58 protein-coding genes, 1 pseudogene and 1 riboswitch (2 of these 60 running past the window's edge) are annotated in these 57,482 nt (G+C 42.1%); of the genes and pseudogenes, 25 read left to right on the top strand and 34 right to left on the bottom strand.

The genetic code is table 11. The annotated features are described in order from the left end of the window. A protein-coding gene (locus HUS26_RS18160; RefSeq protein ID WP_173918445.1) for an NAD(P)/FAD-dependent oxidoreductase crosses the window boundary here: on the bottom strand, positions 1–102 show its start. The gene continues 1,119 nt to the left of window position 1, outside the view; 102 of the gene's 1,221 nt are visible here — the first part of the coding sequence; the start codon lies at positions 100–102; the stop codon falls past the left edge of the window. 244 nt (positions 103–346) lie between these two features. After that, on the bottom strand, positions 347–544 hold the full coding sequence (locus tag HUS26_RS18155; protein ID WP_173918444.1) for a DUF2188 domain-containing protein: 198 nt from the start codon (positions 542–544) through the stop codon (positions 347–349). 157 nt (positions 545–701) lie between these two features. Continuing rightward, positions 702–813: riboswitch (SAM riboswitch) on the top strand. An 89-nt stretch (positions 814–902) separates the two neighbouring features. Here HUS26_RS18155 and HUS26_RS18150 point away from each other — a divergent pair. Continuing rightward, positions 903–1,958 carry a homoserine O-acetyltransferase gene (locus HUS26_RS18150; RefSeq protein WP_173918443.1) on the top strand — a complete coding sequence of 352 codons (1,056 nt, stop codon included), beginning with the start codon at positions 903–905 and terminating at the stop codon, positions 1,956–1,958. Between the two features lie 7 nt (positions 1,959–1,965). Next, positions 1,966–2,946: a homoserine dehydrogenase gene (locus HUS26_RS18145; RefSeq protein ID WP_173918442.1), complete on the top strand. Its 981-nt coding sequence runs from the start codon at positions 1,966–1,968 to the stop codon at positions 2,944–2,946. A 292-nt stretch (positions 2,947–3,238) separates the two neighbouring features. Here the strand turns inward: HUS26_RS18145 and HUS26_RS18140 are convergent, their stop codons facing one another. The 10 genes from HUS26_RS18140 to HUS26_RS18095 form a co-directional block, all read right to left on the bottom strand. Further along, entirely contained in the window at positions 3,239–3,985 is a 747-nt protein-coding gene (locus tag HUS26_RS18140) for a hypothetical protein (protein WP_173918441.1), read from the bottom strand. Positions 3,986–4,081: 96 nt separating this feature from the next. Then, entirely contained in the window at positions 4,082–4,918 is an 837-nt protein-coding gene (kynA, locus tag HUS26_RS18135) for a tryptophan 2,3-dioxygenase (protein WP_173918440.1), read from the bottom strand. A 16-nt stretch (positions 4,919–4,934) separates the two neighbouring features. Beyond that, positions 4,935–5,579: a DUF4166 domain-containing protein gene (locus HUS26_RS18130; protein WP_173918439.1), complete on the bottom strand. Its 645-nt coding sequence runs from the start codon at positions 5,577–5,579 to the stop codon at positions 4,935–4,937. Between the two features lie 55 nt (positions 5,580–5,634). Continuing rightward, positions 5,635–7,161, bottom strand: a complete 1,527-nt coding sequence (locus HUS26_RS18125) for an RQC-minor-2 family DNA-binding protein (protein ID WP_173918438.1) — start codon at positions 7,159–7,161, stop codon at positions 5,635–5,637. Positions 7,162–7,512: 351 nt separating this feature from the next. Next, positions 7,513–8,145 carry a response regulator transcription factor gene (locus HUS26_RS18120; RefSeq protein ID WP_173918437.1) on the bottom strand — a complete coding sequence of 211 codons (633 nt, stop codon included), beginning with the start codon at positions 8,143–8,145 and terminating at the stop codon, positions 7,513–7,515. Then, positions 8,138–9,184 (bottom strand): sensor histidine kinase, encoded by a 1,047-nt coding sequence (locus tag HUS26_RS18115; RefSeq protein WP_173918436.1) that lies wholly within the window; start codon positions 9,182–9,184, stop codon positions 8,138–8,140. Before HUS26_RS18115 ends, HUS26_RS18120 begins: the two co-directional genes overlap by 8 nt. Beyond that, a complete protein-coding gene (gene liaF / locus HUS26_RS18110) occupies positions 9,181–9,900 on the bottom strand; it encodes a cell wall-active antibiotics response protein LiaF (RefSeq protein ID WP_173918435.1) in 720 nt (239 codons plus the stop codon). Before liaF ends, HUS26_RS18115 begins: the two co-directional genes overlap by 4 nt. Positions 9,901–9,976: 76 nt before the next feature. After that, entirely contained in the window at positions 9,977–10,618 is a 642-nt protein-coding gene (locus HUS26_RS18105) for a PspA/IM30 family protein (RefSeq protein ID WP_173918434.1), read from the bottom strand. Between the two features lie 15 nt (positions 10,619–10,633). Then, on the bottom strand, positions 10,634–10,981 hold the full coding sequence (locus tag HUS26_RS18100) for a flagellar basal body rod protein (RefSeq protein WP_173918433.1): 348 nt from the start codon (positions 10,979–10,981) through the stop codon (positions 10,634–10,636). A gap of 321 nt (positions 10,982–11,302) precedes the next feature. Then, complete coding sequence (locus HUS26_RS18095) at positions 11,303–12,400, bottom strand: Xaa-Pro peptidase family protein (RefSeq protein WP_173918432.1); 1,098 nt, start codon at positions 12,398–12,400, stop codon at positions 11,303–11,305. Between the two features lie 166 nt (positions 12,401–12,566). Between HUS26_RS18095 and HUS26_RS18090 the strand changes: the two genes are divergently transcribed. Then, positions 12,567–12,965, top strand: a complete 399-nt coding sequence (locus tag HUS26_RS18090; RefSeq protein WP_173918431.1) for a hypothetical protein — start codon at positions 12,567–12,569, stop codon at positions 12,963–12,965. Between the two features lie 328 nt (positions 12,966–13,293). Here HUS26_RS18090 and HUS26_RS18085 read toward each other — a convergent pair whose 3' ends face one another. The 4 genes from HUS26_RS18085 to HUS26_RS18070 all read right to left on the bottom strand — a co-directional run bounded on the left by HUS26_RS18085 (position 13,294) and on the right by HUS26_RS18070 (position 18,822). After that, positions 13,294–14,346, bottom strand: coding sequence for a sorbosone dehydrogenase family protein (locus HUS26_RS18085; protein ID WP_173918430.1), 1,053 nt, complete (start codon positions 14,344–14,346; stop codon positions 13,294–13,296). A 109-nt stretch (positions 14,347–14,455) separates the two neighbouring features. Beyond that, the gene (locus HUS26_RS18080) at positions 14,456–15,046 is read right to left on the bottom strand and encodes a biotin transporter BioY (protein ID WP_173918429.1); all 591 of its coding nucleotides are present in this window, start codon (positions 15,044–15,046) and stop codon (positions 14,456–14,458) included. A 79-nt stretch (positions 15,047–15,125) separates the two neighbouring features. Beyond that, the gene (locus HUS26_RS18075; protein WP_305792012.1) at positions 15,126–16,382 is read right to left on the bottom strand and encodes an OFA family MFS transporter; all 1,257 of its coding nucleotides are present in this window, start codon (positions 16,380–16,382) and stop codon (positions 15,126–15,128) included. Between the two features lie 166 nt (positions 16,383–16,548). Beyond that, the gene (locus tag HUS26_RS18070; protein ID WP_173918428.1) at positions 16,549–18,822 is read right to left on the bottom strand and encodes a helicase C-terminal domain-containing protein; all 2,274 of its coding nucleotides are present in this window, start codon (positions 18,820–18,822) and stop codon (positions 16,549–16,551) included. A 184-nt stretch (positions 18,823–19,006) separates the two neighbouring features. Here HUS26_RS18070 and HUS26_RS18065 point away from each other — a divergent pair, with 184 nt between their 5' ends. From HUS26_RS18065 to cysK, 3 genes are all read left to right on the top strand, one after another. Beyond that, the gene (locus tag HUS26_RS18065) at positions 19,007–19,948 is read left to right on the top strand and encodes an SGNH/GDSL hydrolase family protein (protein WP_173918427.1); all 942 of its coding nucleotides are present in this window, start codon (positions 19,007–19,009) and stop codon (positions 19,946–19,948) included. A gap of 17 nt (positions 19,949–19,965) precedes the next feature. Next, positions 19,966–20,622: a YpmS family protein gene (locus HUS26_RS18060; protein ID WP_173918426.1), complete on the top strand. Its 657-nt coding sequence runs from the start codon at positions 19,966–19,968 to the stop codon at positions 20,620–20,622. Between the two features lie 102 nt (positions 20,623–20,724). Further along, on the top strand, positions 20,725–21,654 hold the full coding sequence (gene cysK, locus HUS26_RS18055) for a cysteine synthase A (RefSeq protein WP_173918425.1): 930 nt from the start codon (positions 20,725–20,727) through the stop codon (positions 21,652–21,654). A 35-nt stretch (positions 21,655–21,689) separates the two neighbouring features. Here cysK and HUS26_RS18050 read toward each other — a convergent pair whose 3' ends face one another. After that, positions 21,690–22,301 (bottom strand): trimeric intracellular cation channel family protein, encoded by a 612-nt coding sequence (locus HUS26_RS18050; protein ID WP_173918424.1) that lies wholly within the window; start codon positions 22,299–22,301, stop codon positions 21,690–21,692. A 271-nt stretch (positions 22,302–22,572) separates the two neighbouring features. Here HUS26_RS18050 and HUS26_RS18045 point away from each other — a divergent pair, with 271 nt between their 5' ends. From HUS26_RS18045 to HUS26_RS18035, 3 genes are all read left to right on the top strand, one after another. Then, complete coding sequence (locus HUS26_RS18045; RefSeq protein ID WP_173918423.1) at positions 22,573–23,100, top strand: helix-turn-helix domain-containing protein; 528 nt, start codon at positions 22,573–22,575, stop codon at positions 23,098–23,100. An 18-nt stretch (positions 23,101–23,118) separates the two neighbouring features. Then, positions 23,119–23,277: a sporulation histidine kinase inhibitor Sda gene (sda, locus tag HUS26_RS18040; RefSeq protein WP_173918422.1), complete on the top strand. Its 159-nt coding sequence runs from the start codon at positions 23,119–23,121 to the stop codon at positions 23,275–23,277. A 106-nt stretch (positions 23,278–23,383) separates the two neighbouring features. Then, entirely contained in the window at positions 23,384–24,343 is a 960-nt protein-coding gene (locus HUS26_RS18035) for a ring-cleaving dioxygenase (protein ID WP_173918421.1), read from the top strand. 37 nt (positions 24,344–24,380) lie between these two features. Here the strand turns inward: HUS26_RS18035 and HUS26_RS18030 are convergent, their stop codons facing one another. After that, a complete protein-coding gene (locus tag HUS26_RS18030; RefSeq protein ID WP_173918420.1) occupies positions 24,381–26,330 on the bottom strand; it encodes an aconitate hydratase in 1,950 nt (649 codons plus the stop codon). A gap of 311 nt (positions 26,331–26,641) precedes the next feature. On the opposite strand from HUS26_RS18030, the gene HUS26_RS18025 reads away from it, so the two are divergent. After that, entirely contained in the window at positions 26,642–27,925 is a 1,284-nt protein-coding gene (locus HUS26_RS18025) for a helix-turn-helix domain-containing protein (RefSeq protein WP_173918419.1), read from the top strand. A gap of 307 nt (positions 27,926–28,232) precedes the next feature. Here HUS26_RS18025 and HUS26_RS18020 read toward each other — a convergent pair whose 3' ends face one another. From HUS26_RS18020 to treP, 5 genes are all read right to left on the bottom strand, one after another. Beyond that, a complete protein-coding gene (locus tag HUS26_RS18020; RefSeq protein WP_173918418.1) occupies positions 28,233–29,636 on the bottom strand; it encodes a rhodanese-like domain-containing protein in 1,404 nt (467 codons plus the stop codon). A gap of 197 nt (positions 29,637–29,833) precedes the next feature. Further along, on the bottom strand, positions 29,834–30,337 hold the full coding sequence (locus tag HUS26_RS18015) for a hypothetical protein (protein WP_173918417.1): 504 nt from the start codon (positions 30,335–30,337) through the stop codon (positions 29,834–29,836). 118 nt (positions 30,338–30,455) lie between these two features. Further along, positions 30,456–31,169: a trehalose operon repressor gene (treR, locus tag HUS26_RS18010; protein WP_173918416.1), complete on the bottom strand. Its 714-nt coding sequence runs from the start codon at positions 31,167–31,169 to the stop codon at positions 30,456–30,458. Positions 31,170–31,193: 24 nt separating this feature from the next. Further along, positions 31,194–32,879 (bottom strand): alpha,alpha-phosphotrehalase, encoded by a 1,686-nt coding sequence (gene treC / locus HUS26_RS18005; protein WP_173918415.1) that lies wholly within the window; start codon positions 32,877–32,879, stop codon positions 31,194–31,196. Positions 32,880–32,910: 31 nt separating this feature from the next. Next, on the bottom strand, positions 32,911–34,320 hold the full coding sequence (treP, locus tag HUS26_RS18000; protein WP_173918414.1) for a PTS system trehalose-specific EIIBC component: 1,410 nt from the start codon (positions 34,318–34,320) through the stop codon (positions 32,911–32,913). Between the two features lie 328 nt (positions 34,321–34,648). Here treP and HUS26_RS17995 point away from each other — a divergent pair, with 328 nt between their 5' ends. The 3 genes from HUS26_RS17995 to HUS26_RS17985 all read left to right on the top strand — a co-directional run bounded on the left by HUS26_RS17995 (position 34,649) and on the right by HUS26_RS17985 (position 37,837). Then, positions 34,649–35,887 (top strand): MFS transporter, encoded by a 1,239-nt coding sequence (locus HUS26_RS17995; RefSeq protein WP_254434237.1) that lies wholly within the window; start codon positions 34,649–34,651, stop codon positions 35,885–35,887. Positions 35,888–35,949: 62 nt separating this feature from the next. Further along, positions 35,950–36,498 (top strand): cysteine hydrolase family protein, encoded by a 549-nt coding sequence (locus HUS26_RS17990; RefSeq protein ID WP_173918412.1) that lies wholly within the window; start codon positions 35,950–35,952, stop codon positions 36,496–36,498. 391 nt (positions 36,499–36,889) lie between these two features. Continuing rightward, positions 36,890–37,837 (top strand): rhodanese-related sulfurtransferase, encoded by a 948-nt coding sequence (locus HUS26_RS17985; RefSeq protein ID WP_173918411.1) that lies wholly within the window; start codon positions 36,890–36,892, stop codon positions 37,835–37,837. A 16-nt stretch (positions 37,838–37,853) separates the two neighbouring features. Here HUS26_RS17985 and HUS26_RS17980 read toward each other — a convergent pair. From HUS26_RS17980 to thiD, 4 genes and pseudogenes are all read right to left on the bottom strand, one after another. After that, positions 37,854–38,156: pseudogene (locus HUS26_RS17980) on the bottom strand (YrvL family regulatory protein); the annotation flags it as partial. Positions 38,157–38,321: 165 nt separating this feature from the next. Beyond that, the gene (locus tag HUS26_RS17975) at positions 38,322–38,621 is read right to left on the bottom strand and encodes a Type 1 glutamine amidotransferase-like domain-containing protein (RefSeq protein WP_254434236.1); all 300 of its coding nucleotides are present in this window, start codon (positions 38,619–38,621) and stop codon (positions 38,322–38,324) included. Positions 38,622–38,653: 32 nt separating this feature from the next. Continuing rightward, positions 38,654–38,971 (bottom strand): hypothetical protein, encoded by a 318-nt coding sequence (locus HUS26_RS17970; RefSeq protein ID WP_173918409.1) that lies wholly within the window; start codon positions 38,969–38,971, stop codon positions 38,654–38,656. 4 nt (positions 38,972–38,975) lie between these two features. Beyond that, positions 38,976–39,779, bottom strand: coding sequence for a bifunctional hydroxymethylpyrimidine kinase/phosphomethylpyrimidine kinase (gene thiD, locus HUS26_RS17965; RefSeq protein WP_173918408.1), 804 nt, complete (start codon positions 39,777–39,779; stop codon positions 38,976–38,978). A gap of 93 nt (positions 39,780–39,872) precedes the next feature. Here thiD and HUS26_RS17960 point away from each other — a divergent pair, with 93 nt between their 5' ends. The 4 genes from HUS26_RS17960 (at position 39,873) to HUS26_RS17945 (ending at position 43,341) form a co-directional block, all read left to right on the top strand. Continuing rightward, positions 39,873–40,175 (top strand): MGMT family protein, encoded by a 303-nt coding sequence (locus HUS26_RS17960; protein WP_173918407.1) that lies wholly within the window; start codon positions 39,873–39,875, stop codon positions 40,173–40,175. Positions 40,176–40,191: 16 nt separating this feature from the next. Further along, complete coding sequence (locus HUS26_RS17955) at positions 40,192–41,142, top strand: PD-(D/E)XK nuclease family protein (protein WP_173918406.1); 951 nt, start codon at positions 40,192–40,194, stop codon at positions 41,140–41,142. A 63-nt stretch (positions 41,143–41,205) separates the two neighbouring features. Beyond that, positions 41,206–41,838: an SDR family oxidoreductase gene (locus HUS26_RS17950; RefSeq protein ID WP_173918405.1), complete on the top strand. Its 633-nt coding sequence runs from the start codon at positions 41,206–41,208 to the stop codon at positions 41,836–41,838. Positions 41,839–42,075: 237 nt separating this feature from the next. Beyond that, positions 42,076–43,341: a helix-turn-helix transcriptional regulator gene (locus HUS26_RS17945; RefSeq protein WP_173918404.1), complete on the top strand. Its 1,266-nt coding sequence runs from the start codon at positions 42,076–42,078 to the stop codon at positions 43,339–43,341. Between the two features lie 39 nt (positions 43,342–43,380). Here the strand turns inward: HUS26_RS17945 and HUS26_RS17940 are convergent, their stop codons facing one another. Continuing rightward, positions 43,381–44,256 (bottom strand): 5'-3' exonuclease H3TH domain-containing protein, encoded by an 876-nt coding sequence (locus HUS26_RS17940; protein ID WP_173918403.1) that lies wholly within the window; start codon positions 44,254–44,256, stop codon positions 43,381–43,383. Between the two features lie 292 nt (positions 44,257–44,548). On the opposite strand from HUS26_RS17940, the gene HUS26_RS17935 reads away from it, so the two are divergent. After that, positions 44,549–46,069: an aldehyde dehydrogenase family protein gene (locus tag HUS26_RS17935; RefSeq protein ID WP_173918402.1), complete on the top strand. Its 1,521-nt coding sequence runs from the start codon at positions 44,549–44,551 to the stop codon at positions 46,067–46,069. A 294-nt stretch (positions 46,070–46,363) separates the two neighbouring features. Next, the gene (locus HUS26_RS17930) at positions 46,364–46,729 is read left to right on the top strand and encodes a DUF779 domain-containing protein (RefSeq protein WP_173918401.1); all 366 of its coding nucleotides are present in this window, start codon (positions 46,364–46,366) and stop codon (positions 46,727–46,729) included. 34 nt (positions 46,730–46,763) lie between these two features. Here the strand turns inward: HUS26_RS17930 and HUS26_RS17925 are convergent, their stop codons facing one another. Then, positions 46,764–47,537 carry a DUF4037 domain-containing protein gene (locus HUS26_RS17925; RefSeq protein WP_173918400.1) on the bottom strand — a complete coding sequence of 258 codons (774 nt, stop codon included), beginning with the start codon at positions 47,535–47,537 and terminating at the stop codon, positions 46,764–46,766. 135 nt (positions 47,538–47,672) lie between these two features. Further along, a complete protein-coding gene (locus tag HUS26_RS17920; RefSeq protein WP_173918399.1) occupies positions 47,673–48,380 on the bottom strand; it encodes a GNAT family N-acetyltransferase in 708 nt (235 codons plus the stop codon). Between the two features lie 129 nt (positions 48,381–48,509). Between HUS26_RS17920 and HUS26_RS17915 the strand changes: the two genes are divergently transcribed. After that, positions 48,510–49,514 (top strand): NADP-dependent oxidoreductase, encoded by a 1,005-nt coding sequence (locus HUS26_RS17915; RefSeq protein ID WP_173918398.1) that lies wholly within the window; start codon positions 48,510–48,512, stop codon positions 49,512–49,514. A 43-nt stretch (positions 49,515–49,557) separates the two neighbouring features. Here HUS26_RS17915 and HUS26_RS17910 read toward each other — a convergent pair whose 3' ends face one another. From HUS26_RS17910 to HUS26_RS17895, 4 genes are all read right to left on the bottom strand, one after another. Continuing rightward, positions 49,558–50,385 carry an STAS domain-containing protein gene (locus HUS26_RS17910; RefSeq protein WP_173918397.1) on the bottom strand — a complete coding sequence of 276 codons (828 nt, stop codon included), beginning with the start codon at positions 50,383–50,385 and terminating at the stop codon, positions 49,558–49,560. A gap of 83 nt (positions 50,386–50,468) precedes the next feature. Continuing rightward, positions 50,469–50,837: a thiol-disulfide oxidoreductase DCC family protein gene (locus HUS26_RS17905; RefSeq protein ID WP_173918396.1), complete on the bottom strand. Its 369-nt coding sequence runs from the start codon at positions 50,835–50,837 to the stop codon at positions 50,469–50,471. Between the two features lie 11 nt (positions 50,838–50,848). Next, positions 50,849–52,576: an aminodeoxychorismate synthase component I gene (pabB, locus tag HUS26_RS17900; protein ID WP_173918395.1), complete on the bottom strand. Its 1,728-nt coding sequence runs from the start codon at positions 52,574–52,576 to the stop codon at positions 50,849–50,851. Next, positions 52,573–53,169, bottom strand: coding sequence for an aminodeoxychorismate/anthranilate synthase component II (locus HUS26_RS17895; protein WP_173918394.1), 597 nt, complete (start codon positions 53,167–53,169; stop codon positions 52,573–52,575). Before HUS26_RS17895 ends, pabB begins: the two co-directional genes overlap by 4 nt. Positions 53,170–53,414: 245 nt before the next feature. On the opposite strand from HUS26_RS17895, the gene HUS26_RS17890 reads away from it, so the two are divergent. The 5 genes from HUS26_RS17890 to HUS26_RS17870 form a co-directional block, all read left to right on the top strand. Next, complete coding sequence (locus HUS26_RS17890) at positions 53,415–55,151, top strand: carbon starvation protein A (protein WP_173918393.1); 1,737 nt, start codon at positions 53,415–53,417, stop codon at positions 55,149–55,151. Positions 55,152–55,212: 61 nt separating this feature from the next. Continuing rightward, positions 55,213–55,593, top strand: coding sequence for a hypothetical protein (locus tag HUS26_RS17885; RefSeq protein WP_173918392.1), 381 nt, complete (start codon positions 55,213–55,215; stop codon positions 55,591–55,593). 12 nt (positions 55,594–55,605) lie between these two features. Next, positions 55,606–55,872 carry a cory-CC-star protein gene (locus HUS26_RS17880; protein ID WP_173918391.1) on the top strand — a complete coding sequence of 89 codons (267 nt, stop codon included), beginning with the start codon at positions 55,606–55,608 and terminating at the stop codon, positions 55,870–55,872. Between the two features lie 17 nt (positions 55,873–55,889). Continuing rightward, positions 55,890–56,843, top strand: coding sequence for an ArsA family ATPase (locus HUS26_RS17875; RefSeq protein ID WP_173918390.1), 954 nt, complete (start codon positions 55,890–55,892; stop codon positions 56,841–56,843). After that, a protein-coding gene (locus tag HUS26_RS17870; RefSeq protein ID WP_173918389.1) for a zinc-binding dehydrogenase crosses the window boundary here: on the top strand, positions 56,843–57,482 show its 5' portion. Its footprint extends 356 nt past the window's final position; only the first 640 of its 996 coding nucleotides appear in the window; its start codon is at positions 56,843–56,845; its stop codon lies off the right edge, out of view. Before HUS26_RS17875 ends, HUS26_RS17870 begins: the two co-directional genes overlap by 1 nt.

The raw sequence follows: 57,482 nt of genomic DNA, 5'->3' as shown, positions 1-57,482 counted from the left end.
ATCGACCAGCGTTACTTTCTTCCCCATCTTACCTAGTAAAATAGCCAGGCTGGCCCCGGCGACCCGGGCTCCTATAATTATGACATCTGCTTGTTGTTCCATCGCTTGCACACCTTTACTATTGATACGATCAGCTTAACGCTTTTCCCTCATTAAATCCATAATTTCAGCATACTCACGTTCCTTTTAGCTCAAGCCTCTGCGCTTGTCCTGCCCGATCGTTATTCCGCAGGAGTCTCTCAGATTTCCTTTTTTGATCTAACACTGCCTTTACTTTCAATAGAAATCTCGTATAAAAAAGCTGATCCATATTAAAAAGCTCCCAGGTCATGGGAGCTTGTGGTGATTAATATTTAATTTCATCTTCTACTTCATGGTTCTTATCTAAAATTAATACACGGCTCGGTTTGTTGTGTTCTGCCATTTCCTTTGCTTTGGCAATCGCTGTGTCACGCTCATCATACTCGTCCGTTGGGGCTACGTCTTCAATTTTGACAAACCAGCCTGTTACATCTTTATTAGGTGATACGCTGTATTCTTTCATTCTTTAATCTCTCCTTCATCCTAATTATCGTCTTAATTTGTATCTTCCCAGGCAGCTTCTGCTTCAAACGTACGAAAAAGCATAAAAATAGTTTGACAATAAATAATTCTCATTCTATAATTCGTAACATACCTTATATGGACGACTAATTTAATAACTCTTATCTAGAGTGGCAGAGGGACTAGGCCCTGTGACGCCCGGCAACCTTCAAGCAACGGCTTGAAAAGGTGCTAATTCCTACAGATCTAATCAGATCTGAAAGATAAGAGGAGGAAACCTAAACGATCACCCTCTTCTTATTCTTTTAGAAGAGGGTTTTTTATATGCAGTCAAAGCAATACGAGGAGGGAATCCTGCTGTGTCGATTAAAAATATCTCTAACCAGAAAACAAATACCGCCGTTACTCTTCATAACTTTACTTTTGAATCAGGACACACTTTTTCTAATGTTGAACTTGCTTATGAACGATCGGGCCCAAGTGACGCCCCTGTCATACTCATTTGCCATGCTTTGACCGGAAACCAGTACGCCGTCGGAACAGAGGAGAGCCCGGGCTGGTGGAAAGGCCTGGTGGGTAATGGATGCCCCATTGATACATCCAAATTTCAAATCATCACCTTTAATGTGCTTGGAGGATGTCATGGATCTACAGGCCCGGCAAGCATTGACCCGCAAACGAATGACTATTACCGGCAGAAGTTCCCTCCCGTTACAATTAGAGATATCGTCCACGCCCAGCATGCTGCTTTGTTAAAGCTTGGCATAAACAATGTTCATGCGGTCATCGGCGGATCGTTGGGCGGAATGCAGACGTTAGAATGGGGACTGTTGTACCCGGATTTTATGAAACAGCTCTTCTGTATGGCCGCAACCCCTTACTTAAGCGATTATGGCATTGCTTTTAACCATATTGGTGCACGCGCCATTCAGGACGATCCTTCTTTTAATGATGGCCATTATGAACAAACGGACAGACTGAACGGGTTTGAAATCGCCCGGATGGCTGGAATGGTTACTTACCGCAGTGGCACGCTTTTTCAAAAACGATTTGCAAGAAGCCAGACGGAATCACTTTATAATATTCAATCATACTTAGACTATCAAGGTGAAAAAATCAAACAGCGGTTTGATGCTAACAGTTACCTTTATTTACTTGAAGCGATGAACCATCATGATATCAGCCGCGGACGAGGAAGTTTAGAGGAAGTGTCACGGCAGTACAAAGCGAAGCTGTACACGATAAGCTTTGAACACGACCTTCTGTATCCAAAGGAGCTTATCGAAACCTTCAGCCGCTATGTGCCCAACAGTGAACACCATCATGTAAAAACAGACTATGGCCACGATGGATTCTTAGTAGAATTCGACGAATGGGGCTCATGGATCGAAGAAAAAATCAACAAGGAGCAGTGAATGCAGGATGACGATTAGAGCAGCGATCCTTGGTTTCGGTACAGTCGGCCAGGGAGTTCATGATATTTTATTTGAGAAGCAGCAAGAGTTAGCAAAATTAGCCGGGGATCAAATTGAGGTTTGCGGCGTACTCGTTCAAAATTTAGAAAAGCCGCGGCCGATTAAAGAACATCTATTTGTGACGGACCATTTTGAAGATATCCTGTCTCTTAAGCCAGACATTGTGTTCGAAGCTACGGTCGGAGAGGAGCCGAGCTTCACCTATCTGTCCCAGGCAATTGCCCGTGGAATTCATATCGTAACAGCTAATAAAGTGATGTTTGCGGCTTATGGCCCTTCTTTATTAGCACAGGCCAATTCTCATGTCGGTATCGGTTATGAAGCGACCACTGCTGCCGGCACACCGATCATTGGACTCATTTCTAAATTAATGCAGGTTAATCAAATTACGGGAGTAGAAGCAATTTTAAACGGAACGAGCAATTATATCCTGACGGCTATGCAGTCCGAAGGCAAGCCTTTTTCACGTGCCCTGCAGGAAGCCCAGGAAAGAGGCTATGCGGAAGCCGATCCTTCTAATGATATTGAAGGAGATGACGCTTTCTATAAGCTAATGATCTTAAGCCACCTTCTTTATAACAGACAGCCCGACTGGGAGACTGTCCCATGCGAGGGGATTTCCAGCCTTACTGCTAAGGAGATCGAGAAAGCAAAAAGGAATGGTGAAAAAATCCGTCACGTGGCGGCACTTTCATTTAATAATGGCAGCCTTACAGCAAGCGTTAAGCCTGTGGCTCTTCCTTCCTCACATTGCCTTTATTCAATTGAAGGAGTAGACAATGCTGTGACAGTAACAAGTGATCTAGCAGGCTCTGTGACTTTACGCGGTCCGGGAGCCGGGAAGCGACCGACGGCAAGTGCCATGATCGAAGATGCCGTCCATATCCTTCAAAACAATCCGGCCAGAAGGCCTCAACTTAGCCAATAAGGAAAAAAGGGTGGCCTCTAAATGTTTAAGAGGTGAGCACCTCCTCTTTCGCGGCCTCACTGCAGGGTCTCAGCAGGCCTTCTTCCCTGCCAATTTTACGATCAACAATGCGGCTAATAGTACTGCCTTCTACCAAAAAACCTAAAAATCCCCCGGAGAACTTATTTTCTCCGGGGGATTTCTTATGTTATAAAAGGTTTTCGGGACAGCTCTTCCAGCTCATAGAAAAAACCGTGGGAGCATACCACTCGCTTTTAAGCGCTCCCGCAAAATCTCCTCTTGCAAAGGCCGTTTATTGGTCTGCAAGCCAGGAAATCCTGTTTTCTGCATATTTGGAATGCATCATTTCTTTGATGGCTGACTTATCAATTTCTACACTTTCTTTATCTAACGCGTATTCCTTTTGCTGTGTTTTTGAAAAATGAATCTCTACTTTGTCCCCTTTGAGTGCCAGGTTTTCAAGGAGAGGCGATTCTTTTTCCGGATTCATTTTTCCCCCACCTTCAAGTGTGGAAGGGAAAGTAAGTCCTGCTTCTTCCGAAATTACCTGCATTAATTCTTTCGTGTAAATGGCTCGATCCACAGAAAAAATATTGTTTAGGTCAAGACGTTTACCTTTATTCTTGTCAAAATTCAAAATAGCTATCGTTTCTTCTTTCTGTTTTGTTCCTACATCAATGACTTCAGTGAATTTCACAACAAATAAGCGTTCATCTTCATGAAGAACATCATAATCCACTTTCAGACTATGCATTTCGTCTTTAGCCGCTTCATAGCTTTTCTTTTTAAAATAATCCTTCACCTGATTCACGTAATCGATTACGGACTGGTCAATTTGATCATTCGGTGTCTGCGGATAATGAATCGATATTTCGTAAGCTTCGAGCTTTTCATGTTCATTTTCGGTTATTACTTCAAAAGGGGTAGCCCCAGCAGAAGCCGCCCCTTTGGATTCATTATTAGTGTCAGCCATTGAGATCGAACAAGCCGCTAACAATATTACACCAAGGAGTGATAAATATATATTTATAGGATTCATAAACGTCCCTCTTTAATTTGTTATTATATCAACAAATAGTGTAACATAAATGTAATAATTAATTAACGGTTTTGTTATAAACAAATAGCCTAGTCTTTAAATTTTCGTTCGAACGTCCCATAATTCTGGGAAAAACCGGTGGTCCAGGACTTTTTTGAGATATCCGACTCCAGAAGAGCCGCCCGTTCCCATTTTATGGCCTATAATTCTCTCGACTGTCTTCATATGCCGGAACCGCCACTGCTGCAGCCAATCTTCAATATCTACAAGTTTTTCTGCCAGCTGATACAAATCCCAGTATTTCTCTGTGTTCTTATATACCTCGGCCCACGCTGCTTCTACTGACTCATCCGCTTCATAAATCTCTGTAAAATCACGGTTAATCAATTCCGGATTAATATTAAATCCTGCAATCTCCAGCCTCTCTATTGCCGCATCATAAATACTTGGAGCTTCATACGCCTGTTTTAATTCTCCCAGCAGTTTTGGATCCTTCTCATAAATTTTCAATACGTGAGGGGTTTTATACCCTAAGGCAAACTCAACCATTCGGTATTGATAGGATTGAAATCCCGAGGCTTGTCCCAGCTTATCCCTGAACTGAATATATTCAGCAGGAGTAAGCGTGGAAAGGACATCCCACGCGTGTATAATCTGGGTTTGAATCTTAGAGACCCGGGAGAGCATCTTAAATGCTTCCTGCAACTCCCCTTCTCTGATTAAATCAACCGCTGCCCACAATTCGTGAAGCACCAGTTTCATCCATAACTCACTTACCTGGTGAATAATTATAAACAGCATTTCATCATGATGATCAGAAAGACGCTTTTGTGCCGACAGCAGCTGATCCAGCTGCAAATACTCTCCGTATGTCATTCGATCTTTGAAATCAACATGGACATTCTCATTGCTTTTTGAATCCTTATTAGCCATCTAACTCTCTCCTTCCTTACGATAACAGCCCTCGCTGTGGGATATGAGTAGCCGTAATCGGCAGGAATTCAGTATACACCAATCCTTCATACATGAGCAGCGTCCCCAAAAAAGGATGTTCCACATGAACATGTACCTGGTGAGCCTGCTCATCTTCGTTATAGTGCTCATATAAGGAAGTGGTGAAGTTTTGGAGTTTAATTGAATCAGATAGATTTATATCCTGGGAGTTGATAAGAATCCCGCCTTCTTTCGATACATCTACTTCAAGCTTCGTATGGAACCGGCCCGACTTTCCGAGTTCGTTTACGATAGCCTCCTCTTTTTCATCGTAATACATAGCGGCATCAAACCCGCGGATGGAATACGGAAAGAAAAATCGCCTCACATAGCTGATGGTTTCATTTCCGCGTTCATCTTTATACAAATAATTTTCCATTGTAAAAGGCACTTCTCTTCCACGCTCGGAAAATATTAAATTATCCCCAGTTCCTATATTCATTAAAGGGCGAAGCATCCAGGCTGTTCCCCTTATTTCTGTCATTCTCCCCTGCCCTAAAAGCATTAAGTTTTGTTCACTAGTTACCCCAAATTTCTTTTGAAGTTCTGGATGCAAACGGTCAAACTTTTCACCTAACGCTTTTTGGAAAATTGATCTCATAGCAAATTCCCCCTCGTATATTTACTTTATGTAAGTAAGGGCTGTCACATAGCCCTTACATGACCTCTTCAGCAAATTCACTGATGGAGTAGCCTTTTTGCTGTTTCATCAGCCATCCTTGCTTTTCTAATTGGCGTAACAGCCGCTGAATATGTTTCTCAGGCCAGTCAGAAAGCAGACCGAACCAACGTGTTTCGTGCAGATGCAGACGGCGCAGCTTATTCGTCGATTTGCCGGCTAACACCTGTACAAGGGTATGGGCCGGATAGTCTGTTCCATAATAATGAATTAAATCGAGCATCTGCTGAGCGGAAGCGTAGCTCAATTGCAGGCCTTTGATCGATATAATAATATCGTCATCCTGATAAGCGGCTTCACTCATTCGCTCATGAAGCTCCTGCAGCAGGCGGCTGACTGCTGGTCCTATTTCTTCCGGTACCCTCTTCTGCCATGTCTCTGCCTGTTTCACCATGGATACGTCAGCAAGTTCAATTTGTGACAGCCAGATTAGGCTTGATGGAAAAGATTCAACCGGCAGTTTTGAGTGATTCAGCTTTTCATACATATCCAGAAGCGGATAAGTAGACACCACATTTTCATTCTTTTGCAGCCGTTCAATCTGCTTGGCGAGGTGCAAAGCTTCAGCGAGCTGACTACTGACCATTGAAAGCCTTTCCTTCAGAAAGGAAAGCTGTCTCAGCTGCTGTAATAAATCAGCGTTTTGGTCTGCGAGATTATTGAACTGCTGGTGGAGCGTGTTCACTCGGCGCAGAGTAAGTTCATCGTCAAACTCTTTTTCCAGACGGACTTCATTTGTCTCCTCAGAAAAATATAAATGAACACTGCAGGGTTCGCATGAATATTTGATCGTTTTTTCTTTCGCACAGAAAGTTAACGTTTTTTGATGACGGCAGGTGCCATGCTCTTCGTCGAGCCAATGCTGGGGTAAGAAACGAAAAGGCCTTTGTACAATGCCGGCCCGGTTTCTCCAGTAAGAAATATCTTCCGGATACTTAAGCAGTGATATCAGCGCGGACTGGTTCATACGCTCAACAGCTGAAACGACTTCTTTCTGCTCTTTGGCGATCTGGACGATCGGATGCTTATGAAAAGCAGAAACTATCCGGTGAAGCCAAAGCTTACGCTCATATTTACTGATTTCAGCTAAAAATAAATAATCGTCGATGACCTCTCTGACATGATGAGCCAGCTGGTCACCAGAAAGGTTTGTGATATCTTTTTCATATACATATTTTGAATCCATTGGCAGTCCATGCTCTTGGGGCAGGCTGCTCCAAAGGAATAATTCAGGTTTAATTAAGTGAGGGTATATCATATCATCTTTTAGAAATGAAACAGGAAGGATGGCTTTCCCGTGTATATTTAGAAAGGTTTGCAATGAAATTACATCGATTTCCTTTTCACTGACATATTCAGCTACAGCGTCATTTAAGCGTGATAAAATGCTTCTTTCAAATTTATGACCAATGGAGCGAATATGCTTATTCTTTTTTCCGATTGGAGTTAGAACAATATACGGGTAACGTTCATCTTCATATTTCAAGGTACTTGGCAGTCCCATAATGATTTCCCCTTTGTGATGGAAGGATATATTTCTATTATAGAAAAAGTATGAAAACATACCAATGATTATTGAAGAAATGGGCTCAGAAAGTTGATAATTCCACTGAATGCTTATTTTTCTTCATCCACTGGTATCTCTTCTCCCTCTTGTTATTCCCTAATCAGAAGAAATAAAGCGCTGATTCATTGTTCCAGTTTATAGAACATAGACTATAAAAAAGCTTTAGGTAAAGAAGGTGTTGAAGTGCTGCCGCCTTATAAAAAGTTGATCATTTTTTACCTCATTCTTCTGGCTGCGTTATTTTGGGTGTATATAAGCCAATAGCCCTTCCTTTATGTAAGGAGAGGGCTATTTGATCAGGTTATGTTTAAATGCGTAAATGACGGCCTGCGTCCGATCCTGGACATTTAACTTGGCCAAAATGCTGCTGACATGAACCTTTACCGTCTTAAGCGCGATAAATAATTCTTCGGAGATTTCCTGGTTGTTCTTTCCTTCTGTCATCAGCAGAAGAATTTCTTTTTCCCGGGCTGTAAGAGCCTCATGAAGTTTTGCTTTTTGCGGTGTGCGCATTTTGTTCATAATCTTGCCGGTTACTTCAGGTTCTAAGATCGATTGTCCTTCATAAGTAGCTCGAATCGCATTGGCAATCTCGCCCGCTTTTGAAGTCTTCAGCATATAGCTTACAGCTCCCGCTTCCAAAGCAGGATAAACCTTCTCGTCATCCAAAAAGCTCGTGACGATTATGATTCTGGCTTCCGGCCATTGTTGGACAATCTGCCTCGTGGCTTCAATTCCATCCATTTCCTTCATGACTAAGTCCATTAAAATGATGTCGGGGCGGTTTTTCAGCGCTAAATCTACAGCTTCTTTTCCATCATTGGCTTCTGCAATCACATCGATATCCTTCTGGGATGATAAATAGGCTGAAACACCGATTCGGACCATTTCGTGGTCATCAGCAAAGAGGACTCTAATCATTGATTTCGCCTCCTTTAGTTAAGACAGGCACTTTTACTTCCAGCCTGGTCCCTTCTCCTTCAAGACTTACTAATTTCAAGCTGCCTCCCACCTCAACAGCTCTTTCTCTCATATTCTGCAGACCATAGGAGCTTGCTTTTGAGTCCTCTGCTTCAAAGCCCACTCCATCATCCACCACTCGTAAAATAACGTTCTCATCACGCTGTATGAGCATAACTTCAAGCTTATCGGCTTTGGCATGCCGCAATGTATTAGATATCGCTTCCTGTAAAATTCTAAACAGCTGATCTTCTATCCCTTTATCTAAAGAAAGCGGCTCAAGCGTCCAGTCGACCTGCATTGGTACTTTTTGCGTCAGTTCAGCTAACAGCTCTTTGGAACCTTCGGAAAGCGACTTCCCTTTTAACGCCACTGGCCGTAAATGCAGGAGGAGAGCTCTCATTTCCAGCTGCGATTGATGAATCATATTCTCAACCATAGAAAGCTGCTGTTTTAGTTCCCTGTCTTTCAATGCTTCTTCGTCTTCATTCACAGCAGACATCAGCATTGATGCGGCAAACAGCTGCTGACTGACCGAATCATGCAGTTCTCTTGCTAGACGGTTCCTTTCTTTAATGACGACTTCCTGGAGGCTTTCCTCTCGCTCTTTTGCCCTTTCAGTTGCCAGCCGCTGGGCCGTTTCAGCCTGCTGATTAAATCTCTCTTCAATCTGCTTCATTTTTTCTTCTATTGCGAGAAGCTCCCTATACTCTTCTCCATCGTAAACGACAGGATTTCCTTTATATATTTCGTCCAGCTGGTGTTCTACGTAGTGCAGCTTTTTTCGCGATAGAAACGCCTGAAGTCCGCCGGCAATCAGCCCTGTAGTCACTGTTAGAACAAGAATAAGAAATACATACGGCATGTCGAGTATGTCTAGATTCCATAGGTCAGCCCAATTTTCTAAAGGAAAGGCGACAAATGTACAAACGAGCAGAAGAGCAGCGAAAACAAGAGTAACGAGCATACCCATACCTAACTGCTTTTGCCAAGTACTCATACCCGCTTCACCTCAATATCGCCAGAAACAACGGAAGTGACAACTTTTACTCTTGGTTTATTCGTTTTATAGTCTGGGGTCTGATAACTGACCGTTTGATTCAACAGTTTTGATTTCCGGTATTGGAAGATAGCCGCCCGCCCCAGAAGAGCACTATGATGGATAGAGACTTCCACTTCGTAGGGAATGTAAATATGAATATTGCCAATGAAATGACGTATGGAAATCACTGCTTCATCTTCAGGTAATACGGTATGGCTTAAATCGATGATCCGATCTCCAAATCCGCCGTGAATATTGATATCATGCCACCTATAAGAGTGATCCGGAGTGGCCTGGTCCCCAAACAGCTTCTGTTCCATAATCGGAGAGGACTCCGTTTCCAATGAAATATCCTCGATAATGACAGGTTCTATTTTCTTCGGACGGTCTTTAGAACGATAATAATTAATCAAAAGCATGGCTAAGCCAACAATGATCAAAAAACGGACGGCCATCATATTTAATATCGTAAAAAACACGCTGACAGCTCCGATCCAAAATAAAACCTTTCCCCATAGGCTGCGATAGTTTTTCCAGCCAAAGTACATAAAAACGCCGGAAAAGACAACGGAAAAAATAAGCCCTCCATTAAAAAAGACGACTTCTAACACAAGAAGGATGGCTCCTATAATTAAAATAGTATTTATAGTATCGGTAGACAGTCGTTTTAACATAAGAGCCTCCTCCTTTCTGCTTTGCCCGGTATGTAAAAAGACGCAGTATTCTGCGTCTTTAATAATACCATGATTATTACTGGTGAGTAACGCTGCTGTCTTCTTTCATATTCTTCTCTAACTGCGCCATTTTACTATCGAATGTATTGCGATAGAAAGAACTATTCACTTTATATTCGAGTTCTTCAATGTATCGGTCAAGCTCTGAAAAACGAGAATATGGCTTGTCCACACTGTCTTCGATTACTTGATTCATACGGTAATGAGCACGGGCGATATTCTCCCTTCCCATCAGTTCCATGCGTTTTAGTTGCATATCTTTAAGCTTATGCTTCATTTCTTCATACTTCTGCTCCAGTATTTCCAGCTGCTTCACCGCTTCAAAACGGGAAGCTTGAAGACGCTCGGCTCTCGCTTCATACTCCTGCTGCTCTTTTAAAGCAAATTCGTACATTGATTCTTCTCCTGCTTTTTGTGAAACTTCTGCCTGGTGTTTTCGCTTCTGCGCCATGTCCTGTGACCTTTGCAGTTCTCTTGAAAATTCATCTTTCAAGCGGTACTGGCGTTCGACCAGCTTCCGTACTTTTTCTGTCTCTTTTTCACTTTCTCGTAAATACTGGTTCAGCATCGCTACTGGGTTCTTTTGTTCCTTTTGGTCAAGAGCATCATGAAAATCTGCCGCAATCGTATCTTTTAGACGTGTAAATAAGTTAGCCATGTAAATCTCTCCTTTTTATTTGTTTAATTCGGCCCACTGTTTTTCAAAATTCACAAACGGGTCGTCTGTTTTAGACGGGGAAGCTTCTTTCTCCTGGCTTGTCCAATTCTTAATGATCCAATAAATCGAGTAAACAGCAGCTAGACCGATAACAGCATAAATGTTAGACATCGCTACACTTAAAATAATCAGTCCCAGAGCCACCCAGCCGATTTTTCCAGCTGTTGATTGGCTTTTCGTGAATTTCTTATAAACGATAAACAGCAGCCAGACACTTACTCCAAGTAATATCATCGGTCCTAAGTGTGTCAGCGCAACGGCTAGTGCGATAAGTCCGGCTACAAACAACAAAAACTTTTTCATGTCCTGTGTCCCTCCTTCAACTTTTCTTAATTTCATGATATCGATTAATGAACTTTCATATAATGAGCCAGAGATATATTTTAGACTAAGACCAGAGGCGTATTTTATTTTGGAACGTATTATGGTCTCTTCGGAGAATTCACTCGCTTTCCTCGGCCCCCCATGAAGTGAGGTCGTTCGATGTGGGCACAGGCCGAAGTTAATCTAACTTCCTCCTTAATATTAGAGCCTCCTCGATCATGGGGTTTCGGCCGCCCGTTTTTTTAGCATAAATCACAAATAAAAAAGCCTGAATCTGCTTTAGATCCAGGCTTCTTAAGTCTATTCAATAATTTGCAGATGTCTCGGGATTTTCGTTAACGTTTCATACCCTTTATCAGTGATAAGCACGTCTTCCTCCAGCCTGACCCCGCCAATGGCTGGATCATATATGCCCGGCTCAATGGTAAACGTCATTCCTTCTTTTAAAATACCATCGTTTAAATGGCTCATTGAAGGAAATTCGTGCACATTTATCCCTAAGCCGTGACCGATCCGGTGAGGAAATAACTCTCCATACCCCGCATCAGTGATCACTTTTCTTGCCGCTTGATCGAGGTCTCCTATGCGTGTTCCCGCCCTGCATAAGGCCAGAGAGGCTTCCAGTGCTTGAAGCACCGTCTGGTAAATCTTTTTCTGCTCGGAAGTTACAGAACGGTAAGCGAATGTCCTTGTAATATCAGAAGTATAGCCTTTCCAGACCACCCCCAGATCAAAAAGAACGAAGTCTCCATCCTTTAACCGGCGGCCGCCCGGGTTTCCGTGAGGCTGGCCAGACTTTTCTCCAAATAAAACCATTGTGGAGAAAGACATTTCCGAAACACCTTTTTTCTTTAATTCATACTCGATTTTAGCGAGGACTTCCATCTCTATTATGCCTTCCTGCAGTGCATCTAAACCAGCCTGGACTCCAAAATCCGCCAGCTCTGCCGCTTCTTTAAGAACAGCAATCTCCCCTTCGTCCTTAACTACCCTCATTTCATTTAAATGTCCTTCGATATCCGTTACTGCCGGTTCGTTGAATAAGGACATAAATGATTCGCTGCGTCCGTAGGAAAGGACTTGTTTTTCAAATCCTACCGTCTTAACGCTTGTGTTTTCATTGCCTATTTTTTCTCCCATAAGCTCCCATGGATCTTCATGGTCTGCATATCCGATAATTTCTCCTGTCCATCCGGCTTCCTTTAACTGGCCGGCTTCCATCCCTGGAATGAAAGCAATCGGAGCACGTTCCGGAAAAACCAGCAGGCCTAATAACCTCTCATGTGGCTCGGTATGAAACCCAGTTAAGTAAAAGAAGTTTTCTGCTGAATTGATAAACGCAGCATCAATCGATTGTTCTTTCAAATATGTAACTACCTGTTCGATACGTTGTTTCATGATAACTCCCCTTTTTGCTTGTTATTCAAATGATAGCTTATTGGCGGGCATGTGCCAAACAACACAATTATGAAAGCTTTTCGAATTTTAAGCCATCCTCGTTTCCTTTGTTGAAGGGGTTTAGTATAATGGCGGGAGAACAAGCAAGTTATGGAGGTTTTCAAAAGTGGATCGTACGAGATTTTTTGTTCGAACATCAGCCATTTACGCTCTCATTGGAGCATTCATAGGTTCTCATATGGCCGGAGGCGGAGGCTATCAGTTAACTGCCATTCATGCCCACATTTTAGTTGTTGGCTGGCTGTCCCTGTTTGCATTCGCTATGTTCTATAAAGTGTTCAGCATTCCTAAAGATTCCAAGCTGGCAAAGTTTCATGTGTGGAGTTCGTTTTTCGGAGTTTTCGGGCTGACTGCAGGAATGTGGCTTTATTATACCCAGCCTATCAGCGGACTCGAAGTCTTCAGCCTGATTTTCTTTATTGTCGGCGGCACTATTTTAATGTTGGCGTTTATCGCATTTGCAATTATGACATTTACGTTTGGCAAGCTTATAACAGAAGAGTAAAATAAAGCACAATGGCAGCAGAGAGACGCCAAGTACTCTTCTACACACTCTTGTGAACTCTTGTGAACTCTTGTGATTAACTGTGGGAGCTAAGGCCACTTCGCGTTCCGCGGCCCAGGAGGACTTGGGATCGTTCGATGGCTCATTCGACGTGCCGAACTTAATCGAACTTCCTGTTTAGTAAGGCCTCCTCATTTCGTTGAGGGGGCTTTACCGCTTAGTCTTCGTGGTCTCAGGTCTCTCCGCCTTACAAGAAACCTTCTCCCCCTGTCTAACTTTCAAAAAGAAATTGTTAAACTCCCCCACAGCTTCACTTACGGTCCGGGTTTTAAAAGTCATAACGAACGAGCAGATCATCTTCGGAATCCACATTACCCCGGCCATCTGTGTTATTCGTTATAAAATAAATCGAATCCCCTACAATTTCCACATCTCTCAAGCGTCCGTAATCGCTGGTAATCACTTGGGCATTTTCTCCCTGGAGATTCAGCGAACGAAGCGCACTTCCTCTAAGTGAAGCTATATAGATAGTTTCCTCATGAACAGCTGTCCCTGAGGGTGCCCATGTTTCATTGCCGGTTTCAAATAAGGGGGTTTCTGCACCTGATGCTGTTTCATCACCGACAATCAGCGGCCAGCCATAGTTTTTTCCAGGTTCTATTTTGTTGACTTCATCGTGGTTGTTAGGACCGTGCTCTGAAGCATAAAGATCCCCTTTCTTACTCCATCCTAACCCTTGTGGATTACGGTGCCCATAGCTGTAAACATATGACCCTTCTTCTGGATTATCTCCAGGAACCTCACCGTCCAAAGTCATTCTTAATATCTTCCCTGCTAAGCTATCTTTATCCTGAGCCAATGATTCCTCCTGAGCGTCACCAGTTGTTACATAAAGACAGCCATCTTGACCAATTTCAATTCTTCCTCCATTATGAAAATTATTTCCTGGAATTTTCTCAAGCAGCGACGATTGTTCTTTCCATTCCCCATTGTTGTAAGCTAAAGTAATCAGCCGGTTTTGTATTTTATCATCTTCATTTTCATAAGTATGATAAGCAAAAGCGAGCTGGTTTTCCTGAAATTTCGGATGAAGTTTCAGCCCAAGCAGTCCGCCCTCTCCTATTTGAGTAATCGGTTTGTCCGTTGCAACAGGTTCTCTAACTACCTGGTCACCCTCTACTTTAGCAATCGTGCCGTTGCGTTCACTAATAAAAAAACGGTCGCCTTCTGCCTCAATATCCCAAGGCGATTGGAGGTTCTTAGCAACAGCAGAAAATTCTTCTCTATTTTCCTGATCCTCTGGGGCTGTCTCAAGTTCTTTGTCAGATTGGCAGCCTGCTATAACTGCTGTCACCCACCATACACCCAGCAGCTTTTTCATACGTCTCACCTGCTTTCACCCTGATTATAGCAGGATTTGGAAAATGATAAAAAAATAAACTGCTCTTGATGAGCAGTTCATTTCAGGCTGGAGAGAAACATCATGCTTTTTATACAGCCTGCCGCAGAGGAGTACGATGTAATATCCCTTTTTCCAGCCGATAGGCAAGAACTCCAGCTAAGATAGAAAGCACGAAATCTTTGATTAGAAAAGGAGTCATACTGGTCCAAGCCAGCACATAGGGCATACCAGCCCCTTCTCCCATCCAAAAGTTATAAGCTAAATACAGACCGTTTACACCAATAAGATAATTAATGGCCATCCCTACGATTGAAGCTGCAATATATTTATTAAACGACCGATCCTTTTCTACTATCTTTCCTACCACATACGCAAGGACTATAAAAGAAAGAATAAAACCGAAAGTAGGTTTGACAATTGTGGCTGCACCGCCTGTAAAACCAGCGAATATAGGGGCTCCCACTAAGCCTAATGCGGCATAAACGACCATTGAGAATCCGCCCATCCGGCTTCCGAGAATAATTCCAGCTAAAATTGCAACAAAAGTCTGCAAGGTTAACGGTACATTAAGAATCGATAAAAACGGGGCAATGGACGTTATGTTAGCTCCTACAGCCATTAAAGCAACAAATAAAGCACCAATGGTTATATCGTATGTAGACGTACGTGATTGACTCATAAGGGTTCCTCCTCGACTATTCTACTTTAAGAATAGCGAGGAAAAAACCTAATGTCAACCTTCTTTATATAAGGTTTACCTAACTCGCCTTTGCTTCTTTCATTTGTCTTTGTTTCCTTCTAATATTAATTTTCGTCAATATGGAAACGATGAGTGCAACAGCAAACAATCCAGCAAAATAAATCATGCTGCTTGAATAACTGCCTGTCACATCGTTCATTAGTGCCGCAAACTGAGGACCAGCTAAACCTGCAGCTGCCCAGGCTGTTAAGATATATCCATGTATGGCTCCCAGCTCTTTTGTACCGAACAAATCGCCGATAAAGGCAGGAATGGTCGCAAAACCACCACCATAACAGGTGTATATGATTCCAAAATAGATAACAAATAGCGTTGCAGAGCTAGTGAGAGGTAAAAGAATAAAGAGAGGTATTTGCAAAACAAAAAAAATAATATAAGTATTGGCTCGCCCGATATAATCAGACGCAGACGCCCACCCCAGACGTCCCAGTCCATTGAAAACCCCCATCACACCCACGAGTGTCGCGGCGGCTGCTGTACTCATACCAACACTATTTTCTGCCAGCGGTTTGGCTGCAGAAATAACGGCGATCCCGCAGGTTACATTAATAAAAAGCATGATCCATAAATAATAAAATCTGAGAGTTTTTAAAGACTCTTTCGCTCTTAAATTAGCTAAATCCTGTGACTTTATGTCTTTACTTTCATCAGGGTTATACCCTTTTGGCGTCCACCCTTTTGGAGGCCGTGATAAATACAGTGATGATAAAATCATGATAATAAAATAGCTGGCCCCTAAAATATAAAAAGTCATGGCAATTCCTACAGATCCGATTAACCAATCCATAACAGGGCTGGCAATGGCGGCTGCAAAACCAAAACCCATGATTGCCATTCCAGTAGCAAGGCCTCTCCTGTCAGGAAACCATTTGACTAACGTGGATACAGGTGCAATATAACCAACTCCAAGACCAATCCCGCCTAAAACACCATAAAAGAAATAAAGTGTCCATAAAGATCCTAACTGTACGGCAAACCCGGAACCAAACACCCCGATCCCAAAAAACACAGCGGCCGTTATCCCTGCAACCCGTGGTCCGTATTTTTCAACAAACCATCCTAAAAATGCCGCAGATAAACCAAGGAATAATATAGCTAAGCTAAATGTTAATTGAACCTGCTGGGAACTCCAGCCAAACTCTTCGCCCAAAGGAGAAGTGAAATTACTCCAGGCGTAAACCGATCCAATGGAAATATGGATCCCTACAGCACCAAGTGCGATTAACCATCGATTTTTCACTTTTTCCGATGACATAATTTTCCCTCCTGTCTTTTTAAGTGCTTTTATCCCATTACCAAAATTAGGGTGGTCAAAACTCTTAATCTTCAGAAAATAAAAATAAGAGCAGATTCATATGACGAATTCTGCTCTTACTTTAAATTATTTTCGACAATAAGCCTGTTTATTTCCCAGGAAATGATTAACGCACCACCTGGAAATCTTTCCATTCTTCCGGCAGAAGCTGAATATATTTGCTAGTAAGAAAACGATCGTCGATCAGCTGGATAATGCCATGATCATTTTCAGAACGAATTAACCTTCCACCTGCCTGAAGGACTTTATTCATTCCGGGAAATACATACGCATAGTCATAGCCGTTTTTGCCCTTTTCTATAAAATAGTCTTTAATCAGCTCTTTTTCAAAGCTCCTCGGGGCAAGACCGATACCGACGACCGCTACACCATTTAAACGGTTCCCCCTTAGGTCAACACCTTCAGAGAATACGCCTCCCAGCACAGCAAAGCCGACAAGCTGCCCTCCTTCGACAAACTGGGCCAGGAAGTCATCCCTTCGTTCTTCCGTCATCCCCTGTTCCTGCTCAACGGTATTTATATCTTTAAACTTCTGAAATTCATCATAAATCAGCTGCATGTACTGATAGGAAGGAAAGAAGAATAAGTGATTGCCGTTTAAGTTTTTCACCTGGTGGTATAAGCGCTCAGCAATCTTCTCTGCGGTTTGCTCTCGATTTTTGTACCTTGTAGAGATTGGGGCAATCACCGCTTCTATCTGCTCTGCGTGATAGGGTGAAGGAAGCCGCAAAATATAATCTTCTCTTTCTCCCCCAAGCATATCTTTATAGTACGCAAAAGGTGATAATGTAGCAGAGAAAAACACACTCGCTCTAAAAGGCTTAACCACATGCTTTAAAACTTCAGATGGATCAAGGCAAAATAACTTAAGGGAAATGTCGTCCCTTTCATTAGTAACTATCTGCTTATAATGATCGTCCACCAGCATTAGGATTTTTAAAAAATTCTGGGCAGAAAAATAGCGTTCTAACAAAGCTTCGGCCTGTTCGCTTTCCTGATCATCTTTAAGCTCTAACTCGGCAGCCTCTGTAAATCTCTCTAAATTCTCTTCCAGCGATCCGGAAATTTCGTCCACAGTTTTGACCTTTTCAGTGTGGCCGAGAGCCGCTAAATCTTTTGTTACTGCCTTGGCTGCTTTGGTTAGAGGTTCATTGACCGCGCTCCATTCTTCTTCGATATCCCAAAAAGCGTTTTTCGTAATTTCTGCTGAATACATCTCTCTGGCCCTCTCTACTAGATTATGGGCTTCATCAATCAAGAGAGCTGTTTTCTTTTTACGTTCTGGAAGCAGCCTTTTTAAAGACACTCTTGGATCAAAGATATAGTTATAATCTCCAATAATGACATCCACGACGTCGGTAAGATCTAACGAAAATTCAAAAGGACAGACCTTATGTTTTCTTGCATAATTTTCTACAACCTCGCGGGTGATCTGGGTTTCATTCCTCAAAACATCAACCATCGCCCCATTAATACGGTCATAGTACCCTTCTGCGAATTCACAGTGTTCAGGCTGACAAATGGATTCGTCCTTAAAACATATTTTATCTTTAGCCGTAATCGTCACAGAACGAAGATTAACCCCATTCTTTTCAAGCAGCAGAAGCGATTCCTCTGCAGTTAAGCGGGTAACCGTTTTAGCTGTTAAATAGAAAATCCTTTCGTACTCATTGTTCTCAAGGGCCTTAATCGCTGGAAACAAGGAGGACATCGTTTTACCGATACCGGTGGGTGCCTGTGCATATAAGTTCCTTTTTTCCTGGATTGTCCGGTAAACGGCCCCCGCTAAATGCCGCTGACCCTCTCTGTATTTAGGAAAAGGGAACTTCAACTTTGGGATTGACTGTTCTTTTTTCTCACGTAACTGAGCGATTAACTTCGCAAAAGACATATATTGGTCAATCGTATGATTAAAGAAGATTTCAAGGTCGTTCATGGAAAAGACTTCAAGAAATCGCTTTTTTTCTTTGGACTTTTTTTGCACATACGTTAATTGAACTCTTATTTCTTTTAAACCTTCCTGTTTTGCATAAATATAGGCATATCCTTTAGCCTGTGCCCAGTAGACAGGAAAGTCTTCAATTGATATGTTCTCAAGCAGGCTTGATGTCGACTTAATTTCATCAATAACGACTCCGTCATCTGTCTGCAAAAGACCATCACAACGGCCGTGAACGACGATTTTTAATTCGCCCGCCTCATATTCAAGACGCAAAGGGACTTCTTTTTTATCATCTGTGAGGTATTCTTTCTGAACGGCCTGATGAATAGCTGTTCCTTCGGTTAGTGATGTACTTGTCCTGAACCGATTATCGATACTTCCGCCTTTATAAACATATTCCATGAGTTCTCTTACAGAAATTTTTATTTCTTCCCCCATCAGTAAAGCCCCCTTTCTTCATAATTTTCCAATTAACCGCCACGTATTCTATCTAGCGTTCGAATGTCTATTTTATCCTTTGAAATGATATAATATAAGTTAAAGGTATTTGTGCCTAAATTTGGATTTCTTCATAATATAATGATAAGCGATCTTATTTATAAAACAACAGGTGTGATCATAAATGAAAAAATTAAAATGGCTGACATTGATGATACTTTCTCTATGTTTTTTAGCTCTTATCGTGATCACTCTTATATATAACCCGGTTGAAAATGAGACACAGGTCCTTCCTGAAGATTCTCACCAGGAAGAAACAGAACCTGAAGAAGCGAAGGAACCGGATGAGGATGAAGCAGCCTCCGAAGAGGAAGACGCGACTGAAGAGGAAGAACAGGCCTCTGTCGGAGAGGGAATTCGCGAAGCCTTCTCAAGCGTTATTGAAAATGCACGAAACCTTTTCCTTCGTGACGATTTAAAAATCGTCGCCATAGGCGATTCCCTTACCCAAGGTGTGGGAGATCGCACGGAAAACGGCGGATATGTAGGGATTTTAGAAGATAATTTTAATCAAAGCAATGAGACTACCAACTTTACAATCGATAATTTTGGAAGACGAGGCGACCGGACAGACCAGCTGCTTGAACGGATGGAGTCCAGGGATATGACGTCCTCCATAAAAGATGCTGATATCGTTCTCATCACCATAGGTGCAAATAATGTCATGCAGGTTATAGAGCACAACTTTACGAGTTTAAGTTATGATGACTTTCCTCCAGCTCGTGCTAATTATGCCGTAGAACTTGAAGAAATTTTCTCCACAATCGAGGAGGCGAATCCAAACGCTTCGATCTATTTAGTAGGGCTCTATAATCCGTTTAACCAGTACTTTGACCATATCCCAGCACTTGCCCAAATTATGAATGAATGGAACAGAGAAAGCGAAAGTATAATCGATGATCGTGAAAACGTAACATTCATTCCTATTAAAGACATATTTGAAGGCAATGAAAAAGAGCTTCTTTGGGAAGTCGATCACTTCCACCCCAACGAAGAGGGTTATAAACAAATGGCTAAACGCGTGTTAGAATATATTAGGGATGATATTGAAGAAATAGAGGAATAAATTAGGTGGAATGCACTATGTTAAAGCGATTGTTTTTACACAACAAATGGAAAACTTCATTCTTTATTTTAGGTTTCGTAAACATAGCAGTCATTATTGGAGTCCTTGCTCTTATATTCCTGCCTAGCTCTTATACGCTCGTAAATGTAGACCGCGAGAAAGAAGATACAGAAGCTGAATTTACTGTCGTAAGTACAAAAGCAAACATGGAGCACTTAGCGAACGAGTATTTAAACGAACTGTCTCATGATACAGTTTTTAACTATTCTATATCCTTAGACCGCAATGTAACGCTTAAAGGTAATATTCGTGCCTTTGACCAGACAATTCCGATTAAAGTGGAACTGCACCCGGAAGTGCAGGAAAACGGAGACCTCGTGCTGCAGCAGGAAGGTATTTCATTAGGACAGCTTCCCTTACCTAACAAGAAAGTCATGGAATTTGTAGCGGAAAACTATAATTTACCAGAATGGGTAACAGTTAACCCAAGTGATGAAAATATCTATGTAGCTGTCACTCAAATGGACACAGGCAGCAGCTATAATGTAGAAGTAGAAAGATTCAATTTGAACGCTGACCAATTAGCTTTTAAAATATCCTTCCCGGATCGTTCATTCAGTATAGCTGAATCGTTAATGGAGGAAGAATTCCAGTTTCCAAACACAACCGATTAAATCCGGTTGTGTTTTTTGCAGGCTTCTCTTATTTCATGTATGAACAGTGCGTATGTTAAACTATAAATAGATTATAGATTAATGATAAAAGGAAGTGACATCATGCGTGTCGTGAACAATATAGCCGACCTTATCGGCGATACACCTCTTGTGAAACTTAACAGGGTATCCCCAAAAGGCGGGGCTGATATCTATTTAAAACTCGAAAGTTTTAATCCCAGCGGCAGCGTGAAGGACCGCGCTGCTTACAATATGATGGTACAAGCTGAGAAAGACGGACTTTTAAAAGAAGGTTCGACAATTATTGAGCCAACCAGCGGAAACACAGGGATTGGTATTGCAATGAATGCCGCAGCCCGCGGCTACAAAGCGATCTTAGTAATGCCGGATACGATGACTCAGGAACGTATCAACCTATTAAAAGCCTTTGGGGCTAAAATTGTTCTGACACCAGGTGATGAAAAGATGCCTGGTGCGATTGAGAAAGCGAAGGAATTAGTGGAAAAGACCGAGAACGCTTTTATGCCGATGCAGTTCGAAAACTACGCTAACCCTGACGCCCATCGTCATACGACAGCTGCAGAAATTATTGAGGCTATGGACGAGCTCGGTAAGCCGTTATCGGCATTTGTTTCAACAGCTGGAACCGGCGGCACAATCACCGGTACAGGAGAAGAACTAAAAAAGCACTTTAATGGTTTATCCATCCATGTGGCAGAACCAGCCGGTTCCCCTGTCTTATCAGGCGGAAAGCCAGGCAAACATAAGCTCGTAGGCACAAGTCCCGGGTTTATCCCTTCTATTTTAAATGAAGAAGTTTATGACGAAATTCTTCAGGTAACTGATGAGCAGGCGTATGATATTACCCGCCGCTTAGCCCGCGAAGAAGGCTTGCTGATAGGTACTTCGGGAGGAGCCGCCTGCTGGGCAGCCATTGAGGTGGCTAAGCGCAAGGAGCCAGGTGAAGTGATCATTTGCATTGCTCCTGACACAGGAGAAAGATATCTATCAGGCGATTTATTCCGCCAGTAAAGCAAAACCGCGTTCTGTGAAAGAACGCGGTTTTTTTATAAGCGATATAAGTCCCTGAAACGCAAATGCCATCCTAAGTGATAAGACAGGACACGGCAACCGATAATTACTACAAATAGAAGATAAGTGTCAATCACACTATTAAGATTCACTACACCGCATCCGACCGCTAAACCTACAGCCAATGCCCATACCGCATAAATTTCCTGGTGGAGAACCATAGGGTGCCGCTGTGCAAGTACATCTCTTGTCACTCCTCCCCCTACTCCAGTCAATATAGATGCAAAGATAATTCCCCCTAAAGGAAAGCCTTGGGCTACCGCGAATGCAGCTCCTTGAATCGCAAATGCCGACAGGCCGACAGCATCTAAATAAATATTCCACCTGTTCCAAAATAAAACCCAGTTTTTAGGGAATACGTATACTATGGAAATCGTTATTAGGGCGACATACATGAGGTATCCCTGCTCCCACACATGAACGACGGGTACATCTAATGCAATATTTCTAATAATTCCACCGGCAAATGCAGTAGCAATTCCTAAAATAAAAGTTCCAAATATATCATAACGCTCGCTTAGTGCAACAATGGCACCGCTGAATGCAAATGCACTCACAGCAATAATATTAAGAAATTCATTTGTCATCAGACTTCTCCTCAATCAGATATTTAAAACAAAGGCCCAAACTATCATAGCAGATCGCTTCATCATCTGTTAATGGAAAGCCCGCCAAAAAGCCGGTCCAACATATCGACAACCCTTGACATAAAAGGCTGTAAAGAAGTTTATAAAAGTTTAAAATAAAGCTCAGAAAATGACGGACTAATTTGTTGCAATCTGCCACAAGGAATAACTGTGTTTTATACGAATAAGTTACTAAGGACTATGACTATGGACATATTGGGTGTGATAACAGATGAGAGACTGGCTCATTCAACTAAGAAAAAGCAAAAATTATACTCAGCAGCAAGTAGCTGATGGAGCACATATTGACCGAGCCTATTACGCTCAAATTGAGAGTGCTACTAGAAATCCTAGTATGGCTGTAGCATCACAAATTGCTAATTTCCTTAATATTAATCCTTCTATTTTTTTCTCCGAGCATTTAAGTGAACCTTTTATAGTTGCATTAACTAATTCCCCAGTAGTAGTAGCTCATTGTGACCTGGGCTTAAGGTATACGTGGATCTTTAATCCACACCCTGACTTTAATGCAGAACTTATTATAGGAAAAAGGGATGATCAGATAAACAGTAATGAAGCTATTACAGCGCTTATGGATTTAAAGCGAAAAGTAATTGAGTCGGGTGATTTTATCCGCCGGCAAATTACCTTTCCAATGACGACTGGAGATAAAGTTTATGATGTTTTCGGCCAGCCGATATATAACCAGGATAAAGATATTATAGGGGTGGCTACAGTATCTACAGAACTACAAACTTGAGTGTCAGGGGGCGGGCCTTTGTTAAAATTGGATCACTTACCACTTCGCATCCTTAGGATCACTTATGAAAGAGCTGTCGAGCTTGAACTGGACGATGAGTTCATTGAATGGATAGATATGGAGGTAAAAAAAAGAGAAGAAGAAAAGCTTGAGCGCTGTCGAAAAGCGAAATCTTAGAATTTCGCTTTTTTCTTTTGGAGCCGTAAAATTGACTCCGCTCTTTTTTCCCTGTATTATTATCTTGAATTCAAGATAAAAGTTTTTATTCTAAGGAGGTTACCCCATGGAACTTAAAGGGATTCACCACGTCTCCGCTATTACAGCAAATGCACAGAAGAATTATGATTTTTATACAAATATTCTAGGCATGAGATTAGTTAAGAAAACAGTAAACCAGGATGATACCTCTATGTATCACTTATTCTATGCGGATACAAAAGGAAACCCGGGAACTGATTTAACATTTTTTGAAATACCAAGAGCCGGCCATACCTACCCTGGGACCCACAGCATCTCTACAACTTCCTTGAGGGTTAAAGATGATGACGCCCTTATATATTGGAAAGAGCGTTTTGTGAAGCTTAAGGTGGATCACGGGGACATCATAGAAGTGATGAATAGAAAATCTATGAACTTCCGCGATCATGAAGGTCAGCGCTTAACCCTTGTCTCAGATGAGAATAATTCTGGTGTCGCTGCCGGAACACCATGGGAAAAGTCCCCCATTCCCAAAGAATATGGAATCACAGGACTCGGGCCTGTTCATTTATCTGTTAAAGATGCCGGTCCTACAAAGAAAGTGTTAAAAGAAATCCTTGGTTTTAGAGAAACAGGCACCATTAATAATCGTCTCGTAATGGAAACAGGCGAAGGCGGAAGCGGTGCTGAAGTCCACATTGAAGAGCGGACAGACCTTCCAAGAGAGAAGCCCGGCCGAGGCAGTGTCCACCATGTCGCTTTCCGTGCTGCGGATGAACAGGAATTAGCGAAATGGAAAACAATTATTGAAAAGGCCGGTTTCCCTAATTCCGGACTTGTAGACCGTTTCTACTTTAAATCCTTATACTTCAGAGAACCGAACCATATACTTTTTGAAATAGCTACAGACGGCCCCGGCTTTGACACAGACGAAGACATTGAGCGGCTGGGAGAAAACCTGGCTCTTCCTCCATTTTTAGAAGACCAAAGAGACCAAATTGAAGCAAAACTTCGTCCAATAAATACAAGCAGATCCGAGAATTAAAAAACTGCTGATGGGGTTCCATCAGCAGTTTTTGCCTTTATGCATTTAAGCGGTCTTTTAACCAGTTAATCAGGCCGCCTTTTTCCATCATTTCCAACTGTCGAGTGGAAAGTGCATGTTCTAATGGTATTTTAATTCCTTTTCCTTTCACTTCAACTTCGATTCCTTGTTTTTGTTGAATCCCTTTAAGGAGATCCTTAAAGACAAGGACATCCCCTTGTTCAAGCTTGTCATAATCTGACTCATTCACAAAGGTCAGCGGAAGAATTCCGAAGTTCACAAGGTTTTGCCAATGGATACGGGCAAAGTCTTTCACAATCGCAACTTTCATGCCTAAATAACGAGGAGCTAAGGCTGCGTGTTCACGGCTGGAGCCTTGTCCATAGTTGGTACCGCCAACAATGGCATGGCCGCTCTTCGTATTTTCTTTCATTGCCCGGTCGTAGTAAGTGTCATCCACTATTTCGAAAGTAAACTTGCTGATTTCGGGAAGATTGCTTCGATAAGGCAATACACGGGCACCGCCGGCTAAGATTTCATCGGTAGAAATATCATCACCCATCTTCAGCAAAATAGGCAGTTCCATTTCGTTTGGCATATGTTCCATATTTGGAATCGACGCGATATTAGGCCCTTTTACAAGCTCTTCTTTAGCGGATTCCTCCGGAGGAATCGGACTGTCTAACAGCTGGGTATCTACGGTAGGCTCATCCAGCTCTTTAATTTTAGGATATTTAAATCCAGCTTTTCTTGGATCAGTTATTTTTCCATATAAAGCTGACACAGCAGCGGTTTCCGGACTGCAGAGAAATACGCTGTCCTCTTTAGTACCCGAACGGCCGGGGAAGTTCCTTGGAGTTGTCCGCAGGCTGTTACGTCCAGAGGCAGGAGCCTGCCCCATTCCAATACAGCCGTTACATCCTGCCTGGTGAAGCCTGGCTCCCGCTTGAAGGTAGCTGGCGATATGACCTTTTTTTGAAAGGTCGATTAGTATTTGGCGTGACGTAGGGTTTATATCAAATGATAGTCCATGCGCTATTTTACGCCCTTTTACAATCTCGGCTCCCACAGCAAAATCGCGATACCCAGGGTTTGCTGATGAACCAATATAGGACTGGTAGATAGGCTCTCCTTCCACTTCGCTTACCGGTACAACGTTTCCTGGACTGGAAGGCTTGGCAATCATTGGTTGAAGCTCTGATAAATTCAGCTCTTCCTCCCGGTCATACGTCGCATCTTTATCCGCTTTCAATTCTGTCCATTCATCTTCTCTTTCCTGCAGCTTCATGTATTTTTTCGTTTCTTTATCCGAAGGAAATACCGTAGCGGTCGCGCCTAGTTCCGCACCCATATTGGCGATTACGTGGCGGTCCATCGCTGAGAGGTTTTTAACACCGGGGCCATAGTACTCAAATATGTGGTTAACTCCGCCTTTTACACCATGACGACGAAGCATTTCAAGAATGGCATCCTTCGCACTTACCCATTCAGGGAATTCCCCAGTAACGTAAACTCCCCAGATCTTCGGCATTTTCACGAAGAAAGGTTCTCCGGCAATAGCCATGGCTACATCAATTCCGCCGGCACCCATTGCGAGCATTCCCATACAGCCATTGGCACATGTGTGACTGTCCGACCCTAATAACGTTCCTCCAGGCTTAGCTAACCGCTGCATATGGACAGGGTGGCTTACGCCGTTACCCGGCCGGCTGAAGTAAAGGCCGAACTTTCTGGCTGCACTTTCTAAAAACAAGTGATCATCAGGATTCTTACTGTCTTCCTGTATCATGTTATGGTCTACGTACTGAGCGGAGGCTTCTGTTTTAGCACGGTCAATACCCATTGCTTCCAATTCGAGCATGACCATTGTACCTGTAGCATCCTGGGTTAATGTCTGGTCAATTTTTAAACCGATTTCCGAACCAGGAGTCATTTCTCCTTTAACTAAATGACCTTTAATCAGTTTCTGTGTTACATTATACCCCATTTCCTTATCTCCTCCTTCTCTATTTCCCTATACCATTTATACCCTTATTTTGGTATATTTACTCATGAGAGAAGAACCCTTTTTACCAAGTTCTGTTCTTTTTTTACTGTATTTTTTAAACAAAACCCCTTTTCCTCCATAAAATCTGTGAAAGTTAGTCCTTTTTCACCTCCTTAAAGCTAAGAAAAAAGGATGACTTGGGAAACCTATTAATATAGTTGAAAAATAATGATCGAACGTGTATTCTGAAAATAGATTTGAAGATGAAAATTCTAACAAATCGATAGTTGATCAACTAGGTGTGTGTGAAAATGGAATATGGCAAAGCGCTTCGGTTTCATCGTGTTAAACAGGGTTTGACACAAAACCAGCTCGCTGATGGCATCATTTCGTCTGCCTATCTTTCTAAAATTGAAAATGATCAGACGGTGCCTGCGATTGAGGTGCTTGAACTGCTTTACGAAAGGCTCGGTATCGATATTAACGAGTCTGCGCTCAACCATCCTTCTAAAGAAAAGCTTAAGGAATGGTATGAAGCGATCGTATTAAAGCGCTCAGAAGATGCTACGCGGCTGCAAGATGAACTCCTTCAGCAAAAGAATATGCTTAACAACCATCAATTGTATGTTTTCTATGAACTTTTCCGCATCCGATACTTGCTTTTAGAAGGTAATGTTGAGGAGGCTTATGAAGCATGGAAAAATATCAAACAGCATAAAGATACTTTTGATGAAGAGATGGCGTTTTATTATCATTTGATCACAGGGCTAGTGAAATACTATAAAGGCGATTTCGATGATTCAGTACATGAGTTAACAGCAGCAAAAGAAACCTTCTCCTCAGTGGATATAGAACGCTGGGAAATTAGTGATCTTTACTATTTATTATCTTTAAGTACAAGCCAGGCCTTTCAAGGATCAGCTTCAGTCTTTTATGCTGAACAAGCTCTTGATATGTATCAATCCCAGTATGATCTATCGAGAAGCGCAGATTGTCATATAATTCTGGGGATAAATTACAGCAGACTTCGAAATTATAATAAGTCTCTGGAAAACTATCATTTAGCCAGGAAGATTGCCCTTCAAACCAATGACCTTGAACAACTAAAATTTGCTTATAATAATATAGGTGTTTTAGAAGCGAGGTTCGATAACCATAAAGCTTCCATTGATAATTATTTAAAAAGCTTAGAATATGCGTTTGATTCTGAAGCTCCACAAAATCTTTATGAATTGTTAAATACTATTCATGGATTAATCATTGAGTACTATAAGCTTGGTGATTATGAAGGTTGCGCCCATTGGATTGAAGAAGGGAAAAGTAAACTCAAAGATTTCTCATCAAAAGCTCATGAACTCCACTTTGAGTTTTACCAGAGGTTAATAACTAATAAGCCAAATCTTTCAATTTATTTAGAAGATGAAGTTATTCCTTTTTTTCAAGAAAGGAATAATTATTACTATATAATACGCTATGCTGTTTTTCTCGCAGATTTATTGGAAAAGCAAAGAATGTACAAGAAATCTTCATCTTACCTTAGGTTAGCAATTGAATTGTTAAATAAACATTCTCAACTAGGAGGGATATATCTATGAAAAAACTGTTAGCTGTATTAGCTTTAGCTACATTACTGGCTTCTGCAGCCGCACCTATTGTTCATGATACAGCGGAAGATAATCATCCAAGACCCTTAATTGTACAGGTTTAATTTTTTGATTTAGTGTGTTAATGAATAACACCTCCCCTAATCCTATACCTATAAATTTTTGCCCCCGCTGATTATAGCAGGGGCTTTTTTTATTTCATAAATCCTTAATGTTGGGGCCCAGCGAACAATTCTTTTAACACACATAGCCTGTAACAAAAAAAGAGCTGCCCGGTATGAGCAGCTCCTCCCGCTTCCTATGAGGCTTCGTTATATTTCTTCCATGCTCCGAATCCGCCCTTAAGGTTTAATACTCCCTTATATCCATTTGCCTGCAGAATACTGGCAGCGATAGCAGACCGCACACCGGACTGGCAGTGTACAATTGGAGTTTTTCCTTCTGGTATTTCATCCAAACGGTCAGGCAGTGTCCCGATCATCACATGAACAGCCTCTTCTATATGCTCTTCATCCCATTCTTCCTGGGTTCTTACGTCAACAATCACGTAATTGTCTTTGCCTCTGTATTCTCTATCAAATTCTTCTGGTGAGATGCTCTGGTAAGTTTCCAGGTTATCGAGCTGTTCAACCTCCTGAGCATCCGTATAGCTTGTAAGATTGTCTAAACCAATTGATTGCAAGGCCTGCTGGATTTCTTCCACTTTATCAGGCTCACTGATTACAGCAATTTCCTTATCATAATTAATCAGCCACCCTGCCCAATTAGCAAAGCCTTTATTGATTGGAATGCTTAGGGTTCCTTCGATATGCCCCTCCGCAAATTCCTCTTTAGAACGGGTATCAATAACGGCAGCACCGCTGCTTATTTTTTCCTGAAGTTCTTGAATGCCTACTTGTTTAACCTTCGGGGCTTCCCTCAGAAGTGCCGGCCCTTCTTTGTTTAACTTTTTCATATCGGCAAAGTAGTTCGGCGGTTCAGGCTGTCCATCCAGAAGCTCATCGATAAATGCTTTTTCGTTATCTGCCTTCAGCGCCCAGTTGTTTATCTTTTCATATCCGACGGTAGAGGATGGTACAGCACCTAGAGCCTTGCCGCATGCACTGCCGGCACCATGGCCAGGCCAGAGCTGGACATAGTCTGGAAGCTCTTTAAAACGCTGAAGAGATTGATACATTTCTTTAGCCCCTTGTTCTGACGTTCCTTCTGCCCCGGCTGCTTTCTCCAGAAGATCCGGACGACCTATATCCCCTACAAAAACAAAGTCACCCGTAAATATTCCCATTGGCACAGAAGAACCGCCGCCTTCATCTGTTAGAAGAAACGACAAGCTTTCCGGTGTATGCCCCGGTGTATGCAGGACATCCAGACGAACCTTCCCTACATAAAATTTGTCGCCGCCTTTCAGCCACTGATGGTCGTAATCTTTTGCATAAACGTACTTCCAATCGTTATGTCCTTCATCCGAGAGATAAAGTTTACCATTTGATGCGTTTGCAAGTTCTCTGGCTCCAGATAAAAAATCAGCATGAATATGGGTTTCTGTCACCGCACTAATTTCAAAGCCCTCTTTATCGGCTGTCTCAAGATAAGGCTGTATATCACGGGCTGGGTCTATTACTAATGCTTCTCCTGTCTTTTGGCAGCCTACCATATAAGACATTTGAGCGAGTTTCTCATCAAAAAATGATTTAAAAAACATATCAGAACCCTCCACTTATTTTAGTTTGTATTACACATTTTATACCCCTGCAGGTATAAAATCAAACATATAGTTTTTGTTATCCTTCCCCTGCTCTCTCTATTCCCATTTATAAAAAACCACACCTCAACGGTGGTGACCCCTAAAAGTTAGTTTTTAACTCTAACTTTTGGGGTGCAGTACCAACGTGGTGTGGTTTAATCAAAGTAATTTCGTAATACGTCAACAGGAGTATTCGCGTTTAAGGGCCCATAAATCAGCTCGACATTGCAAATATAGTTAATTTCGGCAGCATCAATTTCTTCGTAGGATAAGCCTTCCACAGAATCTTCCACTACCTTCTTCACTTCATTCATCATTCCTAAAATTCTCCGGTTATCAGTGGTTGTATACACGATTTGGTCAGTCGCTTGAAGCATTTCTTTTATAATGTCTTCTTCAACTTTTACGAGCTGAAGCAATTGTTTTAGCGAACCTTTAAATACATTCTCTAAATTGTCAAACTGCTGCTTTCGCAAACCAAATAGAGAAAGGTTTATTCCGGTTTCGTTGTTCATAATAATAAGACACTTTCTCCGATTCACAGTAATCAGATTAGCATGCCACTTTTTTATTTCCGGAATTTCTTTATATTCTTCCGGATCTTTGAGTTCTATATTTAATTGTTTTGCCAGCTTTTGCGTCAATCCTATTGTTATCATAATTGCTCCACCTCTATCCTTGCTAAAGCTTCTTTAACCGAATTATATACTTCCTCTTATTAATCGACAACTTATACGGAAAAAGCCCAGGATGATTCCATCCCGGGCTCGTTCATTCTTATTTAGTACGTCTGGCAAAATCAACAAACTGAAACTTATCGGGCCGGTGACGGGATTCTGTGTACTGAAATAGCGTAGCATCCGCGAGATAGACATAACTGCGAATGACGACGACTTGAGAATGGTCCTTCACGTCAAGATGTTCTTTGTCCTCGTCGGATACAGGTTCTACCACAATCTCTTTTTTCGCAAAGCTGATCTCCAGGCCGAGCTCCTCTTCAAAATACTCATATAAGGAGTTTTCCACAATCGTCTTTGTCAGCTCGGGCACGATATCAGCGCGAATGTAATCTTTATCGAGAATAATCCGTTCCCCATTGATCATACGGGATCGGGTTACTTTCCAGATTTTCAGACCTGTTGAGCAGTTAAGCCGTGTTTTTAGCTGATTATCTGCCGTTTCGAGGTACACCTCGTGAGCAATCGTCTTGAAATCCTGGCCGAGCTGCTCTGATAGTTCTTTAAAGCTTGTTAACCCAGAGACTGGGAACTCAAACTTACTGTGGTCCAATACGACAGAACCCTTCCCTCTGACCTTTTGAATATAGCCATTTTGAGAAAGCAAATTTAGCGCTTTTCTTAGTGTTTCTCTGGAAGTGGAAAACTGTTCAGAGAGATCATGCTCAGACGGCAGTGTATCTCCCGCCTTAAATTCGCCCTGTTGAATTTTTTGTACTAAGTCATTATAAATAAGAATAAATTTATTTTTCATGTTTTCTTCACCGTTATTATCCTATCATTTAGCTGTAAAATGGTAAACGATGGATTCATACGGTCTTAGTGAAATATTTCGATAATCCTCAGAAGAGTCATCATAGTTACTAATTAAAATTTCTGATTCACCTTCAAGCTTAACATCGTCCGGCAGTTGGAATTTAGTCTCACCACCGTAGAAATTATTAACGACAAGCAGGGCTTCCCCATCAGCTTTTCTAGTATAAGCAAACACCCGGTCATTTCCCTCATCAACTAAAGAGTAATCACCGATCGTGATAATGTCATGGATTTTACGTAAGTCAATCAGCTTCTGGTAATAAGCAAAAATAGAATTCCCCTGATTCATTACTCGCTCGGCATTTACTTCTTCATAATTATCTGCGACCGGAATCCAAGGTGTTCCTTCAGTAAATCCTGCCTGAGCATCGCTGTTCCACTGGACAGGAGTTCTTGAGTTATCCCTGGATTTCTGTTTTAAAATCTCAATAATTTCTTCTTCCTTCATGCCTTTATCCTTCAAAATGGAATAGGCATTAAGAGACTCAACATCACGATATTGATCAATCGACTCAAACTTTGGATTCGTCATACCGAATTCTTCTCCCTGATAAATATAAGGAGTCCCCTGCATCATATGAATTGTTGTCGCAAGCATTTTTCCTGATTCATCAGGAAAATTCACGTCGTCTCCAAACCTTGATAATACACGAGGCTGGTCATGATTACACCAGAATAATGCGTTCCATCCGCTTCCTTTATGCATTTCCTCCTGCCAAGTGGAAAGAATTTGCTTTAACTCGAGAAAATCAAAAGGAGCCTTCGTCCATTTTTCACCGTTTGGATAGTCAACCTTTAAATGGTGGAAATTAAACGTCATACTCAATTCCTTACGTTCCGGAGCGGTATAACGAATGCAATGTTCAATTGTCGTTGAAGACATTTCCCCTACTGTCATCAGGTCATATGGACTGAACACTTCGCGGTTCATTTCCTGCATATATTCGTGAACCTTTGGACCGTCTGTATAGAACTTACGTCCATCGCCTGGGGCAATGCTTCCGTCATCATTTGGAAACTCAGAATCTTTGGAAATAAGATTGATGACATCCAAACGGAAGCCATCTACCCCTTTTTCTCCCCAGAAACGCATCATTTCATATAGTTTTTCCCGAACCTCTTTATTTTCCCAGTTGAGATCAGCCTGGGTCACATCAAATAAGTGCAAGTAATATTGCCCGGTTTCTTCATCATATTCCCAGGCATTTCCCCCAAATTTAGACTGCCAATTCGTAGGCGGCCCCCCGTCTACTGGATCTTTCCAGATGTAGTAGTCGCGATAAGGGTTGTCTTTAGATTTCCTGGACTCTTTAAACCATTCGTGTTCTGTAGACGTATGGTTAATAACAATATCCATAATCAGCTTCATGCCGCGTTTATGGGTTTCGCTGAGAAGACGCTCAAAGTCTTCCATCGTTCCATATTCATCCTGAATATCGTAGTAATCACTTATGTCATACCCGTTATCATTCTGCGGTGATTTGTACATCGGGGTCAGCCATAAAACATCGACCCCGAGTGTATTTAAATAATCAAGCTTTTCGATAATTCCCTGGATGTCGCCCACACCATTTCCTGTTGTATCGTTAAAGCTCTTTGGATAAATCTGATACACTACTGCTTTTTTCCACCAAGTTTGTTCGGTCATATATGAGCTTCCTCCATTTCTGTATTGAATCTTAAACGTCTTTTTTGCGTTTGGCATATAGGTAAGTTGCGACTAATGGAAGGATGATAACGATCGCCATCCCAATCAAGAAGTCGAACCAGTAATCAGATACAATCGAGAAGATCCCCGGTACGCCGCCTACACCAATAGAGTTAGCCAGTACACCTCGTGCTGAAATATACAGGCCGGCGATAGCGGAAGAAGAAATCGCTATGACAAACGGATACTTAAAGCGCAAGTTGACTCCGAACAATGCCGGTTCTGTGATTCCCAAATATGCAGAAACACCAGAAGATAAGCCCAGACCTTTAAGCTTCTCATCTCGTGAAGCCAGCATAATAGCAAAGGCTGCAGAACCTTGGGCAATGTTTGAAAGGGCAAGCATCGGCCATAGGAAGGTTGTTCCTGTGCTTCCGATTAACTGAATATCAACTGCAAGGAACGTATGGTGCATACCTGTAATAACAAGCACTCCATACAGTCCACCATAAATTAAACCACCAAGTGTTGCAAAGCTGTCAAATACGGCAACAAGACCATCTGTAATAAAGTTACCGATGGCAAAAGTAACTGGTCCTATAAACATAAATGTTAAGAAGCCTGTAACTAATAAGGCAACTGGTCCAACGACAAGAAGCTGTATGCTGTCAGGAGTTCTTTTTCTCATAAAGAGTTCAATTTTCGTTAATACATAAGCTGCTACAAGTACAGGCAATACCTGACCCTGATAACCAATTTTCTCTATTTCCCATCCGAACAGGTTCCATGTCGGTACACTGCCTTCTTCTACTGCGTTACCATAATCCCAGGCATTCAATAATTCAGGGTGAACGAGAATTAAACCAATAACGATACCGAGAATCGGACTTCCCCCGAACCTTTTAACTGCTGACCATCCAATCAGCCCGGGTAAAAAGGTAAAGGCCGTGTTCGCAATAATAATGATCATATTGGCAATGTCCGCCCATTGCGGATATACATCGATTACAGACTGGTCATCCCAAAAGATCCCTTGAGCCGTAAGTATGTTATTAATACCGAGGAGTAAACCAGCTGTAACGATGGCAGGCAGAATAGGTATAAAAATATCAGCTAAAGTTTTTATGCCTCGCTGCAGCGGGTTCATTTTCCCTTTAGACGCTTCCTTTACTTCTTCTTTTGATGATTCGCCAATTCCGGCAAGAGCAACAAGCTCTTTATACACTTTATCCACTGTCCCCTGCCCAATAACGATCTGGAATTGGCCATTCGTTGAGAAAGAACCTTTTACAGCATCTATTTTATTCAGCTTTTCGTCGTCCACGATTCCTTCATCATGCAGGGCTAACCGCAGTCGAGTGACACAGTGAGTGGCTGCTGAAATGTTTTCTTTTCCGCCAATGGCCTCAAGAATTTGTGAGGCTTGTTTTTTATGGTCCATTTCTATTTCCTCCTAAATATAGAGTTCTGATCAGACTTCAATACAGCAAACTATGATTGGCTCTTTTCCTTTAAGAGAACCACCTCCGTAAAAAGATTTCCCCTTAAGCTTTAACCGCTTACATTATGTGACAAATAATAAACTTGTATATACAAAAATCTAATAAAATTATAATTTGTATATACAAGTTTTGCAACCGTTTTAACAAAATTCCCTTTTATTAAAGTTACCTTCCCTATCTTTTACCTTTTTACACTCAATCAAATCCCTTATGTCCTCTACAGTTTTATTATATAATTAGGGTGTCGAAATATTTATGGAGGAAGGGATGCTTACGCTTATTCCGGAAGATCAGACGAAAAGAAATGTAGCGATTATGTGGTTTGCTAACTTCTTTATCGCTGGAAGTATTACGATGGTTCTGCCATTTCTATCTTTATATATTGATGAGCTCGGGAACTTCTCAAGCTCTTATGTACAGACATGGTCAGGATGGGTGTTTGGAATTACCTTCGTGACCGCTTTTCTATTCTCACCTATCTGGGGAAAAGTCGGAGATCGATATGGAAGGAAAAATATACTGATCCTTTCTGCTGCAGGGTTAGCTCTATCCGTCTTATTAATGGGGTTTGTCACATCTGTGTGGCAGCTATTTCTTTTACGATTATTTATGGGGATTTTCACAGGGTTTATTCCGATGTCACAGGCTTTAATTTCAACTCAGACCCCTAAACATATTGCCGGACAAGTTCTCGGCACCTTACAGACAGGAAGCATTACCGGGACATTACTCGGACCGATGATCGGCGGTTTGATTGCCGACTCGATTGGATACAGCACCACTTTTCAATTTGTATCTATTTTTGTGTTTATCTCTGCTTTTATTGTTCTTTTCGGGATTAAGGAACAACGGATGGACACCGAAGACGATGGCGAAAAAACAAGCTATACGTCTAAAGAGGTAATCTCACACATTGTTAGACAGCCTGTTTTACTAGTGGTCATGGTCATTTCTTTATTTATTCAAGTGGCTCACTTCAGCATTCAGCCGATACTATCTTTATATGTAGAAGAATTGCACGGTGCGGCGAATCTGGCCCTCTTTTCAGGGATCGCCTTCTCAGCTGCCGGTCTTGGAAATCTGCTAATGGCCAGACGCTGGGGAGCTATTGCAGATCGTGTGGGTTATACAAAAATATTAGTAATCCTGTTGTTTATGGCAGGGCTTGTTTATTTTCCTGCTGCTTTTGTTACAAACATCTGGCAGCTCGTTATTTTAAGGTTTCTGCTCGGTGTGTCGATAGGCGGTATTATCCCTGTGCGGACGGCTTATATCCGTCATAAAGCACCTATTGCCATGCAAGGCGAAGTACTCGGCTATAATACGAGTTTGCGGTTCTTAGGGAATATCATCGGACCGGCCATGGGAGGAATGATTTCCGGCTGGTACGGTTTTTCGGCCGTTTTCTTTATCACAAGCGGACTGCTTGTCCTCTGCGGCGGCACCTTATTAATCGCCCTGCAAAAGAATACACCTTCCATGAAGCGTCACGCTTCATCTATCTAATTACAACCCCTTATGTTAATATATGTGTATATACACTTACTCTGCATAAGGGGTGTTTTTTTATGGAAAAAGCTCTGATTGTCATTGATTATACGGTCGATTTCGTAGCGGCTGATGGTGCATTAACGTGCGGGCCGCCCGGCCAAAGCATTGAAAATAACATTACACAGCTCACGAAAGGTTTTCTGTCAGATGGCAGCCTCGTTGTATTCGCTGTAGATGTTCATGAGAATGATGATCCATTCCATCCGGAGGCTAAACTCTTTCCTCCTCATAATATACGCGGTACAAAAGGCCGTGACCTTTATGGCGAATTAAAACCTTTGTACGAAGAACATAAATCGAAAGACAATCTGATTTGGATGGATAAAACGAGGTACAGCGCTTTTTGCGGCACTGACTTGGATGTGAAGCTGCGCGAGCGGGGAATCAATGAACTTCATCTTGTGGGTGTCTGTACAGATATTTGTGTGCTCCATACGGCAGTTGAAGCCTATAACCTTGGATACCGCATTATTGTCCATAGAAACGCAGTGGCAAGCTTTAATCAGACGGGACATGAATGGGCATTGGGCCACTTCGAATCCACCCTGGGTGCATCTGTATTATAAAAAAACCATAAGCAAACCCTTTTATAAGGTAGTACCTCTTGGAGTAAGGAAACTTATCCTAGGGGTTTTTTCAATGTGAGCTATTCAATAAGAAAACAGATGCTGAATTATTGCCGCTCGTGGCATGGAAAACGGTAAGACTCCTGCGAAAAAAAAGCCTGCTAAGACCTCGCAGTAAGGCAACGAATGAGGAGACTCGGCGGTCGTCCGTGGAAAAGCGATCCGTTTTCCGTCTATTTCCAATCAACTTTGGACTTTTTAAAAAGCCCTTTCTTCTTGGAATAAACATACAAATTATTGGTATTTGCTATTCTTGCAAAAATCGAATATTATGGACTATGGGAAATTATGAAATTTAATTTAATGCTATACACATATAGGAGGAATCATCATGAGCTCAAAAGATTACCGAGTTCTGTTGTACTACAAATATGTTGATATGCCTGATTATGAAGAATACTGTGACAATCACTTAAAATATTGTAAAGATCTTGGCCTTCGCGGCCGAATCATCGTATCTCCAGAGGGCATCAATGGAACAGTTTCTGGTACAGTTGAACAAGTCGAGGAATACATGGATTACGTACGTTCCGATGAGCGGTTTGCAGACATTCATTTTAAAATTGATGAGCATGAAGGACATGCCTTCAAAAAAATGCACTGCCGCGTAAAACCTGAACTCGTCAATTGGAGTATCGAAAATGACGACATCGATCCCAAAACTTTCGGAGGCAAGCACCTTAAACCTAAAGAGTTTTACGAAATGCTTCAGGACGAAGACACGATCGTCATTGACGGACGCAATGAGTACGAATATCGCATCGGCCACTTCCGAAATGCAATCAAACCGGGCGTGGACCACTCCCGCGAATTTCCTGAGTGGGTCGCAGAAAATGCGGACAAATGGAAAGATAAAAAAGTTCTCACTTACTGCACAGGCGGAATCCGCTGTGAAAAGCTAACAGGTATTCTGAAGAAAAATGGTGTAGAAGACGTTTATCAGCTGGAAGGCGGAATTACAACTTACGGCAAAGACCCTGAAGTAAAAGGTCAGCTGTTTGACGGTAAAATGTATGTATTTGATGAGCGCATCGCTGTACCTGTGAATCAGGTCGAGGAAAAAGTAGTAGCGAAATGTGAGCACTGCGGCAAAGCAGAAGACCGCATGATTAACTGCAGCAACCCAGTATGCAACCGCCAATACGTCTGCTGTAAAGATTGTGAAATTGAACATCACGCAGCATGTACTGCAGAATGTAAAGAACATCCTGAAAACCGCTGGGATGCACAGCGTCAAAAACAAATCGATAAATACGACCGTATTTCCGGTCAATTATAAAAACTCGCTTAGGCTGCTAAGCGAGTTTTTCTCTTTTTACTTTCCTGACATCAAATGCGTAATCGGCCGCAACGAGCAAAACAGCAAAAATCCACTGTGACCATAAGTGCATCGAAACACTAGTTATGATCTGATCCACAATATAAACAGCAGCCCAGGTTAGGAAAACATCAACCGCCAACTTGATATGGAAATAAACCGACCAAGGGAGCTTCATCGAATAAAGAGATGTACATATTAGCTTTCCAAGCGCCTCAAGCAGAAACCCGACAAGAAAGATAAGCATCGCAAACCAGACGAGCGAGCGGTTCGACTCATACGTTACGCTCGTTAATTAAAACAGCCCCGCCATTGCCAGAAAAAATACACAGAGAATAAGAATGGATGCCAAAAGAAGGACTGAGGAAAGACTTAAAATGACTATAGTTTTAGTTTTCCGGTCCAATTCATTAAATGGTCGTTTTTTCGCCATGATTTTCATCCCTTATATATTTTGGTTATAGTGCAATCGTACATACCCTTCAATTTCTATAAGCTGTCCATTTTTCACATATAATCCAGCGCCATCATTTATTCCGTACCCAATCGATACACCGGCCTCTTCCACGGCGTCAATTAAATGCTGATCATCTTTCCATCTTAATAAATGTGCTGCTATCACTCGGTCTTTTAGTATACCGAGGCCTTTTTTATAAATAGCTTTCTTTTCACTTGTATCATGAGCAGACATAACACATATTTGCGGCAAAATTAAGGCACCTGCTGAGAAACCGGCAATGGGCACACCCTTTTCATAAAGACTGTTAATGACAGGGTTTAATTCTGTCCAATGATATATTTATGATATTTTACTGTATCTCCCCCGCCAATTATGACTGCTCCGGCAGATTGAATTTCTTGGAGCTCATTTGGCGTATAACTCTCTTTTAAGTCGATAAAGGTAAATGATATCTGATTATCATATTGAAGAAATGCGTCCTTATAATCATCCTTGTACTCATGAATGCTCATTAATTCCCTTTCAATATATAAAACGACGATAGCTCCCTCCTGCTTTAATACAGAAAGCCGCTTAGCCAGCAGCCGCGGCATGGGAGGCCCACCGCCCATTAAAAACATATGATGACTGCCCACCTCTTCACCTCTCCCTTTTCCGATAGGCCGCATGGTAAGTGGAGCCGATGCCCCTGTCAAAAGAAAGAGCCTGCTCGATCGCTTCAGTTACAAAAGCTTTAGCTGTTCGCACTGCTTCCTCTACAGATTTTCCTTTAGCCAGCTCTGCAGTAATAGCTGCCGAATAGGTACAGCCTGCTCCGCTCGTATGAATCGTATCGATCCGCTTAGATTCAAGCTCAATCATCCGCTCTCCATCAAACAAAACATCAACAGCCGGGTAGTCTTGAAGAGATCCTCCTTTAATGAGAATATATTTGGGCCCCAGTTTATGAAGCTCACGGGCGGCATGCTTCATCATTTCTGGAGAGTCTGGAACCGGTGTATTTAGCAAACGGGCTGCTTCTTTTAAATTAGGAGTGATGATTAGGGCGGCCGGCAACACCTGCTGGGTTAGTGCTTCAATCGCTTCATCTTTAAGCAGCTGTGAGCCCATTTTTCCGATCATCACTGGGTCAACCACCACATTTTTTATTTTGTAATCTTTAATCAGCCCGCTTACCGCCTGAATAATTTCTTCGGTAAACAGCATCCCTGTTTTCAAGGCGTGGGGACCAACGTGTTCAAAGGAGGCGTGAATTTGTGCTTCCACCGCTTCAAGGGGCTGTGTAAAGATACCTTTGTCTGTCTTTGAGTTATTTGCCACAATGGCAGTTATGGCACTCATCCCATAGACATCAAGCTCTTGAAATGTTTTAAGATCAGCCTGAATACCAGCACTTCCTTGAGCGGCGGAACCAGCGATCGTTAACACACGTGATATACTCATAAATAAACCTCCGTTCTTTTATAGGTTTAGAAAAAGTGTACCAAATTTTGTTACATTAAATCTATGATAGAACAGCAAAGGGAGCTGTTTTTTATGAAGCCTTTTACCGAAAATGTCCTCACGGTGATTCGTTCAATCCCTGAAGGCCGTGTCATGACATATGGCCAGGTGGCTGCAAAAGCAGGCAGCCCCCGGGCAGCAAGACAGGTCGTTCGAATTCTCCATTCAATGAGCCGGAAACATCACCTTCCTTGGCACCGCGTCCTCAACGCAAAAGGTGAAATTGCTTTAAAAGACGAAGAGGCAGCAATGGAACAGCAGCTGGCTCTTAAAATGGAAGGCGTTTCTGTTATCAACCGAAAAATCGATTTAAATACTTATCAAGCCGATGTATAAAGAAGGTGTTTAATAGATGTATGAAGTCAGAGACTACCCTGAACTGTCGTGGTCCCTATCCCGTCACAAAACAATGCTGACTTGTTTAAGAAAATATGCCTACGATTACTACGTCTCACATAACGGCTGGCTTGCAGATGCCAATACGCTGGCGAGACAGACGTACCGATTAAAAAAGATTACCAACTTAGAAATGCATTTCGGAAGTGTTGTTCACGATTTAATCTATCAAATTATCCAGCGGGTTCTGCAAAATAAAGAGATTCCAAGCGAGGAGCTCGTTGTAGACGAGATTCGCCACCACTTGAACCGTGGATTCATTGAATCTACGAAAAAGGAGCATTTATGGCAGCACAGGCCGAAGCATTATACGATGCTTCACGAGATTTACTATAGTCAAACGAACACTCTGCCCGCAGGAAAAATCGAGAAAATCACTGAAAGGCTTCATACCACTGTGAAGAACTTTTATGCGAGTACGTCCTTTGCCGATGTACTGAATAAAAAGGATATGCGCTTTTTAGAATCAGAGAAGTTCCGCTATATGATGATAAATGGAGTTAAAATCTTTATTGTCATGGACTTAGTGTATAAAGATTTGAAGAATAACCGCTGGGTCATCGTCGACTGGAAAACAGGGAAATCCTCGGAGGAAGACCGCAATCAGCTGGCGCTCTATGCGTTATATCTAAAGCAAAAGTATAATATTGATTCTCTTGAGGTGATTGTGATCCGTAATGAGTACCTGCTAGATGGGACTTCTGTTGAGCATACGCTGACAGAACATGATGTTATGAATGTGCAGCGGCTTTATAATATCAGCATTGAGCATATGCAGTCTCTATTAGCAGATGAAAGCAAGAATGCTCCTAAGCCTCTCGATTCTTTTCCTATGCAGACGAATCCAAAAATCTGCGCGATGTGCAATTATCAGGAACTGTGCTTCCCTGCCCCTTCTAATGTTTAATAGCCAAAAGATCAGGCTAAACAATAAGCAGACGCAGAATTAATGAAGGGAGTTTTTGTAACGATGAAAGTACTAGTAGCGGGAGCTAACGGAAAAACAGGACGTTTACTCATACAATATTTAAAAGAAGATGGTCACGAGCCGTACGGTATGGTTCGTAAAGAAGAGCAGAAGAGCAATATTGAAAAACTTGGCGGTATTCCTGTACTGGCCGATCTTAAGAAAGATGTCGGTCATGCCGTTAAAGGAATGGACGCGGTTATTTTCGCTGCCGGTTCCGGTTCATCTACAGGTCCGGACCAGACAGAAGCAGTGGACCGTGATGGTGCAATTAACTTAGTCAAGCACACAGAGAAGTTCGGTATTAAAAAGTTCGTAATGCTAAGTGCGATCAATGCGGATGATTCCAGTGAAGCTGAAGGCAGCTTTAAATTTTACCTTGATATGAAGAGCCAGGCGGATGAATACCTTAAAAGAACAGAGCTTGATTATACGATTGTTCGCCCAGGCGGCCTTACGGATGAGGAAAGCACAAGCAAAATAAAAGTCGGTGAAAAAGTCGCACGCGACAATATCCCAAGAGCAGATGTAGCTAAAACAATCATCGCTTCCCTGCAGGAACCAAATGCTTATCATAAAACATTTGAACTTGTTTCAGGTGATACGCAGATTGAAGACGCCTTAAAAACTCTCTAATAAAAAAACAACCAACCCCAAAACGGCGGTTGGTTGTTTTTTTGGTCATTTTTTCTAAAATTCGGTCTTCTTAATTATACCCTTCATTATGATTTATCGTATGCCACCGCCGACGGAAGGATAAACAATGGTACCGGCCCGATACACCAGGATATGACAAAATACCCATTTCTCATACTATTTTCACACATCTTTTGCTATAATGTTTTTACTGTCAGGAAGAAGAGGTGATTTTGGATGAAGGGTCAATTAATCAAGCAGCACCGTAAATACAGAGATTTAACTTTAGAAGAATTAGCTTCAGGGATCTGTTCCGCATCCTACCTGAGCAAAATTGAGCATAATACGATCAATGCCAGTGACGAGATTTACCGCCTTCTGGGAGAAAAGCTCAATATCAAACTTGATAACTTAAATGAAGAATTCGATGATAATATTTATGAGCAGCTTTTTCATTGGCATGAAGCGATTAAGTTTAAAGATACAGAGCTTATGGACAAGCTTTACCGCACATGTAAATCCAGCCTTGCCAAGAACCATAACATTGAACTGGCTAATCTTTATAAGGTGATTTTATCCAGGTACAAACTCGCTGCCAAAAGTAAGCCTCTTTCTAAAAAAACCCTAAAAGAACTTCACGATGTTTTTTCCCAATCCTCCCAAGAATATCGTTTTCTCTATTACAAAACAATTGGTCTCCATTATTTTTTACTTGCTGATTATAAAAATGCGATTAAACACTTTCACTCGGCTGACGAGGTTTTAGAACAGCTTCCGCTAAGTGATCATGAGCTTTACTACCATCTGGCTCTTTCCTACAATCGTCTTCGCATGTATGTAGAATCCAATTATTATGCCGAAATTGCTCTCGACAGCTATCAGAATTCCCTGAACTATCAAAGGGTCACTGATTGCCATATCCTTCTTGCGATTAACTTTAACTGCCTGGAGGTTTACCACGTGGCTGAACGCCTTTTCTTAAAGCTGTTACGAGTCTCCAAAAATCAGCTTAATTTAACTGAACAAGGAAAGGTGTATCATAATTTAGGCTGCGTTAATTATAATCAGGGAAAATATGAACAGGCTCTTGATTACTTGCAAGAGGCCTTAGATTTCAAGAAAAAACAGGGCATCTCAACAGTCAGCACTTTATTTCTATTAGCAGAAACCCACTATTATGGGAATAACAGCGAAGAGTCTGCGTGGGAATATCTTTCACTTGGTGAAGCAGAAGCCTTGCAGTCTAATGACTTAAAATACATTCACAAACTGTTTGTACTCAAGCACATCATCCTGCATACAACTCATAAGCCCTCTTTTATTGAAAAGCTTGAGAAAAAAATCATCCCAGACTTCCGGGAGCTCAACGAATACGAGGATTATAAAGAACATCTCGAGCTCCTGGGAGAAATCTACTATGAGAAGAGAATGTACAAAAAATGCTCGATGCTCTTTATTGAAGCCAACCGTTATAAGACGGCTCAGAAAAAGGATCTATATTAGAAGAATAAAAGGTCAGTCCCTTAAAAGGACTGACCTCTATTACATGCCGACAATATTCTTTTTCCAATTTCTAAATTCAAGATCATCAAATTTACTGGCCATACGGGGTTCATCGATATAAAATAAAGCATCTTCAAGAGAGCAGTTGACGTCAGCTTCACAATTTATACGGGCGAGCTTCCTGGAGAGGTGAAGCATCTCAAGATCCTGCTCGATTTTAGCTCTTTGCCCTTTTGTCAGCTGATCGAGATTTTCCAGTATCCCTTCAATGGATTTGTGCTTCATCAATAGCTTCAGAGCTGTTTTCTCCCCTATCCCTCTTACTCCAGGGTAGTTATCACTGCTGTCCCCCATTAGAGCTTTCAGATCAACCATCTGCTGAGGTGTAATGCCTTTTTCTTCATAAAAGGAATCTTCTCTGTACTCCGCATAATTTCCATATCCTTTTTTCAATAGGATAACAGAAACATTTGGCTGCAGAAGCTGAAGCATATCCTGGTCTCCTGTCAAAATGAACACCTGGGAATGGTCACTATATTCACGGCTCAGTGTACCCATGCAGTCATCCGCTTCAAATCCGACTTGACCAATATTTGGTATGTCCAAAGATCCGACAACTTCTTTAGCAAGATCAAATTGAGGGATTAGCTCCTCGGGAGGTGCTCCCCGGTTCGCTTTATAGTCGGGGAACATATCGTTTCGAAACGTTTTGCTCCCCATATCCCAGCAGCAGACAACATGCGTCGGCTGATATCTATCGATCGCCGTAAACAAGTGCTTCATCATTCCGTATACGCCATTGGTCGGCATTCCTTTACTGTTAATCATATAATAATTGCTCATAGCTGTAGCATAAAATGCTCGGAAAAGCAGAGCCATTCCATCTACGAGCAGAATTCTATTAGTGGTAGTCATATATTCTTCTCCTTTATCATTTGGCTCTAAAAGCTTTCCTTACAAGGAACTTGTTTCCTTTCTATCAACATTAAAAGAGCCTGACTATTAATAGATTAATTATAACAAAAAGTCCCCAGCCTCTGAAGGTGAAAAAAACATTCCCAAAAATCGTTTGAATTCGAGATAATAGTTGTCTAATAATTGACAAAATTCAGAGACAGTGATAATTTCGAATCAAGTGCAAAGGTATATTATGGGGCTTTTTGTAAGCGTTTGCACTAAATCGTTGAAACAGGAGGAATAAATAACGATGGTATATGCATTTCCTAACACGGAAGGATCGATTGTACAATTTAAAGAGCGTTACGACAACTTTATTGGCGGTGAATGGACTCCCCCTGTGAAAGGCCAATACTTCGATAATGTCTCACCAGTTACAGGCAAAAATTTCTGTCAGGTCGCCCGTTCAACGGAAGAAGATATCGAGCTTGCATTAGATGCGGCTCACAAAGTAAAGGACGCGTGGGGAAGAACTTCTGTAACCGAACGTTCCCTTATCTTAAATAGAATAGCTGATCGTATGGAAGAAAACTTGGAAAATCTGGCTGTTGCGGAGACATGGGAGAACGGTAAAGCCGTCCGCGAAACATTGAATGCGGATATTCCGCTCGCAATTGACCATTTCCGTTACTTTGCTTCTGTTATTCGTTCTGAAGAAGGAACGATTGGAGAAATCGATAACGACACTGTAGCTTATCATTTTAAAGAGCCGCTAGGGGTAGTCGGTCAAATCATTCCTTGGAATTTCCCAATTCTAATGGCCACATGGAAAATAGCACCTGCACTGGCCGCAGGAAATGCAATTGTTCTAAAGCCCGCAGAGCAGACGCCTGCGTCACTCATGTACTTACTTGAACTTATTGAAGACTTACTGCCGGCTGGTGTTTTGAACGTAGTCAACGGCTTTGGCTTAGAAGCTGGTAAGCCTCTCGCTCAAAACCCGAGAATCAATAAAGTAGCATTTACCGGCGAAACGACTACCGGGCGTATGATCATGCAATACGCTTCGCAAAATATCATACCTGTTACTTTAGAACTTGGCGGAAAATCACCTAATATATTCTTTGAAGATATCATGGATAAAGATGATGATTTCTTAGACAAGGCAATTGAAGGAATGGTCATGTTCGCTCTTAACCAAGGTGAAGTCTGTACGTGTCCATCACGAGCCCTTATCCATGAATCCATCTATGACAAATTTATGGAAAGAGCCCTCGAGCGTGTGAAAGCTATTAAAACAGGCAACCCGCTAGATCCTGAAGTAATGATGGGAGCACAGGCTTCCTCTGAGCAGCTGGATAAAATTCTGTCCTATTTAAATATAGGAAAAGAAGAAGGTGCTGAATGCTTAGTCGGAGGCGAACGCAATCAGATGGAAGGCGACTTTGCCGACGGTTATTATGTGCAGCCTACAATGTTTAAAGGAAACAATGAAATGAGAGTTTTCCAGGAGGAAATCTTCGGGCCTGTATTATCTGTCACTACGTTTAAAGACAAAGAAGAAGCTATGTCGATTGCCAACGATACATTGTACGGACTTGGAGCAGGGATCTGGACACGCGATATGAATACAGCCTACCGTTTCGGACGCGGCATTCAAGCCGGCCGAGTGTGGACAAACTGCTACCACTCCTACCCTGCCCACGCAGCATTTGGCGGGTATAAAATGTCAGGGGTCGGCCGTGAAAACCATAAGATGATGCTCGACCATTACCAGCAGACGAAGAATCTCCTCGTCAGTTACAGCCCGCAGAAACTAGGATTTTTCTAAAATCAAATGCGGAGGCGAGCGGTTAGGCCTGTACGCATAAGCTAAACGGCGAAGTGAAGCGGTCTTTTCTTCACATAGCCGGGTTGCTTATGACGCTAGGGACTGCGAGACGAAGCTGGACAATTGAAATGCGGAGGCGAGCGATTAGGCCCATACGCATAAGCTAAACGACGAAGTGAAGCGGTCTTTCTTCACATAGCCGGGTTGCTTATGACGCTAGGGACTGCGAGACGAAGCTGGACAATCGAAATGTGAAAATCGCCTGAACCTTTAAAAGGAGGTGACTCACCCACCATGGTAGAAAGAGTAACAGCTACTGAAGAAGCCCTTGAACTCATTGCCACATTAAAAGAAAAGCACGGGCCTCTTATGTTTCACCAGTCAGGAGGCTGCTGTGACGGGAGCTCCCCTATGTGTTATCAAGAGGGTGACTTATTAATTGGCAGTCAGGATGTGCTTCTTGGAGAGATTGGCGGAACTCCTTTCTACATGAATAAAAAGCAGTATGACTATTGGAAGCATACGCAGCTGATTATTGATGTAGTAGAAGGCCGTGGAGGTATGTTTTCCTTAGAAGGCGTAGAAGGTAAAAGGTTTTTATCAAAGTCGAGAGCTTTTACCGATGAAGAATATAAAGAGCTGAAAGCGCAGACACAATAAAAGGAAGCCTTGTAAGGGCTTCCTTTTTTATGCTTTATTCTTTATCTTCAACTAACTTCCTGACGTCTTCCACAATGGCTTCCATCTCCTTCAGCCCCTCGGAAGGCCTTTCAAGAAAGACACGATTTACTCTCTCGTGGATATGATCTGGTTTAATATTCATCGTTTCAAGGGCATCCTTCTGCCACTTATAGGATGGATGATGAACATACATACAATTCAAACCAAATAAGAGCCCCATGATTCTGGACTGCACGGAAGTCAGCACAGAATAAAACATCAGCCAGTCTTCCCGCTCAAGTAAGGCCTGACGGTTATCCCAGCGTTTCTCTAACCGGGAATATTCATCAATCATCTCACCGCTCAGCTGTTCAGGATAGACGAGCACTTTAGCTTTTAATCCATCGAGCAGCTCTTCTCCATACAAAGGAATTCCATAATGGATTGAAGCTACAATACATTGGTCATCTACATTTGTATCAAATTCTTTAGTTACCCTTTGGATACTACGCAGTACGGATTCTGTAAGAAAACTGCTGATCTCAAGCTTTACGCCTTCCACCCTGTAAGCCTCCGACCATTCATTTTCCTCGTACTCATGAAAATCGATAATCTCGCCTTGGACTTCATTAATTACGGCTAAGCGGTCTTCCTTATCAGGAGCTTCAGCCCACAATATGTTCAATTCAATATCTGAATGTTCATCCGCCCATTCTCTAGAAAGAGAGCCCGCAATATAAATGGCTTCAACTTTGGAGTTTTTCTCATAAGCCTGCGCTACCGTCATTGCTAATTGTTTAAGAGTCATCAGTTCTCTCCAACCTTTTTAGGAATATTCTACTTATGTATAACTAAAGTGTTACTTTTCTGAAAGTTATGTAAGTTACCAAGTTACCTACACCTTACCAAAGTATTGCCATTATTGCTATATAGATAGAGAGATTCATTGAAAAGGCTGTGGTGTGATTTTTTTCTTATAAACTTTTTTTCTTGCCTTCTCATGACAGCCGTTATTCTCAAATACTTTCAACATGGGGGTATTTTTGTGGCTTGTGGCTCCTATGTAATAAGACGCGTCAAATTCCTCTGCGAGCAGTTTAAGTGACGCTAAATGAATATCCTTCGCCAACCCAGTCCCTCGATGATTGGGAAGCATACCAAAATAAAAGAGACGGCCTTCTCCCTTTGTTCCCGGCTCGATATGGGGCATAGCTACCCCTGCAATCTCGCCATCAATGCTGGCGGTTAAACAGGATTTTTTATAAGCAGATCCTAATTCTTTTTTCACACTGCTCATGTGTTCATCCATATTTAAAGCGCTTCTCGGATTCAGCGATCCTTCCATAACTTTAAGCCAATGCTTCATAAAAGAATCCTCATCCGGCGATACCCATTCTATTTCGGTTCTATCAAGGGTTCGCCAATTCTTTAATGGGTGGTAGTAGAAAACCTTTGCATCTGTATAGCAATAGCCTTTTACCCTCAGGTCATTTTCTAATGAAACACTTCGTTCAGGACTCAGCATAAGTGTTAGATTTTCTACTTTTTTATACTGCTTCTCGATTTGTTCCAAGGTATTGAAGATTTCCTCATTTGTCAGCTCATCTGCCTCTTCAATAGTAATGAAATTTTCACCATATACGATTTTCATGAACTTGCCCCCTCATATTTAAAAATACCACACCCCGCTGAATGTTCTAACTATAAGCCGATTATTTCCATCTCAAGGAGGTCCCAAGATAAAATGTAATTTAACCCCCTATTAAGGAGTGATTGATAAATGAACAGAGAAATTCAGTTAGTTAAACGTCCAGAAACTACTCCGACCCATGAACATTTAAAAGTAATAGAAACGCAGCAGCCCTCCTCCCCTTCAGAAGGAGAAGTATTAGTACAAATGCTGTACATCTCAGTTGACCCTTATATGAGAGGGCGTATGAGTGATACAAAATCATATATAGAGCCTTTCCAATTAAATGAGCCGATTGCAGGCGGAGCGATCGCCCAGGTGATTGAATCGAACTCTTCTAACCTTAAGGAAGGGGACATCGTTACAGGCGCTCTTGAATGGAAAGAGCAGCTGATAGTAAAAGCTGCTGAAGTTAGAAAGATTGATCCATCTCTCGGCCCGGTTACTGCTTCGCTTGGAGTCCTCGGAATGCCGGGATTAACGGCGTACTTTGGCTTAACTGATATCGGATCACCCAAAGAAGGAGAAACCTTAGTCGTTTCCGGTGCAGCCGGTGCTGTAGGATCTACCGTCGTACAAATCGGGAAAATCTATGGCTGCCGCGTTGTCGGAATTGCCGGTACAGAGGAAAAAATATCGTATCTGAAACAGGAGCTCGGTGTAGATGCAGCGATTAACTATAAAGAGGAAAATGTTTCGGATGCTTTAGAAGCAGCATGTCCTGATGGTATCGATATCTATTTCGATAACGTAGGCGGAGATATTTCAGATGCTGTTTACCCTCTTCTTAACAAGTTTTCCAGAATCGCTCAGTGTGGGGCGATTTCCTCCTACAATAAGCCAGGGGATCAAGGGCCGCGCATTCAGATGCATTTAATTAAGTCAAGTTCCCTTATTAAAGGTTTTATCGTAGGCGATTATCAGGAGCGCTTTAAAGAAGGCTTCACCTATTTATCTCAATGGGTAAAAGAAGGGAAAATCACTTACAAAGAGACAGTCCAAGAAGGATTTGAAAACGTTCCTGATGCATTTTTCGGCCTCTTTACAGGAGAAAACATCGGAAAGCAGCTTGTAAAAATAGCAGATCCTAAATAAATACAAAAGAAGCGTAAGGATTCTCCTTACGCTTCTTTTAATATTAAACGCCGATCTCTGCCAATGCCTGCTGCAGATTGGCACGGGTTTTTACTTCACGAAACTCCATCCCCTGCTCAACAATGGAACGGGCGATTTCCGCTCGAATACCGGTTAATGTTGTCTCTACTCCAACAAGCTGAAGCGAGTGGGTTACTTGAAAAAGTGAATGGATAACGGGTTTGTCGATCACAGGGACCCCAGAAATATCAATAATCAAATACTGCAGCTGCAGTCTAGTACTTTTCTGCAAGGTAGTTTCCATGATGAGCTGAGCTCTATCTGGATCAATTTCTCCTACAACCGGCAGGACAGCCACACCATCAGCAATTGGAACAACAGGAACTGATATTTCCTTCAGTCTGTCCTGTGTTCTCTTCATCCTTTGATCATGATGGGCAATATAAATTTGGCTCAACTGCAGAATAATCTGGTCAATTAATGGATTAATAAACTTATTTACATCTAATATCGTAATGGCATGAAACTGTTTTGAATCGAGTTCTTCGTCAAAAGTTCCCCATACGACCGTTCGATAATGTCCTATTACAGCAATCGCATCATCAAGAGGAATATTGCTTTCTACAGACACCTCTCCAACCTGTTTCGCCCATTGAATAACTTTTCTTTCGACGAGGTGATAATCATCTGTTAACGATTCACCGAGGTACTGGAAAATCTCGCTCCTGAATTGAAGGATCTGCTCGCGCGATAGATCCTCCCGGTCGAGACTTCTTGCATAGCTGTCGGTTTCTACATCTGTCAGCTGCTCGGCAAGCTTTAACCGGTTACCAATAATTTTAGCCCCGATGTATTTCAATTCCTCTTTCATAGTTAAAAACCCCTCGCACTAAAGATTATTATATCTAAATAATAAGTATTTTTGACGGGATTGTAAAATCGAATAGAAGCTTTTTAATCATAGCGAGGAGACTCATACTGGCCAAACCACTCATAACGGTGGCTGGAAAACCACCTGTAAAAAGGGGGTCCTATTAAATTTACGGGGGGTAAATAGCTCAGCAGGCCAAAGATAGAAACGGGCGGCAGCTGAAGCAGCAGAAGGCGCACGGCATCAAAACCAGCTGCAACTTGTCCCTGGTTAGTTAACAGATGTATTTCTTCTGAAATGTTTCGTCCTTTTAAATAAGGGTAACCTTCACTTTTTTCTACTTCCTGTATAGAAACCCATTTTATTTTTTTACGCCAATCAAGCCGCCGAAGCGTTTTTTTCAGGTAGTAGCAAAATGGACACCGGGCGTCGTAAAAAACCACATGTCTCACAGAATGCCTCCTTAGAGAAGATCTACTCGCACCCATCCTCTTACACCATTAATCATCCAGATTTCTTCAAAGGAAGACAGGTCTTTTTTATAGAGGGTGTGTTCTTCTATTATACCTTTTTCTACTAAGCTTTCCCGAAACGTTCCTCTTAATAACCCCGATTCGACTGGCGGTGTGAGTAATTTCCCCTTATGTTTTACGACAAAATTGCCGATGGTGAACTCTGTCAATTGTCCCTCTTTATTCCACAGTAAAATTAAACCGGCCCCATCTTTCTGGTGGACATCATAGACGTCTCTGTAAGTAGTTTTATGGTAGAGAAAAGGATTGGCTTTATCAACAGGCTGATCAGCTAAACATCCCTTCATTTCATTTATATCTTCAACGATTTCTGCCGCCTCCGCCTCAACTTCCCCGTGTTCGCTCACAAGCAGGCGAACTTTATAAGTACCGTGTGTATAGCATCTCTTTAACTCTTCAATTTTCTGATTTAATAACTTTTCGTTAAGGCAGTAATTAAAATATATGGATGAATTTTTCAACCGATTTAAATGATAAGAAAACATGGGAAATTCGCCGTCTTCCAATCTCATTGACTCAAGCAGTTTAAAATCAGGTCGTTTTTCAGTAAGCAGCTTCGCTTTAGTCTGAAGCTCTTCATACTCTCCCAGTGGTGTAGAATCCCAGGTGATTCCGCCGCCCGTTCCGTACACAGCCCGGCTGCCCGTCAGCATAACTGTACGGATTGGCACATTAAAGACCGCGTCTTTCTCTGGCGTTATATAACCAATAGCGCCGCAATATACCTCCCTCGGTGATTGTTCTAAATCGGCAATGTAATCCATCGTCCGGATTTTAGGGGCGCCCGTGATCGATCCACAAGGAAATAAAGCAGAAAAAATATCCCACATCGCAGTATTTTCTTCTACTTTGGCCTCTACTGTAGACGTCATCTGATGAACGGTTGGATAGGTTTCCACATCAAACAGCCGCGGTACATGGATGGACCCAGGGACGGCAATCCTCCCTAAATCGTTACGCAGCAGATCCACGATCATTAAGTTTTCGGCTTGTTCTTTTGTTGATTTCCTTAAGAAACATTTTTGTTTTTCATCCTCTTCCAGTGTACGGCCTCTTTTCGAGGTTCCTTTCATCGGCTTCGTCTGCAGGGTCTCGCCTGCTTTTCTAAAAAAAAGTTCAGGTGACGCTGAAAGAATCTTCCGCTCCCCGCCAATATTTAAATAAGCGCTGTATCCTGCTCTCTGATTAGCAGCAAGCTGGCGGTAAAAAGAAAGGGCATCTCCTGAAAATTCGGCAGAAAGTCTTGTCGTATAATTGACTTGATACGTATCCCCAGATTCAATTGCGTCCTTAATTTGCTGTATCCCTGTTTGGTAACTCTCAAAATTGCCTTCCATCGACCAGTGAGAAACCTTGTAGGGTTCAGGTGACTTTGTTCGGTGATACACTTCAGGTTTTCTAAAAACACCGAACCAGACAAGAGGCCACTTGAAGAGACTATTTACTTTGTACACCTTATCAAAGGCGGGCGCCGCTTCATAAGAGACATAACCAGCAAGGTAAAAGCCTTTCTCCAGCTTCTTCTCTGCTTCTTTAAAAGCTGGTTCGACTTCTTCTACCGTATGGGCCGTAATAACCTCCAGAGGGTTTGAGAACTCAAGCTCCTCCTTTGTCCCTTCAGCATTTTCAAAATCGAACAATAATCTCGGCAGACTCATCGGCTCACCTCCAGCTGATGGGTCAGTGCTTTTTGATAAAAATTATTGAGTATTTCGAATCCATAATCCGTTATGATGGACTCAGGATGAAACTGAATGCCTTCAACAGGAAAGTATTTATGTCTTATTCCCATAACCGCTTCATCACCCTCGCTCACCGCACTTACCTCAAGGCATAAAGGCAGGCCTGACCGTGACGCCTGCAAAGAATGATAGCGGGTAACTTTAAGCGGACTTGGAAGGTTCTTGAAGGCAGAACGGTTATCGTGGCTGATTTTAACTACTTTTCCGTGCATCGGCTTCATAGCTTTTTCAATTTTCCCGCCAAAATATTCAACGATCACCTGATGTCCTAAACACACCCCTAAAATAGGGATTCGCTTATGGAAATGGTCAAGAATTTCCCTGCAGACCCCAGCATCTGCCGGCGTGCCCGGTCCAGGTGAGAATACAACTAGAGCAGGTGAGAGTCTTTCTATATCTTCAATGCTGATGTCGTTATTGCGAACAATTTCTACATCTTCTGTCATTTGTTTAAAATATTGAAAAAGATTATACGTAAATGAATCGTAGTTATCTATTAATAGGATCATGTTGTACACCTTCTCTTTTGTCGTATCTTCAGCTCTATTATATCGGTCTTTTCACTATTTTTCACGGTCCCTTTCTTTGTTATTAATGCTTTTCATGGAGAAACATGGATAATTTTGTAGAAATTTTTGATAAATCAGAGAAATAATTTGAAAATTTGAAAATTACCATAGTATAATAAAGGCACATGTGTAAGCGTATACAAAACAAACAGCTTATGATGTATCCATTTTAAGGAGGGGTTAATATGAGTGCGATCTGGCTTGCTTTAGCTGGAGGTATTGTCTTTATCTTAGGATATAAATATTATTCTAAATTTATAGCGGAAAAGATTTATCGCCTGGATCCTAACTATACGACACCCGCCCACAAGTACAAAGACGGGGTGGACTATGTTCCGACAAACAAATTTGTACTGTGGGGACACCACTTTACGTCTGTTGCGGGTGCAGCACCAATTGTAGGTCCTGCCATCGCTGTGTACTGGGGCTGGCTGCCTGCTATTATATGGGTACTTCTTGGTACCGTCTTTGCAGCAGGTGTTCACGATTTTGGTACATTAGTTTTATCAGTTCGTAATAAAGGACAATCAGTAGGAACATTAGCACATAAACTGATTGGACAAAGAGCCAAAGTTCTGTTCTTATTTATCATTTTACTGCTTGTTTTAATGGTTAACGCCGTTTTTGCCTGGGTTATTGCCAACTTATTTATTTCTTTCCCAGCAAGCGTACTATCCGTTTTCATCCAAATTCCGCTTGCCATTTGGATAGGTTATCGTGTATACAATCGAAAAGGAGGAATGCTGCTTCCTTCATTAGCGGCTCTGGCCGTTATGTATGGAACTGCTATTATCGCCAGTTATTTTCCTGTATTACAAATTGACCTCGTTCGTTACTTTGGCGGCGAAGGAGCTCAAGGACTATTTGGACTTGATGCTACAGCGACAGCCTTCTTCGTATGGATTATTGTACTAATGGTTTATGTATATATTGCATCCACACTTCCGGTATGGAAGCTATTACAGCCGCGTGACTATATTAATTCACATCAGCTCGTTGTAGGTTTAAGCTTGCTTTATTTAGGACTGCTATTTACAAACCCTGATATTACGGCACCCGTCACCAACCCGAATGCTGATACATCCTGGTTCCCGCTGCTGTTTATCACCATTGCATGTGGTGCCATTTCCGGATTCCACGGACTGGTATCTTCCGGAACGTCCTCCAAGCAGCTTGATAAAGAAACAGATGCTCGTTTTGTTGGATATTTAGGAGCGATCGGTGAAGGTGCATTAGCTTTAATTGCAATTATTGCCGTTATCACCTTTTTCCCTTCCACTGCTGAATTCACTGCCACTTACAGCGGGTTCACAGCAGCTAACGGAGCGGGACTGGGCGTCTTTATTCAAGGGGCCAGCGGACTGGCTGCAGGCCTTGGAATTCCAACTTCTGTAGCGGCCACTATTGTTTCTGTAATTGTAGTAAGTTTTGCAGCGACAACACTCGACTCTTCTGTTCGTTTAATGCGTTATATTATTGCTGAGCTTGGTATGGAATATAATGTTAAGCCTCTAACTAAAACTCACGTTGCTACTACTACTGCAGTTGTATCAAGTGCTGCGCTGACTCTTATTCCACAAGGTCCGAATGGGTTTGGTTCCGGCGGTTACCTGCTGTGGCCATTGTTCGGTACTTCAAACCAGCTTTTGGCAGGGATCAGCTTACTGCTCATCTCGATCTGGCTGAAACGCCAAGGAAGAGCTTATTGGCCGACTTTAATCCCGATGGCTTTCCTCATGTTTATGACATTATACGCCATGGGTATTCAAGTGCTTACTCAATGGGCGCCATGGACAGGTCAAAGCGATTGGCTGCTATTCATCTTCGGCTCCATTATTCTTGTTTTTGCCCTATGGATTATGGTGGTTGCGATTTCCGCTATTATGAATGGAGATCAAAATAAGATTGAGAAAAGTGCTTAAAAATAAAGAAAGCCGCGCCTAAATTGTGCGGCTTTCCTTTTGTCTAAGAAAGGTGATGAAAATGGTTGAGGTTATGATCATCCGTGCCGAGAAAGAAATTGGATTAGGCTGCTGCGGGGGAATCTGTAGTGACGGCTTTGTGGAGATGAAAGATGAATTTGCCTATCTTGATGAGGACCGACAGCGCTTAGGTGTGCTTTATCGTAAATTAAATGACCAATATAAAAGCCAGCTTCATATTACCTTTTTAGACCCGAGAAATCTCTTGGCAATTCAGCATTACTTTTATAAGCATGTGAAACAAGGAAACCTATCGATTATAGAAGCATTGAAGAACCTTCTTCTGCGAGTGAAGTATTACGCTGTTTTTATTAACGGCCACTACGCAGAAGAAGGATTAAACGATGATTATGATACACTTATTAAAGAAATGATGACGTAAGGTTGTGAGTGTATGACTAAGAAAAAACTATCATTGAAACGAATGTTTGAATTATATGATCAAATTTTGAGTCTTCCCCATAAAAACGAAGTAGCCAGAGAACTAAGGGATGAAGATGACCTCTTCCTCCTATTGGTCTATTCAGACATGCTTGGGATTCCTAATCCCGCCTTTTACTACACGTTAGAGCTCTACCCTTATATCATTGAAAAATTTCACGATTGGCATCTACGAATGGGGATGGAAAAGTCACCACTTGATGGAATTAGATGCTGCTAAAAGGAGTGTCCATCCTTATGAACGAACTACAGCAGAACAAAATCCTTTTTATAGGCGGAAAAGGCGGTGTCGGTAAGTCTACTTCTTCTGCTGCGCTCGCACTGGCACTAGCCAGAAGCGGTTATAAGACACTGATCGTATCGACAGACCCGGCCCATAACTTAGGAGATATTTTTCATAAAAAAATCAAACACGACAAAACACCGCTTGAAGCAAATCTATGGGGCATCGAAGTTGACCCTAACCGGGAATCAAAACGCTATATTCAGGGCGTGAAAGAGAATCTTGAGGGGCTGGTGAAATCCCGCATGGTGGAAGAAGTTCACCGGCAGATCGATATGGCAAGTGCTTCTCCGGGAGCCGATGAAGCTGCTCTTTTTGATCGTCTGATATCTATTATTTTAGAAGAGGCGGACGAATTTGATAAGATAGTATTTGATACAGCACCTACTGGCCATACGATCCGCTTATTAACACTCCCTGAATTAATGAGTGTCTGGATTGATGGAATGCTTGAAAAGAGAAAGAAAATCAATGATAACTACACACAACTGTTAAATGACGGTGAGCCTGTAGACGATCCAATCTATGAAATCCTGCAAAAACGAAAAGAAAAATTTGCGGCTGTACGAGAAATTGTTTTAGACGCGAAACAGACCGGCTTTATTTTTGTACTCATTCCTGAGCGCCTGCCTATTTTAGAAACGAAACAGGCCATTAAACAGCTCGATCAGCACCACCTTCACATTAAGACGCTGATCATTAACAAAGTGCTGCCCGACTATGCGGATGGAGAGTTTCTTGCCAAGAGACGCAGGCAGGAGAAAAATTACCTCGACAAGATCAACCAAACTTTTAAAAGACAACGCACGATTCAAGTACCTTTATTTGAGGAAGATGTGTCTGACATGGACAAGCTGTCCATTTTCGCAGAGCATCTCCAATCGATGATCAAGGAGGAAACGACGTAATGAAAGCAATTGTACATGAAAAAACAGAAGGCCTGGACGGATTATCTCACAGGGATTTTGACCAGCCCGACGTACAAGGAGATATGGTTAGAATTAAATTAAAAACGGCCGGAATGAATCGACGGGACATTGCGGTAACCTCCCGCCACAAAACTGATCAGCCTCCCCTCATTCCAGGATCAGATGGAGCAGGTGTTGTAGAAGCTGTCGGAGAAGATGTAAAGCTTATTGCCCCAGGCGATGAAGTCATTATTAATCCTGGGTTAGGATGGGAGAAAAACAGCGATGCTCCTCCTCAAGGCTTTGAAATCTTAGGCCTGCCAGATCACGGCACATTTGCCGAATACATTACGGTACCAGCCTCTAACGTAGAACATAAACCTAAGCATTTAAACTGGAATGAAGCGGGTGTTCTTCCTCTCGCAGCTCTGACGGCATACCGCGTCTTATTTACGAGAGGAAAAGTAAAAGAAGGCGACACGGTTATGCTTCCGGGTATAGGCAGCGGAGTTCTTACATTCGCGCTGAAGTTTGCTAAAGCAGCAGGAGCTCGCGTAATTGTCACTTCCCGCAGTGAGGAAAAATTAAAAAATGCGAAGGAACTCGGGGCAGACGTAACTATTCTAACTCAGTCCGACT

The organism is Halobacillus sp. Marseille-Q1614 (assembly GCF_902809865.1).
Lineage (GTDB): Bacteria > Bacillota > Bacilli > Bacillales > Halobacillaceae > Halobacillus_A.
The sequence above is the reverse complement of the archived record's forward strand: the minus strand, read 5'-3'. Positions and strand labels throughout refer to the sequence as shown.

Excerpts from the sequence above, each read along its gene's own strand:
- HUS26_RS18155 (WP_173918444.1), bottom strand. The coding sequence starts at position 544 with ATGAAAGAATACAGCGTATCACCTAATAAAGATGTAACAGGCTGGTTT.
- HUS26_RS18145 (WP_173918442.1), top strand. The coding sequence starts at position 1,966 with ATGACGATTAGAGCAGCGATCCTTGGTTTCGGTACAGTCGGCCAGGGA.
- HUS26_RS18140 (WP_173918441.1), bottom strand. The coding sequence starts at position 3,985 with ATGAATCCTATAAATATATATTTATCACTCCTTGGTGTAATATTGTTA.
- kynA (WP_173918440.1), bottom strand. The coding sequence starts at position 4,918 with ATGGCTAATAAGGATTCAAAAAGCAATGAGAATGTCCATGTTGATTTC.
- HUS26_RS18130 (WP_173918439.1), bottom strand. The coding sequence starts at position 5,579 with ATGAGATCAATTTTCCAAAAAGCGTTAGGTGAAAAGTTTGACCGTTTG.
- HUS26_RS18125 (WP_173918438.1), bottom strand. The coding sequence starts at position 7,161 with ATGGGACTGCCAAGTACCTTGAAATATGAAGATGAACGTTACCCGTAT.
- HUS26_RS18120 (WP_173918437.1), bottom strand. The coding sequence starts at position 8,145 with ATGATTAGAGTCCTCTTTGCTGATGACCACGAAATGGTCCGAATCGGT.
- HUS26_RS18115 (WP_173918436.1), bottom strand. The coding sequence starts at position 9,184 with ATGAGTACTTGGCAAAAGCAGTTAGGTATGGGTATGCTCGTTACTCTT.
- liaF (WP_173918435.1), bottom strand. The coding sequence starts at position 9,900 with ATGTTAAAACGACTGTCTACCGATACTATAAATACTATTTTAATTATA.
- HUS26_RS18105 (WP_173918434.1), bottom strand. The coding sequence starts at position 10,618 with ATGGCTAACTTATTTACACGTCTAAAAGATACGATTGCGGCAGATTTT.
- HUS26_RS18100 (WP_173918433.1), bottom strand. The coding sequence starts at position 10,981 with ATGAAAAAGTTTTTGTTGTTTGTAGCCGGACTTATCGCACTAGCCGTT.
- HUS26_RS18095 (WP_173918432.1), bottom strand. The coding sequence starts at position 12,400 with ATGAAACAACGTATCGAACAGGTAGTTACATATTTGAAAGAACAATCG.
- HUS26_RS18085 (WP_173918430.1), bottom strand. The coding sequence starts at position 14,346 with ATGAAAAAGCTGCTGGGTGTATGGTGGGTGACAGCAGTTATAGCAGGC.
- HUS26_RS18080 (WP_173918429.1), bottom strand. The coding sequence starts at position 15,046 with ATGAGTCAATCACGTACGTCTACATACGATATAACCATTGGTGCTTTA.
- HUS26_RS18075 (WP_305792012.1), bottom strand. The coding sequence starts at position 16,382 with ATGTCATCGGAAAAAGTGAAAAATCGATGGTTAATCGCACTTGGTGCT.
- HUS26_RS18070 (WP_173918428.1), bottom strand. The coding sequence starts at position 18,822 with ATGGGGGAAGAAATAAAAATTTCTGTAAGAGAACTCATGGAATATGTT.
- HUS26_RS18065 (WP_173918427.1), top strand. The coding sequence starts at position 19,007 with ATGAAAAAATTAAAATGGCTGACATTGATGATACTTTCTCTATGTTTT.
- HUS26_RS18060 (WP_173918426.1), top strand. The coding sequence starts at position 19,966 with ATGTTAAAGCGATTGTTTTTACACAACAAATGGAAAACTTCATTCTTT.
- cysK (WP_173918425.1), top strand. The coding sequence starts at position 20,725 with ATGCGTGTCGTGAACAATATAGCCGACCTTATCGGCGATACACCTCTT.
- HUS26_RS18050 (WP_173918424.1), bottom strand. The coding sequence starts at position 22,301 with ATGACAAATGAATTTCTTAATATTATTGCTGTGAGTGCATTTGCATTC.
- HUS26_RS18045 (WP_173918423.1), top strand. The coding sequence starts at position 22,573 with ATGAGAGACTGGCTCATTCAACTAAGAAAAAGCAAAAATTATACTCAG.
- HUS26_RS18035 (WP_173918421.1), top strand. The coding sequence starts at position 23,384 with ATGGAACTTAAAGGGATTCACCACGTCTCCGCTATTACAGCAAATGCA.
- HUS26_RS18030 (WP_173918420.1), bottom strand. The coding sequence starts at position 26,330 with ATGGGGTATAATGTAACACAGAAACTGATTAAAGGTCATTTAGTTAAA.
- HUS26_RS18025 (WP_173918419.1), top strand. The coding sequence starts at position 26,642 with ATGGAATATGGCAAAGCGCTTCGGTTTCATCGTGTTAAACAGGGTTTG.
- HUS26_RS18020 (WP_173918418.1), bottom strand. The coding sequence starts at position 29,636 with ATGTTTTTTAAATCATTTTTTGATGAGAAACTCGCTCAAATGTCTTAT.
- HUS26_RS18015 (WP_173918417.1), bottom strand. The coding sequence starts at position 30,337 with ATGATAACAATAGGATTGACGCAAAAGCTGGCAAAACAATTAAATATA.
- treR (WP_173918416.1), bottom strand. The coding sequence starts at position 31,169 with ATGAAAAATAAATTTATTCTTATTTATAATGACTTAGTACAAAAAATT.
- treC (WP_173918415.1), bottom strand. The coding sequence starts at position 32,879 with ATGACCGAACAAACTTGGTGGAAAAAAGCAGTAGTGTATCAGATTTAT.
- treP (WP_173918414.1), bottom strand. The coding sequence starts at position 34,320 with ATGGACCATAAAAAACAAGCCTCACAAATTCTTGAGGCCATTGGCGGA.
- HUS26_RS17995 (WP_254434237.1), top strand. The coding sequence starts at position 34,649 with ATGCTTACGCTTATTCCGGAAGATCAGACGAAAAGAAATGTAGCGATT.
- HUS26_RS17990 (WP_173918412.1), top strand. The coding sequence starts at position 35,950 with ATGGAAAAAGCTCTGATTGTCATTGATTATACGGTCGATTTCGTAGCG.
- HUS26_RS17985 (WP_173918411.1), top strand. The coding sequence starts at position 36,890 with ATGAGCTCAAAAGATTACCGAGTTCTGTTGTACTACAAATATGTTGAT.
- thiD (WP_173918408.1), bottom strand. The coding sequence starts at position 39,779 with ATGAGTATATCACGTGTGTTAACGATCGCTGGTTCCGCCGCTCAAGGA.
- HUS26_RS17960 (WP_173918407.1), top strand. The coding sequence starts at position 39,873 with ATGAAGCCTTTTACCGAAAATGTCCTCACGGTGATTCGTTCAATCCCT.
- HUS26_RS17955 (WP_173918406.1), top strand. The coding sequence starts at position 40,192 with ATGTATGAAGTCAGAGACTACCCTGAACTGTCGTGGTCCCTATCCCGT.
- HUS26_RS17950 (WP_173918405.1), top strand. The coding sequence starts at position 41,206 with ATGAAAGTACTAGTAGCGGGAGCTAACGGAAAAACAGGACGTTTACTC.
- HUS26_RS17945 (WP_173918404.1), top strand. The coding sequence starts at position 42,076 with ATGAAGGGTCAATTAATCAAGCAGCACCGTAAATACAGAGATTTAACT.
- HUS26_RS17940 (WP_173918403.1), bottom strand. The coding sequence starts at position 44,256 with ATGACTACCACTAATAGAATTCTGCTCGTAGATGGAATGGCTCTGCTT.
- HUS26_RS17935 (WP_173918402.1), top strand. The coding sequence starts at position 44,549 with ATGGTATATGCATTTCCTAACACGGAAGGATCGATTGTACAATTTAAA.
- HUS26_RS17930 (WP_173918401.1), top strand. The coding sequence starts at position 46,364 with ATGGTAGAAAGAGTAACAGCTACTGAAGAAGCCCTTGAACTCATTGCC.
- HUS26_RS17925 (WP_173918400.1), bottom strand. The coding sequence starts at position 47,537 with ATGACTCTTAAACAATTAGCAATGACGGTAGCGCAGGCTTATGAGAAA.
- HUS26_RS17920 (WP_173918399.1), bottom strand. The coding sequence starts at position 48,380 with ATGAAAATCGTATATGGTGAAAATTTCATTACTATTGAAGAGGCAGAT.
- HUS26_RS17915 (WP_173918398.1), top strand. The coding sequence starts at position 48,510 with ATGAACAGAGAAATTCAGTTAGTTAAACGTCCAGAAACTACTCCGACC.
- HUS26_RS17910 (WP_173918397.1), bottom strand. The coding sequence starts at position 50,385 with ATGAAAGAGGAATTGAAATACATCGGGGCTAAAATTATTGGTAACCGG.
- pabB (WP_173918395.1), bottom strand. The coding sequence starts at position 52,576 with ATGAGTCTGCCGAGATTATTGTTCGATTTTGAAAATGCTGAAGGGACA.
- HUS26_RS17895 (WP_173918394.1), bottom strand. The coding sequence starts at position 53,169 with ATGATCCTATTAATAGATAACTACGATTCATTTACGTATAATCTTTTT.
- HUS26_RS17890 (WP_173918393.1), top strand. The coding sequence starts at position 53,415 with ATGAGTGCGATCTGGCTTGCTTTAGCTGGAGGTATTGTCTTTATCTTA.
- HUS26_RS17885 (WP_173918392.1), top strand. The coding sequence starts at position 55,213 with ATGGTTGAGGTTATGATCATCCGTGCCGAGAAAGAAATTGGATTAGGC.
- HUS26_RS17880 (WP_173918391.1), top strand. The coding sequence starts at position 55,606 with ATGACTAAGAAAAAACTATCATTGAAACGAATGTTTGAATTATATGAT.
- HUS26_RS17875 (WP_173918390.1), top strand. The coding sequence starts at position 55,890 with ATGAACGAACTACAGCAGAACAAAATCCTTTTTATAGGCGGAAAAGGC.